At 34.1% G+C, this 55,525-nt stretch carries 68 protein-coding genes, 3 tRNA genes and 2 pseudogenes (1 of these 73 cut by a window edge); 37 read left to right on the top strand and 36 right to left on the bottom strand.

What is annotated here, in order from left to right:
- Together O5636_RS00365 and O5636_RS00360 are read right to left on the bottom strand one after the other, a co-directional pair.
- Nucleotides 1–550: the 5' portion of an AMP-binding protein gene (locus O5636_RS00365; RefSeq protein WP_269622648.1), read on the bottom strand. It extends 875 nt beyond the left edge of the window; only the first 550 of its 1,425 coding nucleotides appear in the window; it begins with the start codon at nt 548–550; its stop codon lies beyond the left edge, outside the window.
- A gap of 6 nt (nt 551–556) precedes the next feature.
- Complete coding sequence (locus O5636_RS00360) at nt 557–793, bottom strand: acyl carrier protein (RefSeq protein WP_269622647.1); 237 nt, start codon at nt 791–793, stop codon at nt 557–559.
- A gap of 312 nt (nt 794–1,105) precedes the next feature.
- Between O5636_RS00360 and O5636_RS00355 the strand changes: the two genes are divergently transcribed.
- Both O5636_RS00355 and O5636_RS00350 read left to right on the top strand, forming a co-directional pair.
- Entirely contained in the window at nt 1,106–1,957 is an 852-nt protein-coding gene (locus tag O5636_RS00355) for an NAD(P)-dependent oxidoreductase (RefSeq protein WP_269622646.1), read from the top strand.
- 103 nt (nt 1,958–2,060) lie between these two features.
- Entirely contained in the window at nt 2,061–3,314 is a 1,254-nt protein-coding gene (locus O5636_RS00350; protein WP_269622645.1) for a hypothetical protein, read from the top strand.
- A 402-nt stretch (nt 3,315–3,716) separates the two neighbouring features.
- On the opposite strand, the gene O5636_RS00345 is transcribed toward O5636_RS00350, so the two are convergent.
- The 4 genes from O5636_RS00345 to O5636_RS00330 form a co-directional block, all read right to left on the bottom strand.
- Complete coding sequence (locus O5636_RS00345) at nt 3,717–3,914, bottom strand: hypothetical protein (RefSeq protein WP_269622644.1); 198 nt, start codon at nt 3,912–3,914, stop codon at nt 3,717–3,719.
- A 79-nt stretch (nt 3,915–3,993) separates the two neighbouring features.
- Entirely contained in the window at nt 3,994–4,422 is a 429-nt protein-coding gene (locus O5636_RS00340) for a hypothetical protein (protein ID WP_269622643.1), read from the bottom strand.
- 20 nt (nt 4,423–4,442) lie between these two features.
- Nucleotides 4,443–4,658: a DUF3721 domain-containing protein gene (locus tag O5636_RS00335; protein ID WP_269622642.1), complete on the bottom strand. Its 216-nt coding sequence runs from the start codon at nt 4,656–4,658 to the stop codon at nt 4,443–4,445.
- Nucleotides 4,659–5,013: 355 nt separating this feature from the next.
- Nucleotides 5,014–6,399 (bottom strand): iron uptake porin, encoded by a 1,386-nt coding sequence (locus O5636_RS00330; protein WP_269622641.1) that lies wholly within the window; start codon nt 6,397–6,399, stop codon nt 5,014–5,016.
- A 198-nt stretch (nt 6,400–6,597) separates the two neighbouring features.
- Here O5636_RS00330 and O5636_RS00325 point away from each other — a divergent pair.
- A tRNA-Pro gene (locus O5636_RS00325) sits at nt 6,598–6,671 on the top strand.
- Between the two features lie 225 nt (nt 6,672–6,896).
- Here the strand turns inward: O5636_RS00325 and O5636_RS00320 are convergent.
- Both O5636_RS00320 and O5636_RS00315 read right to left on the bottom strand, forming a co-directional pair.
- A complete protein-coding gene (locus O5636_RS00320; RefSeq protein ID WP_269622640.1) occupies nt 6,897–7,055 on the bottom strand; it encodes a hypothetical protein in 159 nt (52 codons plus the stop codon).
- 228 nt (nt 7,056–7,283) lie between these two features.
- Nucleotides 7,284–8,390, bottom strand: coding sequence for a fatty acid desaturase (locus O5636_RS00315; RefSeq protein WP_269622639.1), 1,107 nt, complete (start codon nt 8,388–8,390; stop codon nt 7,284–7,286).
- A 463-nt stretch (nt 8,391–8,853) separates the two neighbouring features.
- On the opposite strand from O5636_RS00315, the gene O5636_RS00310 reads away from it, so the two are divergent.
- The 3 genes from O5636_RS00310 to O5636_RS00300 all read left to right on the top strand — a co-directional run bounded on the left by O5636_RS00310 (nt 8,854) and on the right by O5636_RS00300 (nt 11,052).
- A complete protein-coding gene (locus O5636_RS00310; protein WP_269622638.1) occupies nt 8,854–9,153 on the top strand; it encodes a DUF1330 domain-containing protein in 300 nt (99 codons plus the stop codon).
- A 139-nt stretch (nt 9,154–9,292) separates the two neighbouring features.
- Nucleotides 9,293–9,496, top strand: a complete 204-nt coding sequence (locus tag O5636_RS00305) for a DUF2905 domain-containing protein (RefSeq protein WP_269622637.1) — start codon at nt 9,293–9,295, stop codon at nt 9,494–9,496.
- Nucleotides 9,497–9,741: 245 nt separating this feature from the next.
- A complete protein-coding gene (locus tag O5636_RS00300; RefSeq protein WP_269622636.1) occupies nt 9,742–11,052 on the top strand; it encodes a hypothetical protein in 1,311 nt (436 codons plus the stop codon).
- Between the two features lie 79 nt (nt 11,053–11,131).
- Here the strand turns inward: O5636_RS00300 and O5636_RS00295 are convergent, their stop codons facing one another.
- Nucleotides 11,132–11,830, bottom strand: coding sequence for a class I SAM-dependent methyltransferase (locus O5636_RS00295; RefSeq protein ID WP_269622635.1), 699 nt, complete (start codon nt 11,828–11,830; stop codon nt 11,132–11,134).
- Between the two features lie 98 nt (nt 11,831–11,928).
- On the opposite strand from O5636_RS00295, the gene O5636_RS00290 reads away from it, so the two are divergent.
- The 4 genes from O5636_RS00290 (at nt 11,929) to O5636_RS00275 (ending at nt 15,419) form a co-directional block, all read left to right on the top strand.
- The gene (locus O5636_RS00290; protein ID WP_269622634.1) at nt 11,929–13,284 is read left to right on the top strand and encodes a hypothetical protein; all 1,356 of its coding nucleotides are present in this window, start codon (nt 11,929–11,931) and stop codon (nt 13,282–13,284) included.
- Nucleotides 13,285–13,567: 283 nt separating this feature from the next.
- The gene (locus tag O5636_RS00285) at nt 13,568–14,560 is read left to right on the top strand and encodes a GNAT family N-acetyltransferase (RefSeq protein ID WP_269622633.1); all 993 of its coding nucleotides are present in this window, start codon (nt 13,568–13,570) and stop codon (nt 14,558–14,560) included.
- A 79-nt stretch (nt 14,561–14,639) separates the two neighbouring features.
- A complete protein-coding gene (locus O5636_RS00280) occupies nt 14,640–15,098 on the top strand; it encodes a hypothetical protein (RefSeq protein WP_269622632.1) in 459 nt (152 codons plus the stop codon).
- Between the two features lie 36 nt (nt 15,099–15,134).
- Nucleotides 15,135–15,419, top strand: a complete 285-nt coding sequence (locus O5636_RS00275) for an inward rectifier potassium channel (protein ID WP_269622631.1) — start codon at nt 15,135–15,137, stop codon at nt 15,417–15,419.
- Nucleotides 15,420–15,726: 307 nt separating this feature from the next.
- On the opposite strand, the gene O5636_RS00270 is transcribed toward O5636_RS00275, so the two are convergent.
- The 4 genes from O5636_RS00270 to O5636_RS00255 all read right to left on the bottom strand — a co-directional run bounded on the left by O5636_RS00270 (nt 15,727) and on the right by O5636_RS00255 (nt 19,345).
- A complete protein-coding gene (locus tag O5636_RS00270; RefSeq protein ID WP_269622630.1) occupies nt 15,727–15,999 on the bottom strand; it encodes a DUF3303 domain-containing protein in 273 nt (90 codons plus the stop codon).
- Between the two features lie 373 nt (nt 16,000–16,372).
- Complete coding sequence (locus O5636_RS00265; RefSeq protein ID WP_269622629.1) at nt 16,373–16,861, bottom strand: hypothetical protein; 489 nt, start codon at nt 16,859–16,861, stop codon at nt 16,373–16,375.
- An 89-nt stretch (nt 16,862–16,950) separates the two neighbouring features.
- Nucleotides 16,951–17,196: a DUF1651 domain-containing protein gene (locus O5636_RS00260; RefSeq protein ID WP_269622628.1), complete on the bottom strand. Its 246-nt coding sequence runs from the start codon at nt 17,194–17,196 to the stop codon at nt 16,951–16,953.
- Nucleotides 17,197–18,559: 1,363 nt separating this feature from the next.
- On the bottom strand, nt 18,560–19,345 hold the full coding sequence (locus tag O5636_RS00255; RefSeq protein ID WP_269622627.1) for a metal ABC transporter permease: 786 nt from the start codon (nt 19,343–19,345) through the stop codon (nt 18,560–18,562).
- A 54-nt stretch (nt 19,346–19,399) separates the two neighbouring features.
- Between O5636_RS00255 and O5636_RS00250 the strand changes: the two genes are divergently transcribed.
- Nucleotides 19,400–19,801: a Fur family transcriptional regulator gene (locus O5636_RS00250; protein WP_269622626.1), complete on the top strand. Its 402-nt coding sequence runs from the start codon at nt 19,400–19,402 to the stop codon at nt 19,799–19,801.
- Between the two features lie 16 nt (nt 19,802–19,817).
- Here the strand turns inward: O5636_RS00250 and O5636_RS00245 are convergent, their stop codons facing one another.
- Entirely contained in the window at nt 19,818–20,519 is a 702-nt protein-coding gene (locus tag O5636_RS00245) for an ABC transporter ATP-binding protein (protein WP_269622625.1), read from the bottom strand.
- Nucleotides 20,520–20,586: 67 nt separating this feature from the next.
- Here O5636_RS00245 and O5636_RS00240 point away from each other — a divergent pair, with 67 nt between their 5' ends.
- The 4 genes and pseudogenes from O5636_RS00240 to O5636_RS00225 all read left to right on the top strand — a co-directional run bounded on the left by O5636_RS00240 (nt 20,587) and on the right by O5636_RS00225 (nt 24,029).
- Entirely contained in the window at nt 20,587–22,191 is a 1,605-nt protein-coding gene (locus O5636_RS00240; protein WP_269622624.1) for a metal ABC transporter solute-binding protein, Zn/Mn family, read from the top strand.
- A 50-nt stretch (nt 22,192–22,241) separates the two neighbouring features.
- Nucleotides 22,242–22,559, top strand: coding sequence for a hypothetical protein (locus tag O5636_RS00235; RefSeq protein ID WP_269622623.1), 318 nt, complete (start codon nt 22,242–22,244; stop codon nt 22,557–22,559).
- A gap of 11 nt (nt 22,560–22,570) precedes the next feature.
- A pseudogene (locus O5636_RS00230) lies at nt 22,571–22,909 on the top strand (CobW family GTP-binding protein); the annotation flags it as partial.
- A 94-nt stretch (nt 22,910–23,003) separates the two neighbouring features.
- Nucleotides 23,004–24,029: a CobW family GTP-binding protein gene (locus O5636_RS00225; RefSeq protein ID WP_269622622.1), complete on the top strand. Its 1,026-nt coding sequence runs from the start codon at nt 23,004–23,006 to the stop codon at nt 24,027–24,029.
- Nucleotides 24,030–24,417: 388 nt separating this feature from the next.
- Here O5636_RS00225 and O5636_RS00220 read toward each other — a convergent pair whose 3' ends face one another.
- Together O5636_RS00220 and O5636_RS00215 are read right to left on the bottom strand one after the other, a co-directional pair.
- Nucleotides 24,418–24,813, bottom strand: a complete 396-nt coding sequence (locus tag O5636_RS00220; RefSeq protein ID WP_269622621.1) for a DUF3804 family protein — start codon at nt 24,811–24,813, stop codon at nt 24,418–24,420.
- 100 nt (nt 24,814–24,913) lie between these two features.
- A complete protein-coding gene (locus O5636_RS00215; RefSeq protein ID WP_269622620.1) occupies nt 24,914–25,252 on the bottom strand; it encodes an AIR synthase in 339 nt (112 codons plus the stop codon).
- A gap of 278 nt (nt 25,253–25,530) precedes the next feature.
- Here O5636_RS00215 and O5636_RS00210 point away from each other — a divergent pair, with 278 nt between their 5' ends.
- Both O5636_RS00210 and O5636_RS00205 read left to right on the top strand, forming a co-directional pair.
- Nucleotides 25,531–25,680 (top strand): hypothetical protein, encoded by a 150-nt coding sequence (locus O5636_RS00210; protein WP_269622619.1) that lies wholly within the window; start codon nt 25,531–25,533, stop codon nt 25,678–25,680.
- A 499-nt stretch (nt 25,681–26,179) separates the two neighbouring features.
- Nucleotides 26,180–26,308, top strand: coding sequence for a hypothetical protein (locus O5636_RS00205; protein ID WP_269622618.1), 129 nt, complete (start codon nt 26,180–26,182; stop codon nt 26,306–26,308).
- Between the two features lie 36 nt (nt 26,309–26,344).
- Here O5636_RS00205 and O5636_RS00200 read toward each other — a convergent pair whose 3' ends face one another.
- Nucleotides 26,345–26,509, bottom strand: coding sequence for a hypothetical protein (locus tag O5636_RS00200; RefSeq protein WP_269622617.1), 165 nt, complete (start codon nt 26,507–26,509; stop codon nt 26,345–26,347).
- Nucleotides 26,510–26,778: 269 nt separating this feature from the next.
- On the opposite strand from O5636_RS00200, the gene O5636_RS00195 reads away from it, so the two are divergent.
- A complete protein-coding gene (locus O5636_RS00195) occupies nt 26,779–27,051 on the top strand; it encodes a DUF3764 family protein (RefSeq protein WP_269622616.1) in 273 nt (90 codons plus the stop codon).
- A 4-nt stretch (nt 27,052–27,055) separates the two neighbouring features.
- Nucleotides 27,056–27,496, top strand: a complete 441-nt coding sequence (locus O5636_RS00190; RefSeq protein WP_269622615.1) for a cupin domain-containing protein — start codon at nt 27,056–27,058, stop codon at nt 27,494–27,496.
- A 190-nt stretch (nt 27,497–27,686) separates the two neighbouring features.
- On the opposite strand, the gene O5636_RS00185 is transcribed toward O5636_RS00190, so the two are convergent.
- The 3 genes from O5636_RS00185 to O5636_RS00175 all read right to left on the bottom strand — a co-directional run bounded on the left by O5636_RS00185 (nt 27,687) and on the right by O5636_RS00175 (nt 29,758).
- Nucleotides 27,687–27,875, bottom strand: a complete 189-nt coding sequence (locus O5636_RS00185) for a hypothetical protein (RefSeq protein ID WP_269622614.1) — start codon at nt 27,873–27,875, stop codon at nt 27,687–27,689.
- A gap of 175 nt (nt 27,876–28,050) precedes the next feature.
- Nucleotides 28,051–29,112, bottom strand: a complete 1,062-nt coding sequence (locus O5636_RS00180) for an NmrA/HSCARG family protein (protein ID WP_269622613.1) — start codon at nt 29,110–29,112, stop codon at nt 28,051–28,053.
- A 508-nt stretch (nt 29,113–29,620) separates the two neighbouring features.
- Entirely contained in the window at nt 29,621–29,758 is a 138-nt protein-coding gene (locus O5636_RS00175; protein ID WP_269622612.1) for a hypothetical protein, read from the bottom strand.
- Nucleotides 29,759–30,668: 910 nt separating this feature from the next.
- On the opposite strand from O5636_RS00175, the gene O5636_RS00170 reads away from it, so the two are divergent.
- Nucleotides 30,669–31,148 (top strand): hypothetical protein, encoded by a 480-nt coding sequence (locus tag O5636_RS00170; RefSeq protein ID WP_269622611.1) that lies wholly within the window; start codon nt 30,669–30,671, stop codon nt 31,146–31,148.
- Between the two features lie 277 nt (nt 31,149–31,425).
- Here the strand turns inward: O5636_RS00170 and O5636_RS00165 are convergent, their stop codons facing one another.
- The gene (locus tag O5636_RS00165) at nt 31,426–31,560 is read right to left on the bottom strand and encodes a hypothetical protein (RefSeq protein ID WP_269622610.1); all 135 of its coding nucleotides are present in this window, start codon (nt 31,558–31,560) and stop codon (nt 31,426–31,428) included.
- A gap of 387 nt (nt 31,561–31,947) precedes the next feature.
- Here O5636_RS00165 and O5636_RS00160 point away from each other — a divergent pair, with 387 nt between their 5' ends.
- Complete coding sequence (locus O5636_RS00160) at nt 31,948–32,586, top strand: SOS response-associated peptidase (RefSeq protein ID WP_269622609.1); 639 nt, start codon at nt 31,948–31,950, stop codon at nt 32,584–32,586.
- A 524-nt stretch (nt 32,587–33,110) separates the two neighbouring features.
- On the opposite strand, the gene O5636_RS00155 is transcribed toward O5636_RS00160, so the two are convergent.
- Nucleotides 33,111–33,296 carry a hypothetical protein gene (locus O5636_RS00155; protein WP_269622608.1) on the bottom strand — a complete coding sequence of 62 codons (186 nt, stop codon included), beginning with the start codon at nt 33,294–33,296 and terminating at the stop codon, nt 33,111–33,113.
- A gap of 499 nt (nt 33,297–33,795) precedes the next feature.
- On the opposite strand from O5636_RS00155, the gene O5636_RS00150 reads away from it, so the two are divergent.
- Complete coding sequence (locus O5636_RS00150; protein WP_269622607.1) at nt 33,796–34,110, top strand: hypothetical protein; 315 nt, start codon at nt 33,796–33,798, stop codon at nt 34,108–34,110.
- 622 nt (nt 34,111–34,732) lie between these two features.
- On the opposite strand, the gene O5636_RS00145 is transcribed toward O5636_RS00150, so the two are convergent.
- Complete coding sequence (locus O5636_RS00145) at nt 34,733–35,083, bottom strand: hypothetical protein (protein WP_269622606.1); 351 nt, start codon at nt 35,081–35,083, stop codon at nt 34,733–34,735.
- Between the two features lie 181 nt (nt 35,084–35,264).
- Here O5636_RS00145 and O5636_RS00140 point away from each other — a divergent pair, with 181 nt between their 5' ends.
- The 3 genes from O5636_RS00140 to rpsU all read left to right on the top strand — a co-directional run bounded on the left by O5636_RS00140 (nt 35,265) and on the right by rpsU (nt 37,180).
- Complete coding sequence (locus O5636_RS00140; RefSeq protein WP_269622605.1) at nt 35,265–35,645, top strand: DCC1-like thiol-disulfide oxidoreductase family protein; 381 nt, start codon at nt 35,265–35,267, stop codon at nt 35,643–35,645.
- Between the two features lie 278 nt (nt 35,646–35,923).
- On the top strand, nt 35,924–36,103 hold the full coding sequence (locus O5636_RS00135) for a hypothetical protein (RefSeq protein ID WP_269622604.1): 180 nt from the start codon (nt 35,924–35,926) through the stop codon (nt 36,101–36,103).
- 897 nt (nt 36,104–37,000) lie between these two features.
- Nucleotides 37,001–37,180, top strand: coding sequence for a 30S ribosomal protein S21 (gene rpsU, locus O5636_RS00130; RefSeq protein ID WP_269622603.1), 180 nt, complete (start codon nt 37,001–37,003; stop codon nt 37,178–37,180).
- A gap of 83 nt (nt 37,181–37,263) precedes the next feature.
- Here rpsU and O5636_RS00125 read toward each other — a convergent pair whose 3' ends face one another.
- The 4 genes from O5636_RS00125 to O5636_RS00110 all read right to left on the bottom strand — a co-directional run bounded on the left by O5636_RS00125 (nt 37,264) and on the right by O5636_RS00110 (nt 38,817).
- Complete coding sequence (locus O5636_RS00125; RefSeq protein WP_269622602.1) at nt 37,264–37,575, bottom strand: DUF3303 domain-containing protein; 312 nt, start codon at nt 37,573–37,575, stop codon at nt 37,264–37,266.
- A 109-nt stretch (nt 37,576–37,684) separates the two neighbouring features.
- On the bottom strand, nt 37,685–38,002 hold the full coding sequence (locus O5636_RS00120; RefSeq protein ID WP_269622601.1) for a hypothetical protein: 318 nt from the start codon (nt 38,000–38,002) through the stop codon (nt 37,685–37,687).
- Nucleotides 38,003–38,360: 358 nt separating this feature from the next.
- Complete coding sequence (locus O5636_RS00115; protein ID WP_269622600.1) at nt 38,361–38,717, bottom strand: hypothetical protein; 357 nt, start codon at nt 38,715–38,717, stop codon at nt 38,361–38,363.
- 28 nt (nt 38,718–38,745) lie between these two features.
- Nucleotides 38,746–38,817: transfer RNA gene (locus O5636_RS00110), tRNA-Lys, on the bottom strand.
- Nucleotides 38,818–38,967: 150 nt separating this feature from the next.
- Here O5636_RS00110 and O5636_RS00105 point away from each other — a divergent pair.
- Genes O5636_RS00105 through crtH form a run of 3 tightly spaced genes read left to right on the top strand, consistent with a single transcriptional unit; the run spans nt 38,968 to nt 42,084 of the window.
- Complete coding sequence (locus O5636_RS00105) at nt 38,968–39,093, top strand: photosystem II protein Y (RefSeq protein WP_269622599.1); 126 nt, start codon at nt 38,968–38,970, stop codon at nt 39,091–39,093.
- Nucleotides 39,094–39,141: 48 nt separating this feature from the next.
- Nucleotides 39,142–40,527, top strand: a complete 1,386-nt coding sequence (gene trmFO / locus O5636_RS00100) for an FADH(2)-oxidizing methylenetetrahydrofolate--tRNA-(uracil(54)-C(5))-methyltransferase TrmFO (RefSeq protein ID WP_269622598.1) — start codon at nt 39,142–39,144, stop codon at nt 40,525–40,527.
- 3 nt (nt 40,528–40,530) lie between these two features.
- Complete coding sequence (crtH, locus tag O5636_RS00095) at nt 40,531–42,084, top strand: carotenoid isomerase (RefSeq protein ID WP_269622597.1); 1,554 nt, start codon at nt 40,531–40,533, stop codon at nt 42,082–42,084.
- Nucleotides 42,085–42,462: 378 nt separating this feature from the next.
- Here crtH and O5636_RS00090 read toward each other — a convergent pair whose 3' ends face one another.
- Complete coding sequence (locus tag O5636_RS00090; RefSeq protein WP_269622596.1) at nt 42,463–42,951, bottom strand: 6-carboxytetrahydropterin synthase; 489 nt, start codon at nt 42,949–42,951, stop codon at nt 42,463–42,465.
- A gap of 76 nt (nt 42,952–43,027) precedes the next feature.
- On the opposite strand from O5636_RS00090, the gene hisIE reads away from it, so the two are divergent.
- Nucleotides 43,028–43,690 (top strand): bifunctional phosphoribosyl-AMP cyclohydrolase/phosphoribosyl-ATP diphosphatase HisIE, encoded by a 663-nt coding sequence (gene hisIE / locus O5636_RS00085; protein WP_269622595.1) that lies wholly within the window; start codon nt 43,028–43,030, stop codon nt 43,688–43,690.
- Nucleotides 43,691–43,763: 73 nt separating this feature from the next.
- Here hisIE and O5636_RS00080 read toward each other — a convergent pair whose 3' ends face one another.
- The gene (locus tag O5636_RS00080) at nt 43,764–44,246 is read right to left on the bottom strand and encodes a DUF2214 family protein (RefSeq protein WP_269623594.1); all 483 of its coding nucleotides are present in this window, start codon (nt 44,244–44,246) and stop codon (nt 43,764–43,766) included.
- Nucleotides 44,247–44,446: 200 nt separating this feature from the next.
- Here O5636_RS00080 and O5636_RS00075 point away from each other — a divergent pair, with 200 nt between their 5' ends.
- The 4 genes from O5636_RS00075 to O5636_RS00060 are packed head-to-tail and all read left to right on the top strand — an operon-like array spanning nt 44,447 to nt 46,529.
- Nucleotides 44,447–45,379, top strand: coding sequence for a sigma-70 family RNA polymerase sigma factor (locus O5636_RS00075; RefSeq protein WP_269622594.1), 933 nt, complete (start codon nt 44,447–44,449; stop codon nt 45,377–45,379).
- A gap of 50 nt (nt 45,380–45,429) precedes the next feature.
- Nucleotides 45,430–45,795, top strand: coding sequence for a YkvA family protein (locus O5636_RS00070; protein ID WP_269622593.1), 366 nt, complete (start codon nt 45,430–45,432; stop codon nt 45,793–45,795).
- Nucleotides 45,780–46,112 (top strand): hypothetical protein, encoded by a 333-nt coding sequence (locus O5636_RS00065; RefSeq protein WP_269622592.1) that lies wholly within the window; start codon nt 45,780–45,782, stop codon nt 46,110–46,112. Before O5636_RS00070 ends, O5636_RS00065 begins: the two co-directional genes overlap by 16 nt.
- Nucleotides 46,113–46,124: 12 nt before the next feature.
- Entirely contained in the window at nt 46,125–46,529 is a 405-nt protein-coding gene (locus O5636_RS00060) for a c-type cytochrome (RefSeq protein WP_420063773.1), read from the top strand.
- Here the strand turns inward: O5636_RS00060 and O5636_RS00055 are convergent.
- Nucleotides 46,505–46,774, bottom strand: coding sequence for a YciI family protein (locus O5636_RS00055; RefSeq protein ID WP_269622591.1), 270 nt, complete (start codon nt 46,772–46,774; stop codon nt 46,505–46,507). The two genes, O5636_RS00060 and O5636_RS00055, sit on opposite strands and share 25 nt — an antisense overlap.
- A 106-nt stretch (nt 46,775–46,880) precedes the next feature.
- Here O5636_RS00055 and O5636_RS00050 point away from each other — a divergent pair.
- A pseudogene (locus O5636_RS00050) lies at nt 46,881–47,211 on the top strand (AbrB-like transcriptional regulator).
- A gap of 152 nt (nt 47,212–47,363) precedes the next feature.
- On the opposite strand, the gene trpA reads toward O5636_RS00050, so the two are convergent.
- The 3 genes from trpA to ndhL all read right to left on the bottom strand — a co-directional run bounded on the left by trpA (nt 47,364) and on the right by ndhL (nt 48,827).
- On the bottom strand, nt 47,364–48,173 hold the full coding sequence (trpA, locus tag O5636_RS00045; RefSeq protein ID WP_269622590.1) for a tryptophan synthase subunit alpha: 810 nt from the start codon (nt 48,171–48,173) through the stop codon (nt 47,364–47,366).
- A gap of 69 nt (nt 48,174–48,242) precedes the next feature.
- Nucleotides 48,243–48,572 carry a DUF3007 family protein gene (locus O5636_RS00040; protein ID WP_269622589.1) on the bottom strand — a complete coding sequence of 110 codons (330 nt, stop codon included), beginning with the start codon at nt 48,570–48,572 and terminating at the stop codon, nt 48,243–48,245.
- Nucleotides 48,573–48,575: 3 nt separating this feature from the next.
- Nucleotides 48,576–48,827, bottom strand: coding sequence for an NAD(P)H-quinone oxidoreductase subunit L (gene ndhL / locus O5636_RS00035; protein ID WP_420063772.1), 252 nt, complete (start codon nt 48,825–48,827; stop codon nt 48,576–48,578).
- A 222-nt stretch (nt 48,828–49,049) separates the two neighbouring features.
- On the opposite strand from ndhL, the gene O5636_RS00030 reads away from it, so the two are divergent.
- Nucleotides 49,050–49,135: transfer RNA gene (locus O5636_RS00030), tRNA-Leu, on the top strand.
- Nucleotides 49,136–49,146: 11 nt separating this feature from the next.
- Here the strand turns inward: O5636_RS00030 and pyrC are convergent.
- Nucleotides 49,147–50,199 carry a dihydroorotase gene (pyrC, locus tag O5636_RS00025; RefSeq protein WP_269622588.1) on the bottom strand — a complete coding sequence of 351 codons (1,053 nt, stop codon included), beginning with the start codon at nt 50,197–50,199 and terminating at the stop codon, nt 49,147–49,149.
- A 137-nt stretch (nt 50,200–50,336) separates the two neighbouring features.
- Between pyrC and O5636_RS00020 the strand changes: the two genes are divergently transcribed.
- Nucleotides 50,337–51,425: a calcium/sodium antiporter gene (locus tag O5636_RS00020; RefSeq protein WP_269622587.1), complete on the top strand. Its 1,089-nt coding sequence runs from the start codon at nt 50,337–50,339 to the stop codon at nt 51,423–51,425.
- A gap of 13 nt (nt 51,426–51,438) precedes the next feature.
- On the opposite strand, the gene gorA is transcribed toward O5636_RS00020, so the two are convergent.
- On the bottom strand, nt 51,439–52,794 hold the full coding sequence (gene gorA, locus O5636_RS00015) for a glutathione-disulfide reductase (RefSeq protein WP_269623591.1): 1,356 nt from the start codon (nt 52,792–52,794) through the stop codon (nt 51,439–51,441).
- A gap of 42 nt (nt 52,795–52,836) precedes the next feature.
- Here gorA and O5636_RS00010 point away from each other — a divergent pair, with 42 nt between their 5' ends.
- Nucleotides 52,837–54,078 carry a glutathione S-transferase family protein gene (locus O5636_RS00010; protein WP_269622586.1) on the top strand — a complete coding sequence of 414 codons (1,242 nt, stop codon included), beginning with the start codon at nt 52,837–52,839 and terminating at the stop codon, nt 54,076–54,078.
- Between the two features lie 24 nt (nt 54,079–54,102).
- Here O5636_RS00010 and dnaA read toward each other — a convergent pair whose 3' ends face one another.
- The gene (gene dnaA / locus O5636_RS00005; protein ID WP_269622585.1) at nt 54,103–55,506 is read right to left on the bottom strand and encodes a chromosomal replication initiator protein DnaA; all 1,404 of its coding nucleotides are present in this window, start codon (nt 55,504–55,506) and stop codon (nt 54,103–54,105) included.
- Nucleotides 55,507–55,525: the final 19 nt, after the last annotated feature.

Raw genomic sequence — 55,525 nt, 5'->3', positions numbered from 1 at the left:
GTCCATAAGTATAGTTCATAGGTAAAGTTGTTATTTGTCTTTCCTTCCCCGTAATAGATAAAGAATTAATAATAGATTCTGTATTGGAAATTATATTATCTTTACTTATTCTTACAAGCTTTGGGCTCCCAGTGCTTCCAGATGTGGTTAATAATAAAGCAAGTTGATTATAATTATCAACTAATTTAAATCCTTTGACTTGAGAAATAGAGAAATGGCTATAACATTCAATACTTTCTATATTTAGAGAATCAATTTTAAAAGGTGAAATGATTTTTTCTGCACAATAAGCATCCGAATAATATAATATTTCACTTTGATTGAGGGCAGAGTTTAACAACAAAGGTATTGCTTCTACCTTTAATAAAGCTAAATATAGAATAATTGATTCTATTGAATTATCGCAAACTAATATAACTATTGTTTTTGGTTTAAATTTCTCTAATAATTGATCTATTTTAGAATTTAAAGTGCCATAAGAAAGTTTACTGTCTTCATTGATTAATGCTATTTTATCACTTGATTGATATTCTGAAAGAAAATTAATCATATATAATTAAAATTCAATGCCATACTTTGTTAAAGTTTCTATCCCTTTTTTATAAGAACTAAAATCAATAATGTCATCCATTTCAAACATAATTTCAAATTCATCCTCTAGAGCCCCAATCATTGACATATGTCCTAGAGAATCCCATTGAGGGATGTCTTGATACTTGAGGTCCTCTAAGCTGCTTTCAGTAATTTCAAAACTATCTATAAAGACTTTCTTATACCTTTCAATTGGATTCATTGTTTTTAGGATTATTAAATGTTCTAGGCAAATTAAATATATTGCCAACTTATAATTTTAGCACAACTAAACAATATCTAGATTAAATAGATTATCTATAATATCTAGATTAACTAGATACTGTTGCAGTTAAGGTGTCCTTATTTATCCTGAAAAATATCTATTAAGAAGAATTTTAATATATACATATATATATAAAGAAATAAATAATTCTATATTTTATATCATCTAAATATCTAGAATAATAGATTATAAGTCAAATCTCCTTATAATCATATTTTGATATAGAATTAATAAAATTGACTTAACAGTATGGAACAGATAGCACTTCTTGGTACTGGGTTGCTAGGTACATCTATTGCCGAGCGATTAATAAGTAAAGGCAATTCATTAATAGTATGGAATAGAACTATTAGTAAGTGTAATCATCTTCAAAAAATAGGGGCTAATCTTGCTTATGACTTAAGCAAAGACTTTCAAAACAACAAAATAATAATTTCAGTTCTCAATGATGGACCAGTCACATGGTCAGTAATTAGTCAAATAGGTTCATTGGAAGGAAAGGTAATAATACAAATGGGGACTATTGGCTCTGAAGAAAGTTTAAAAATAGATAAAAAAGTCTCATCGCTTGGAGGCTTTTATTTAGAAGCCCCTGTTTTAGGAAGTGTGCCAGAGGCATTAAAGGGAGAACTTCTAATTATGATTGGTGGTAATCCAAATAAATTTTCAGAGTATGAATATCTATTCAAGCTTCTATCAAAAGACTATTACTATCTAGGTGGTGTTTCTAAAGCATCTGCCTGCAAGCTATCTCTGAATCAATTAATTGCTTCCCTAACTCATGGTTTCTCAATTTCATTAAGGTATATTCAACATACAGATGTTGATATCAATAAATTCCTATGTATCTTAAGTAAATCAGCATTATTTTGCCAAACATTTGATAAAAAGAAAGAACGTATGATATCAGAAAATTATGAAGGACCAAACTTTAATATTTCAAATCTTTCTAAAGATCTAAATTTATTTATCAATGAATCTACTAAATTGGGTATTGATATAAGTGTTTTAAAAAGCCTTAGTCTTTTATTAGACAAAGCAAATGAGTTGGATTTAAGTAAATCTGATTATTCAGCTATTCATTCATTAACAAAGCAATAACGAATAAACTCTATTAAGTGTTAAATATTTCTACCATTACTCTAATCTTAATAAAACACCTCTTTCTATACTAGTTAGAATAAGGACAATATTTACTGTTTATATGCTTACGAATCTTATCTTATTGGCAACCTTCTTCGCTAAAAGGAATCAAGATGATAAATACAGATTAATTTGCGAAGAAATTATAAATGATAGAATAAGTTTTGAGAAAGAAGCTATTAAATCTCAACCAAAAGCAATTGAGGCCAGACAAATAGCAGGTAAGAGTATATTAGTATTAATTAGATCGGTATTAGGTCTTTTTAATTGCACCTCTAAGAAATCATTAGAAAGAAAATATTTTTTTCAAGGTCTAAGAAATTCTGCTTATTTTGATGCTTTTAGTTTTTCTCAGATTTGCATTCTTACAGAAGGTACAAACACAGTTTATAGTAATAGGCATGGATTAACTAGAATATCTGATTACCCTGAATTAAGAACAATCTCTATGCTAGCTGTCGTATCAGCTGTAAAGGCCTATCAATATTGGGGTCTAAGGTTCTTTTTGGAATTTCAACTTTACAAATGGGATACTCTATTTTGTAATCATAAACGAACTTTTTTTATATATGAAGATTCTCAACCACTAGGGATTTTCATCTCATCATTATCACGTTTAAAAAATAAATATATTTGTGTTATTTGCATTCAACATGGCTTCCTTTGGGGGCTTTCCATGAAACCAACTGGTGCATTTACTTTAAACAATATGGTATGGAATAATCAGCAAGGAAAAATAATTCAGGAATCAAACCCGCTATCTAAATGTATACCTATTGGTTTAGATTATGTAGCTAGTGCAAATCTAAGAGAAAAAAAACCAAAAATCTATTTATTGGGTAGTGGTTTATACAATTACAATCTTGATAAGTTCAATAAAATTCTATATTTCTATTCAATGATTATTCCTATAATATCTAATTATATAGAAGCACCAATTTATTATAGACCCCACCCAAATGAGATTATCAATAATATTATTGATATATGTTTAAAATCTCTTAAAGCTAAATGCATGGTTGATAAAACAGATAAAAAAATATTATTAACTTCTCATAGATCTATATTTATAGGTTCAGATACTTCTCTTTTATACGAAGCTCAAATAGCAAACCATTTTTCAGTTAATGTTTTAGTTAAAGAGAGTAGATCTTTTCGTTTTAAATGCGACTACACTTTAGCAATAGATGAAATTAGTTCTATAAATAATGAGGTCAAGACAATGATTAATAATTTTAATTTAAATTTATTATCAAAAAGTGAGTCTTATCACAAACCTATAGAAGTATTCTTATCTGCTCTTGAGAAATTTTAGATCCTTTTTTAGGCTTTTCTATCTAGTGACATTTTTAAAGTTATAAAAAGATTTCTTTATTAAGACAACCTTGGCAAACCTTTCATAATGAAAGTAGGTGCTCGATCAAAATGGATCTTCTAAAGACTGTAGTAATTTGTCTAGGAATAGGTTGGTTGCTTTCAAAACTATTTTTATTTGTCTTAACACAAATAGGATCAAGCAATATGATCATGTGGGGACAATAAATTAAAGGAACAGGTCGCATAATAAAAGCAATATTATGAATATTCTATGAAGAGTGCATTAACCCTTTATTCCATTTTTATTTCTATATTGCTTTACCTAACTAAATATCAACCAATAGTTTAACAACAACATTTTCAGCCTCGCAAGGAAACATTTCACTATTTAAAGGACGCTTTAAATAAGTCCCATTACTTTTACTCCATAAGCAATTAGACCACATCCAACTAGACAAATATTTACCAGTCCCATGCCAACAGCACTTATAGTAAAGATTCCCATTGATACCCCCCCAATAGCAATAATTCCCATAGGAACTAATCCAATAGCAATAATTCCTCGAGGTGCGATCCCAATGGCAATTACTTTGGGCATGTCATCAACAAGTACATAATTTAGATGTTATATGAGGTTTGGAATTTAACGCCAAATTAATGAACGAGAGTTAAAAAGATTATTTCACAAGGTTATGGGATGCACATGGCATCCAAAGTTTTCCCATCTTATGAACACCTAAACATCCAATTTTTTTAGCTTCTCTTTTTGCTTCAATTCTTGTTGGAAAAGCATAATAATTCGGTAAAGAGGTATCTCCTGACTCCTCTGAAATTCTTTGAATAGCACTTGAATCTGGCGACCACCCCATTATCCCCATAGTTGTTACACCTACAGAGAAAATTCCCATTCCAACTATTGAAGCATTCACAACTCCCATAGCTACTATCCCAACTGATACAACTCCCATTGGTACTATCCCAATAGTAATAATTCCCATTGGTACTACCCCAATGGATATAAAACCAAGTGGAGCTATGCCAATTGCAATTTTTTTAGGTTTGCCACCACAATGCTCAGAGTTTTGTTCTTCTTTAGATCTATCCATGATTTATTTTCATTAATTAGTTAATGAACATGCGGATGACTATGATGCTCTATTTTTTTGTGTTTTCCATGGCTCTCATGAGTCTTACATGGCATCCACATATTACCCATTCTATGGGCACCTTCACAACCGAATTGTTTAGCAGCATTTTCAGCTTCTGTTTTGGTATTAAAAACAGCAGGAATTTTATTTTCTTTATTATAACTTGAACACCCAATTAAAAAAATTGGGCTCAAAAAAAAACAGAAGTGTTACTCTTTTAGTGTTCAACTTAGTTTGTTTTTATCTCTAATTTAAATTTAATCTATATTAAAAATATTGCAACTATTATATTGTTTTTAATCTATTATTCTTATTCTTTTAGCAATATAAGCAGCTTTGTAAAATAATCTTTCACTTGTATTACCAACAATTGGAATGAAAGCTCCTCTTAAAAACTATTCATCAAGAATAAAATTACAAAGTCAAGCCTAAGAAAGAAAGATAAATATTATCTAAAAATTGTAGCCAATTGTAGGCAAAATGAAAAAGGCTCTCACCTAATGTGAGAGCCTTTTATAGTAATTGAAGTTATCTAAGTAGCTTACTGATTTAGAAGCTAAAGAAAGTTTCAACTACATATCCAACTGTGTCAGCTTGACGACCGTTGCTTTCTTCATAAAACATACCGCCCTGAACAGCAATGCCATCTGATACAGGATAATTATAGTAAAGCTCATAATTAGAAAGGGTTTGGGTCTTATAAGATGAAATAGAAGCATCTTCATAACTTTCCCAAGCAAAGCTTGCAGTACCAGGACCTACTTCATAATCCAATCCAATCATTAATGAAGAGGAATTTTTACCCGTTGGGTTAGTTGTTGTACTAACTGTTTCTGGATCCTTAGTGTCATAAGCAACACTAATAGTAGGTAGATTCTCAGGAGCAAAGTATGCACCTACACCGAATGTCTTTTCACCATTGATGGCACCATTGTTATCGGCATTCTTATAAAGAATTCCGCCACCGAAGTTGTCTGCGTCATAACCAAGTGATGCAGTCAATATGTCATCACCTTCTTTAGTGAACATACCCTTAGTTCCTACTTCACCATTATTAGCGATGTAGCTTACTGAACCGTTGAAACCACTGTCATTAGCGTAAGCAACAGCAACACCAGGGCCTGTTTCATTCATCCCACCTGATGCACTAAAACGCATGCTACTTAATCTGAAAGCATCAGAGTAAATAGAGGTTGTAGCAGAGATAACATCATCTTGGTCAACTAGAGGACCAGCTGTTACTTGGAAATCGTCTACTGGGAATTGATAAAACAATGAACTAACAGTCAAGCTACTCATAGTCATATCCATAGCACTATCCATAATTAAATCATTATGATTCCCTTGATCTATGCTTGCAAATAAATGGTCTTTCCCTGAGAAGCTTGTATGAGTCATCAACATATATGAATACTCAGTTGTTAGCTTATTATCATCTTTGGAGCTCGGTCCATCAACGAAACCAGTTGTGAATACAGCTCCTCCATGCATTTTGGTTGTAGGAGAGAACTGTCCAGCACTAAGTTCTTTAACTTTGTACTCAAGTCCATCAACACGTCCTTTAAGGATGGCCATTTCAGTGCCAAACTCATTGGAAAGACGAACTGCATCAGAATCGAAGTCAACAGAAGTCAACCCACCTTCTAAACATGCATTAATAAGTGCAGCAGCCTCATAACGAGTTAGAGCTTGACCACTCTTAAGATTTTGTGTGTAGGCATTGTCTACACAGCCATAGCTATCACTTAAATTTTGTAGAGCTGTATAAGCCCAATCTCCAGGAACAACGTCGGAGTATTGAGATGTTGTCACCTCTGCAACTTTAGTTGAATAATTAGCAACATCATTGATGTTGACTTCAGCTGCATTAGCAGCTAAAGGAGCCAAAAGACCCAAAGCAGCAGGGGCTACCAGCAATTGCTGGAAAAGCTTCATTTTTTAAATCCTCACTTAAAATAAGCTGTTCTAAATAGCTATTAGCTCAGCAAATAAAATGTAACAAATGGTTCTTAAAAATCTAGGCCTCCTAGAAAGTACATTGCATTATCACTAATTAATACCAGCCCCTTGGCTTGAACTTTTCTACAAAAACAAAAGGCGTACATACCTCTTAGGCACTACAATGATTGGATACGGGGCGTGGCGCAGTTTGGTAGCGCGGGTGCTTTGGGAGCACTAGGTCGCAGGTTCGAATCCTGTCGCCCCGACTGGGATCTCAAGGAGTAATAAATGGGGTGGGTTCCAAATAGGTGCCAAAAAATTTTAGTAGATTTAAGAGTTTGTTCTCTAGAAACACCTTAGGGAGTCTGATGTTTAAGCTTGTTTTGGTTGACAGCCGATGTTCGGATTAATATTACAGCCGCTCTTGCAAATGAGTGGTATCTTTTTTTCCTAAGGCAATAAATAAATTAAAAGAACAAAGATTGATCTCTTTAATCTTTCCCGTGAGGGTCCATTCCAATTGGGGGGTTCGATTTGCGAATCTCTTCTTCAGAGAATCCATTTTGATATGAATTATTTCTACCAACTTCTGGTTCTATCCAAGGACATTTGATATTAAAACCAGACTTTATAGGCGTAGACCGTTTCATGAACTGAGGGACCCTTCTTACTCCAATGAATGTTCTCTTGTCTGGCCATCCTTTACCAAGAAGCCTCTTATTTACGCCCCATGGAATCCATCGATACTTCCTCTAACAGAATCAACACACTTGCAATAAAAGGACTTTATGAATTTGTTTTATTTATTTTTTTCTAAACAAAAGTGCTCAGTGTGTTAATTCAATTAAAAGGAAATGAAAAGGAGCCTAAGCTAAATTCTAATTTATTGGAATAAGATTTTCTTTTTTACTATCCCAAAGAATATATATAAAACATTTTGGTATATCTATAAGTCTGAGGACCTTTGCATTATGAAGTAAATGGATATTTGCTTTATGGCAAGCTCTTAAATTGTAATTAGGAATTCTTTCTGATAGGTGATGAATACTATGAAATGAGATATCAGCTAAAAACCAATTAAGCCAGTTTGGTATATCTAAATTACTACTACCAGCAATAGCTCCATCAACAATGTCCCAATTTTTTGTACTACTTGCATATGCATTCTCAAAATTATGTTGTATAAAAAAGATACATATAAATATTGCAGCTGATAAGGTTGATATCAATGAATAAAAGGTTAGAAAGAAAAAAGCACCTAGCCATTTGCACATAAATATCCATCCACTAAGAACAAGTATATTGTTCGCTATTAGATCAAATAATTCATCAAAATTGTCTCCATAATCAGAGAAAGGAGGTTTTATTCTTGTTTTAACAACTAGAAGTTCATAAAATTTTCCATCCTTAATCTTCAGCAAACTCTCTTGAACTAAAGATTTTATAAAATTAAAAATAATTAAAACAAGTCCCAAACGAGGCTTAATAACTAAATAGAAAAACCCTCCGGGGAAAAGCATTATCCAATGGCGACTTATCTTATAAAAAAATCTTTCACTTAGGTTTAGAGCTCTATAATCTTCTAAGCTTAAAATATCTATTGGACCTTTATAAATTTCCCAATTACCATTATTTCTATGATGGAATGCATGGTCATTTGACCAAGGTTTTTGTGGGATGCCATTAAATAAACCAAGAAAAAAACCAAATATGTTATTTAATGAACGTTGCTCAAACAAGGAATTATGTCCACAATCATGCATTAATGAAAATATTCTAGAAGATAAAAGCGTTAAAATAAAGAGATTGGGAGTAAGTAAAAACCCCTTTGTAACAGGAGGAATATTAGTGCTTATTATCTGAGATACTATTAACCAAAAAGCAATAATTGGAAGAATCGTAACTGTTATTTGATAATAAGCTCTGAAATTACTTCTTTTAAGAAATGGCCTTATTTCAAAGTCTGTTTTTTTGATTTTATTCATAATATAGTTTTCGCAATTAATCAATTAGCTTTTTATTAACCATACTTTATAGATCGATTATCGAATTAAAATTCACGCAAAACTCACGCAAATCCCAACATATTAGTCAGAATTAGGCTAAATTTTTTCTCTAAAAGTACTAATAGCAACATAAGTCTCAGTTATAGCCTTGTTAGTGCTGATGCTTTGGGAGCACTAGGTCGCAGGTTCGAATCCTGTCGCCCCGACTAGTTTTTTTAAGGATTGAGTTTTTGGTCTGTATCCTAGGAAGGCTTAAAAAGGATTTATACGCCTTATGGATACACTCTTCCCAATGCTGTTACTAGTTGGTTCAACCATTTACTTGGTGTGGATGTTCCAAAAGTTTTTCAAGAAAAAAGATTCATAGCTTTTAAAACTGCCTGAAGTGTTGCCCTTTGACGGGTCAAATATGAGATGCTCGTTATTCTTATAGAAAATTTTCATGTCTAAGGGGTATTGGATCGTTACAACAACAGTCACTAATCCAGAAGGGTTTGGAGAATATGTACAAGGCTTTGCTACCTGGATTGAATCAATTGGTGGCAAGGTTGTTGCTAAAGATCTAGATGCAAAAACTGTTGAAGGTAAAGGCGGTCACCTTGCTGTGATTATTGAATTTCCATCTAAAGAAGTAGCTTCAGAGGCTTACAACAGAGCCGACTATCAAGAGTTAAGTAAATTACGCTGGGCTAACTCTAGTGATACCAATATCACGATTATGGATGGCTCAGTAACTCACTAAAAGTAAAGGAGAAAATGATGGGTGAGATGCCAACAGTAGAAGCAGCAAATAGAGCAGTTGGAACTATTGGACTGATTTTGTTCATTGGAACCTCTGCCTATTTGGCATGGCAGTTCAAAAGATTTTTTGGAAATAAATAATGCAAAAGCTGCTAATCATTCTCGGGCTTGGAATTGCCGCTATAGGTTTTCTCTACCCTTATTTAAGGCAATTAGGTTTAGGACAACTGCCAGGCGACATAATTCTGAAGGGAGAAAACTCAACTTTTTATTTTCCAATAGTTAGTTGCATTGCTATTAGTTTGCTTTTTTCGATTCTCTTTAACTTGTTCCGATCCTCCTAATGTCCCTAAACAAACCTATACCTGATTCTGTGATTAGTTTTAAATTGCTCTTATAAAAAGTACTGCTTAAGGGGCAGAAAAAATTTCCAAAGCCCAAGCAATTAAATCTTTAAAATCTACAACGAAAGTAATCTTGGGGATCCCTTGCCTAGGGCCATGAAGAGACAATCTTCCTTGCTCAGCGGCCTAGATGATCTAGACTATCGTGTAAATCTGATTAGGCTGGTAAAGGTTAAATTTCCATTATGATCCAAAGTCTTAGTGATTTAATAGGTTATTTGTGTTCAGGGAGTGACGAATATAATGATGCTACTTGTAAAAGAATAAAAGAAATTCGAATTGATTGGAGTAGAAAATTTAAAAGAATGCGTCTAAGAACAAATAATAGTGGAAATATTTCAATAATTAGAAAAATGAAGATCCTGATAATAGCTTTCTTAGGTTTATTTATTCATTCTAATAGGAATTTATTTAACAAGAAGTATATATTTCAAGGTTTAAGAAATTCGAGTTATTTTGATGCCTTTCCATCGAATCAAATTTGTATTCTTATAGAGCGTGAAAAACAAGGTCTATGTAATACAAATGGTTTTATTCATACTTCTCGTTTTCCTGATATATGTACTGTATCAATGTTGGCTGAAGTATTTGCAGTACAGGCTTATCAATACTTGAATATTGATTTCTTTTTAAAATTCCATATTTATAGATGGTCCAAATCACTAATGAACCAGGAACGTAAAATATTTATATGGGAAGACACACAACCCATGGGTACATTCCTTAGCTGCCTATCTCTTTTAAATATTCCTTCATTAAGAGTTATTTGTATTCAACATGGATTAATAGAGATGGCATCTACAACTCTGAAAATACCTCCAACAGGTTCTTATACAATTAACAATATGGTATGGAACAATCAACAAGGGAAACAACTTCAACAATTTAATCCTAAAATTAATTATTCATCAATTGGATTATCTTATTATGCTTCTGCATATAAGAACTCACAACTAAAAAAAATATACTTGATTGGTAGTGGCTGGTGTGGTAATTCAGTAGATCAATTCGATTATTTCCCTAGAATCATTAAATTATATTCTTTAATATCTCTCAGCTTAGAAAAATATCCAGCCTTAAATTTATTCTACCGCCCTCACCCAAACGAATCCAAAACCCCTCAATTAAAAAACAGTCTTAATTCACTTGGCAAAAAAGCGATCGTAGATATCTCTTCAAAATTGGAACTTCTTAATCAGGAAAGGTGTATATTTTTTGGGCTAAACTCTTCATTATTATATGAAGCAAAGTTAGCAGGTCATTATATAGTTTTCATACAGTCAAATAGTATTAATTCTTTTTCAAATAACAGTTCCTTTCCAAAAAGCAATTCATTACCATTTAATTATGATGAAACTCTTGTTTTATCTGAAATAGCTAATATTGATTTAAAAATAGCAACTATTTTGAAAAGATTTGAAAGTGAACATATAGATGAGAATATTTATTACCATGATCCTATTAAATCTTTTAAATCTTCATTGAATGATTTTTAATCTATTTCTTAATTTTTTACATCTTAGGTATTAATAATTAGGATCAATAAGTTATCCAAATCCAGTTTATTCTAATAATTTATGATATCTTCTTCAAAGATACCCTCCATTCTGCCTGTATATCTGATAATTGTGATTTCATATCTGTTACCACACAATGATGAAGTTTTTCTATCAACCAGCCTTGTTCAAAATGTGAAAGAATATCTTTTTTACTGTAAAAACGTATCTTTCCAGCTCCAAAAACACTTCCGGATTTGATGTCATCTACCAAATCATTATTTGTTCTAATACCTGATGACATAGAACTGTTATGGTCACTATATGGGTTAAAAAAGAACTTGCCATTTAATTTACTTACACGGTGAATTTCTGAGAAACATTTCTTTGCATTATCTTCACTTAGACATGTAATAGCAGCTCTATCTATAACTAAGTCAAAGAAATTTGTTTTAAACGGTAATATTGTGATATCTCCAACAATTAACTCTCCTTGCAAGTCTTCTGCTGAAAATCTTTTCTTTGCATAATTAATTGCAGATTCACTACCATCTATACCGTATACGTTGAATCCTTCTCGTGCTGCAAACCATAAATTATTCGCAGTGCCACATCCAACTTCTAAAATATTTAATTCTTTTAATTTAGTTTTATCTACATTCCTAAATATCCAACTAACAATTGAGTCCCATGGATAACGATTAATATCTAAATTGGAACTATACTTCTCTTCCCATATCGGATCGATACTTTTATGTTCTTTTTCTGAAGGAACCATTGATGATTGATAGCAAGAAAACAGTCTATTCCTAAAAAATTTTAGGATGGATCAGAAATATCTAGATAAAACTAGATGCATCTATACTATAGGAAGGAATGCTTTATTTAAAGTTTATGCATGTTGCAGTAATAGGTGGTGATTTTCGCTCATGCATGATTGCAAAGAGGCTTCTTAACAAAGGGAACAACGTTTATCTATTTTGTGCTGACAAGTCCCTAGGCGGTTTTCTTAAAGGGGTAAAGGCTTTTGATCGAAATTTGGACGTAGGACCACAATATCTAAATAATTTTACAAACGCCGATCGAGAGTTTATTGAATCCTTTGGGAAAGGAGCTGAACTTATAGACTTGACATTCAATTATTCAAACTTTATTGGGGGGAAGGTTTCTCAAGAGAATATGGCTCTTCCTAATTGGCAGAATTTTCTTAATCTTGAGACTCGTCTTGAAATTCTATTAGAAAGGTCTATTTTATTGTTAAATAACAATGAGATTTTTAACGAAGAATTATCTCTTTCGGAATACCTTTATAGAACTGCTGGGAATACTTTAAAATCATACATGGATAAGATTTGCTATAAATTTTATGGAATTACAACATCTGATATTAATTATAAAGCTAATGAAATAATCCCATTCGTATCTAATCGCCAAGCTTTATTTGAAGGAAAAACTTCTAAAGAGTTGAAAAAAGCTCTAAATATATTTGATGATACTTTAGCCGCTCCAAGATCAGATTCTGAGAATCTTGTATATAATTTATATCCAAAATATGGTTATAGTAACATGTTTGAAACCATTGAAAGTAATCTAACTAAAGAAGGAGTTAAAATACTTAAAGAAACTATTGTAAAGTCAATTAAAAATGAAGCTAATAATTATTATTATATAGAATCTAATCAAACGAGTATTAATGATATTCCTTTTGACAAGATTTATTTAGGGTTAGATGAAAGATATGCTGAAAGAATTTTGCTAGGGACAAATCAACTAGAAAAACAAACAAACTATATACCTCAGCATTTTATTTATATGGAAACAAATAAAGGTGCAATTGGAAACCTAAATTATATTTTTGATTATGATTTAAACCATATCACTTCTAGAATTTCAGATCTTAATTATTCTATTAATAATCCTATGAAGACAGTCTTATGTTCAGAGGTTTATGCCAAAAACAATAATAGTCTTGATAAGGTAATAAATATGTGTAAGGACGAGATTAGTGAAATTTCAAATCAAATAACTAATAATTCTAAGCATCTTGATTTTTATGAGGTTAAATCATTTACTATTCCAAAATGCTATAGAATACCTTTGAAGGGTTATTTTAAAAGCCTAAAAGTAATCAAAAATAATATTAAAAATAAATATGGAGAAAAGCTAGTGATGTTCCCTTTTAAGTTCTCTAGAAAAGAAATGTTAATGAGTATAGATAAAGAGTTGGGTTGATATAACTTTACTAGATTGATCATCTTTATATCTTGAACGAATTTCAAGATATTTTTAATTATATCTTAAGTCTTACCATGATTAAGGCTAAAAAGTAAATTTTCTTATAGTGTTTCCACTAACATATTTGCATTCCTTCTTTGAGAAGAAATCTAATGAAATTAGCTTGAAATCATACTTCAACAAGGCAGGTGACCTAGACAGCCTAAAAAGAGTCTATAGAAACTAGATTATCTAGGCTAGATTTAGTAAGGTTGCTATTTATCACAGCCAGGTTTGAATCGTGGCAAAGACTCTAAGCTTATTGCCATGCGAACTAGATGATAAATGGGATGATTATATAAACTCTTCACCAGATTTATCTATATATAGCAATAAAATATTTTTAGAAAATATTAAAGAGAAACTAGGTCTTTATGCATGCTATAAAGGCAAGGAATTAAGAGCTGTAGTTATTCTAGTTGAGGATGAAAATAGCAAGAATGCAATATTAAATGATTATCTTATTTACAGTGGAATTTGCTTTGGTCCTCCAACAAATAATCAAACACGCTCTCAGCAATTATCTGAAAGGCATGAGATAACTGTATTCATAATAAAAGAATTGGCTAATATATATGATTCATTTAAATTTCGGCTTTCGCCAAGTGTAAAAGACATAAGACCTTTTCAATGGCATAATTATGGGATGAGTTCTAACAGATGTTTAATAGATGTTAGATACACTTCATATGTAAATATATCTGACATGAAAGATACAAATTCTTTAGATTCTATAAATACTTATAAGAATTCATCTAATAGCAGAAGGCAACAGATAAGATATGCCATTCGGGATAAAATCAAAACAAAGATTTATAATGATATTGAAATGTTCATTGATTTCTATAGATCTAACTTAACTAGACAGTCTGTAATTTTAGATCCTTCATTCTACACTAATTTAGCTACTCTAATAGATCGTCTTATGTCTAATAATAAGGCAAAGATGTATTTATCGAGTAATACTTTGGGAGAGCCAAGTAGTATTGCAATTTTTGGAATAGATAAACTTAGAGCTCATTACTTATATGGAGCAAGTAATCCTGAATTAAAATTAGTTACTGGAGGGACTGCCGTCTTATGGGATGGTTTCTATGATTTGGCAAGGCAAGGTATAAAAGAAGTTGACTTAGAGGGAGTTAATAGTCCAAAAAGAGGTTGGTTTAAACTTAGTTTTGGAGGATCTTTAGTTCCGTATTATTCTATTGAATACCCAAATAAAACTCTTTCATAACAAGTATCCCTTGCTTAATAGATTACCTAGCCAGTAAGTTTTTTATCTAGACAATCTAGAGCATGTCTTTTTGATTAGTATGATTGAGGCTTTAGGCCTGTTACAAAACCGTTATGAGTGCATGAAACACTTACTAATTGCTTGTCTTATAGCAATAACATTTTCGCTAGCTCCTTTTGCTGCATTTGCCTCCACAACAGATTTATCACCTAAAATTACAGCCCTATCTAAGAATTTTTCTCAGAAATTTTGCACATCTATTGGAGTTGGAATGACTCCTGAAAAAGCTGGGGAGACTGCTGCTACGCAACTATCAAAAGGCTTATTGTTCTCTCCACTCATGACAGAAATAATGTCTGCTTCAAAAGAAGATTTAGCAGCATCTCTATCCCAAAATATTTTTGAAGAATGCGGCAACGAGCTTGGAGGTACAAAAGAAGAACTTAATACTTATCTGTCTCAATTAGCAAATAAAGTCCCAAGCAAATCCTCTAACGGATTGCAACTTCCACCTACTAGACAAAAACCTTCTCAATAAAAACCATCCATAACAAATGAGAGCCATAATGAAGATATGACTCTTGAACTAACAGACTTAGTAAAAGATTTTGTAGCAACACAGCTTCTTTCAAAAGTCGAACTCGATTTCTTAGAAGCTGAGCTATGGGACACTTTTCAGCACATCAGAGAAATAACTACTCTCTCTATTGCTCCTTCCAACATTTCTGAAAGTCTGAACTTAGAAAATGGGGCAAGTTGGTCTTTATGTTGTGCTGCTGTACTTGACGCTACAAGGCCTTTAGATGAACCTCGAGTAAATAAACTATCTAATTTAATAAAGGAGTATTCAATTAAATAGCCCTTACTGGGGCAATTAACCTAAATCAGCAAAGATCTTGGGAGCAATAGGTAGGAGTTTTAACTCCACACACTCGAATGGATTTACTAATTCCTTAAAGAGAGAAAATGGCAAAGATTGTTTTCTTTGCACCTCTTTTTTGAAAGAAGAAGTTATTGCTAAAACATCGCCTATACCCACTTGGCTTTTCTAGATCCTATGTTTTAAATCCTTTGGCTCAGAGTTAAATCTTTCAACTTTTTCTAATCACGGCTCGCATCTTGTGCAGTTTAATTGAATAGAAATCTTTAAACCAAAGACTTAGACCCTAGCCATAGACTTTTGCTACAAGAGGTCCAGCTTGTTCATCTGTAAATACCGGAGTTGTCTTCCACTCCATAAATTCACCCCAATCAGCTACATGCTCATACAAAGCTGTTGGATCGTCAGTTTCCACTAATATCCAACCTTCTAAAGATCCAGGCCCATGATAACGACCCAACATATTTGCCCTAGGGTATGGAGCTTGAGTAGAGAGAAACTTTTTTGCAGCTTTCTCGTGATATCCAGTCTTAAATTTCCAGTGTTGAATGTAAAGCATGAATCAAATTAGGCTTCTAAAAATTTAATCACAATTAACTATCAAATACTTTATGTATAGAAATTTGATGATCAACCCAAGAAAAATACATTTAATAGATTTTCCCTGTATTAACCCTTGGCAACCAATTTGAAAAAGCTAAATTGTACAAAATAAAAAATATATAAAGTTTTTGAAAGAGCTTACAAACAAAGCTAACCATTCTGACTATGAGTAAATCACTAAGAGTACTGGAGCTATCAAAGCGATTACAAAAAAACGCAGAGGATATAATTGCCATCTGCGTTTTATTGGATATACCAGCAACCTCAAGGATTAGCTGTCTGAGCGATGAAAATGCTCAAAAGGTCTTTAATTACTACAAAAACAATCCTTAAGCAAGCTTAGCTGAAGCGGATGTTCTCTTAGCACGTCTAGCCTTTCTTGGCTTAGCCGCTGTTGCAGTTGCAACTTTCTTAGCTACAACTTTCTTTGCTGCTGCCTTCTTAGGAGTTGCTTTGTTAGGAGTTGCTTTGTTAGCGACTGCCTTTTTAGTAACACGCTTCTTAGGCGCAGCTTTTTTTGCAGTTGAACCTTTGCGCGTACGATGTGCAAGAAGCATTGCCCATTCTTCAGCAGAAATATTGGCTGGCTTATTGCCATGTACTTCTGTTTGTTTAGCAGCCTTCTCGATGTCCTTGATTAGGTTCTTCCAAGAAGAGGCATAGCGCTTGTCAGATTGAGACTTTGCACCGCTTTCTACAAGACTTTCAACTACTCCTTGAGCAGTGATTTTCTTGCGTCTACGGTTAAAGATCTCTTTCTGCAAAGTTGCAATCATGGCCTCCGCCTTCGGGGATACTTTGATAGTTAGTTGAGACATTTAGGTAGTTAATTCCGAATCTTTATATCTACCATAAAGAAGAGGTATATATCAAATCGAAGACAAAATCAAGGCCATATCTAATATAACTAAGCTACTAAATCATCATTAAATTCAACTTGAATCCAACCATTATCAATTAACTCATTCCACGTTTCTATTGCTGGGGTCAAATCAACTTTTCTTCGATTCTTGAACGTAGACGGTGACCCTAATGACGTTGATTCCCATTTGTCCATAAAGACTTTTGGTAAACGCTGCAAGCTAGCTGGATCTTTACGAAACAGCAATAACCATTTCCTTTTTGGGTCAATTAACCATCCTTCTGGAATCATCTTTCTTTAAGGAAAATCTTTTGGAATAAGAAAGCCAAGCCTGGTGAGATGACGATTTTCTTTTAAACCTTGGGTGTAAGAGAAAACGTTTGAAGGGCATAGACGAAACGAGAGTTATCATCTTGTAGATCAAGCGAGACACATTTAGTTCTGTAGTACAAGTATACTAATAAAAGCTTTGGCAGCTGTCAACGCATCGAGCTAAAAAACATCTTCTATCTTTATAGGAGCTATAAATCAATTTAAAATTACAGGCGGCGGCATATTAAAAGATCATGCAAGAAGCCGAGCAAGCTTCTGGAAGAAAAAAAACTATTGATCTTTATAAAAGGCTAATTCGATTAAAAAGCATCTCTATAAAACGAGGTTCAAATATCATCTAATCGATAAATGTTAATTGGATCTGCCTTAAAAAATAATAGAAGCTCCAATGTCAAACAATAATGTAGAGACTAAGGAATTAACCCTGCCCCAAGCTCAATAGAGGAAGAAGGAAATTGGACTGAGAAAGTATCTAATTAATTATTTCAAAAATTAAGGGCCCTATATAAGGGTGCCTTGATCTGGGAACTTTATACAAAAACTGTCTGAGAAGAATTAATTTAGACAATCTGGTAGAACTATTAATTGATTAGGGGTTTTAAGTATCACGACCAAAATTAACTAGCAATAGGTTCTTTCAACACCGACTCATCTAGTTTCCTTTTGCAGTCAAGGCACAAAGTCATACCCTTCTTAGACCAAAAGGTACTCATGATGTCTTTCCTGCAAAGTTGACAATAGATCTTTTGAACCTTTTCCATTGGTTCAAAGCCAGTTCTTCTTTGCTTCCTCAGCCAACTTCATACTGATCCGCAAGGCTTCAGAAGTGTCATACTTGAGTTCAACTGAAGAGTATTTCTTCTGGTTTTTTTCTTTTGTCGCTTTTGCCACTTCCTTAGACCTGTTTAAAATGTAAGTGAGATTAATCATTTCATAAGTGCTACCCGTTTAAAAGTTTTATTGCCTTAAGTAATTATTAAAAAATAATTGGCCGACAATTTTAAATAAAAAGCTATTGCCTTATCTATCAACCCAGCGACTAGAAAAGATAACTATTGTTCCAGAATGGTAAACAACAATTACTAATTAGGCCTAGCTCTAGCACGACCTGCAATGGCAACTAAGCAATTAGATCTGAAGATGAAATATATGGGGTAATAACGTTGGTTAGCTTTATCCAGCTAAATGATAAAGACAGGACTTAATAAGGCCTCTCAATGATCTACAGGTAACTTTACAACTGAGAAGCCTAACTCGTAAAAAACACCCCCAAGAATATTTTTATCATCATTAAGCCTTAATAGCTTTAGTTCTTTCAAAACTATTTTTTATTTTGTAGAAAGAATAAGGAGAAAACACAAATAACGCTTATCAGAGGTCCTGGAGACACATTCAAAACAATCGCTAGCAAAAAGCCTAAAAGTGATATTAAAAGTCCAATCATTGAAGAACGAACCATGGCAATCCATAGTGCTGGAGCTTGCTGTAATCCCAATAAAGTTGGAGTAGATAATAAAGCAATTACAAGAATGACCCCAACTGCGGCCATTGAACTAACTATGACAAGAGCAGTTGTAGCACCAAGAGCTAAATTCAAAAAAGACACATTTATACCATTAGCAGCGGCGCCTTCAGGGTCTAATCCAACATGAACAAGTTTGTCGTAACCAAAAATCATCAGGCAACTAAATATCGAAGCTGCAATAAGGTTTCTTAATAAATCTCCAAAGTTTGAAGTAAGTAAATCGCCAAACAAAACAGCTTCTAAATCAATTCTGATACCAAGTAAAGGAATAAGAAGAACACCAAGCCCAAGTGATCCTGCAAGAATTGTATTCATTACTGCTTCATAATTTTGATTTTTTTTATTGGTCAAGCTTTCTGCAATAAGAGCTCCTATCAGACCACTTATGACTCCTCCAATAGAAGGATCAACGCCAAGAGATAGTGCCAAAGCCAATCCTGGCAGTACACAATGAGAAATTAGATTGACTTGTAGAAGACGCTTATGAGTAATTAAGACAGTGCCCATAGCGGGGCAAAGCACCCCAGAGAAGATTGTTATCAAAAGGGGAATTATCCACCAATTTGTATTTATAAAAGACATCAAGCAAATGATTCAGTATGGTCGTTAAAAGAGATCAAATTAAAGATCTTGACAATGAATAAATTCCACTCTGAAATTACCAAACGTCAACAACGGTTGCTTGAAGAGCTAAAAAAATGTGACGACGAATTGAGCGGTCAAGATTTACATAGACAATTGTACAAAAGTGATAATGCCATGGGCTTAACCACCGTATACAGAAATTTGCAAGTACTTGTAAAGCAAGGATTGGTTCGTTCTAGACATCTTCCAACAGGCGAAGTTCTCTATGCCCCTGTAGAAAGAGATATCCATCATTTAACTTGTGTTAATTGTGGAGAAACCACGCGTTTGAATAGTTGCCCAGTAAAGCCAATCAATTTACCCAATAAAAAATCTAAAGATTTTGAACTCCTGTTTCATACTCTTGAGTTCTTTGGTCTTTGTCAGAATTGTATTAAGCCAGATAATGCTTAATACAATTTGATGAAAATTATCCGCAGCAATGGTTGCCCATAGAGGTAAACGAATCGAGTTTTTCTTCTACTTCTTGAGGGGTACCAAAAGCTAAGACAGTCTTATCAAGGGCTACAACTTTATCATAAGCATTTAAGGATTTGCCCCAATCATGACTGCTAACAAAAAGTGTTGCTCCAGTATCAGCTAACTGACGAATAATCCTCAAAAATTTTTTTCTTGCAAATGGATCTAAGGCTGAGCAAGGTTCATCAAGAAGAAATATTTTTGCTGGTGTTATTAATGTTTTCGCAAGCAATGCTCTTTGCTGTTGACCCCCAGATAATGAATCAAGTCTTCTATTTGCTAAATCAGATATTCCAACTCGTTGTAGCGCAGCTTCTAATTCACAGCATGTTGACTTTAAATGATTCACTTTTCCTAAAGAAACTAATCCTTCAACGGTCATTGGAAAGTTCCAGTTAATAGAACTTCTTTGAGGCATCAAAGCAATTTGTTCTCTTGCCTCAATTAACGGTTTACCACCGATACTGATATAGCCTTTACTTGGCTTACTTTGACCTTGAAGTAGACGTAACAACGAAGATTTTCCAGCACCATTTGGGCCAACAAGTGCAGTTAAAGTTCCCGGGTTAAGTTCAATAGAAACATTATGCAAAACAGCCTGACTATGCACTGAATAGGAAAATGTCAAATTTTCAGCAATCAAGCTGGTCATAAATCAGAGCTCTATAACAAAAGGATAGTGCATGATTGACGAATGAAAATGAAAACCATTATCATTAATGCAGTTAATCATTGAATCTCTAGTGTTGGGATTATTAGATCAATCAGCCGAAAGGGGCGCAACAATTCATAAATCAATTTTCAGAAATTCTCTATTGGTTGGAGCAATTGTTTTTTCTGGACTTAATCAGAGTGTGCAAGCTAAACCTAAATCAATCGTTGCTGTTGAACCATTGGTTTGTGATTTGGTTTCTGCAATTGCGGTACCTTCATCCCCCGTCACTTGTTTGATTAATAGAAAACAAGATGTACATGATGTGAAAATTTCTCCGAGGCAGGCCCAAGCTTTAAATAATGCAAGTCAAGTCTTTACTCTTGGGCAAGAGATGACTCCCGCAATGAAAAAATGGCTGGGTAATCCAATAACGGTTGTTGTCGGTGTAAGTGCAATAGAAATTGACGATCATGACGACCATGATGATCACTCATCTGCGAAGCATGACGACCACGATGATCATGACGACCATGATGATCATGACGATCACTCATCTGCGAAGCATGACGACCACGATGATCATGACGACCATGATGATCATGACGATCATTCATCTGCTAAACATGATGACCACGATGATCATGGAGATGAAGCCTTTGAATGGGCTGGTGTTTTTGAACTTTCACGAGGAACATACAAATGGTCTTTTGCAAAAGTCGATGGAGACTATGCGGATCCTGTAATGAAAATGGTCATTCTTAAAACTGGGGATATTGAAGCATCAGAAGAGCTTGCTGAAGAATTATTAGAGTCCAAAAATTCAGAAGTTAAACGCAATAATGACAAACTTGTTGCACAGGAAAAAGCCTATCTTCTTACATTTAATAAGAGAAAAGACATCACAACATTCAATGTAGAAATCAAAAAAGCTGGTAGATATGCATTCTTTACTGAGCATATGCCTTTTGAGTTTGAAGCCGATGAACATTTCTTTAAAGATGTTTCAGGCGATGATATTGAACCGATAGCTCAAGTTCCAGATGAAGGCGGTGATCATCATCATCATGATCATGGTGGACTAGATCCCCATGTTTGGCATGATCCTCATAACATCATCAAGATGGGGAATGTCATTTCTAAAAGTCTCAACAAGAAAATCTCATTCTTTGATAGAGAAACTAAAAAAGTTTTAAAAGAAAGAACTCAAGCGGTTAATTCTATTTTAGAAGATTTAGATCAATGGATTCAAAGACAAGTAGCCACAATTCCTTCTAATCAAAGAACGATAGTTTCTAAGCACAAAGCTATGGAATACTACGGGGATGCTTTTGGTTTGAAAACCATTAGCTTATTAGATTTTCTTGGTCATTCAGCGAGCCTTAGGCCTCAGACCATTTCCAAAGTAATAACAGAGCTTAGAGAAGAGAATGTACAAGTTATATTTCCAGAGCAAAAACCTTCTTCAAAGCTATTGAAAAACTTAAGTAGACAAACTTCTACCCCTATAGCAAAACAACAAATTTTTGTTGATGGTTTAATGCCTACAGGAAATACTATTTCTGTCGCTGTTCATAACACATGTACCATCGTTAATTCTTTGGGTGGTTCCTGCAATAAAAAAGCAGGTAATCAACTAGAAAATAGATGGGATTCATTAACTAAACGTTAATTTAAAAATCCTAATCTTCTGTTCAAGTTGCACATTCAATTGTAAGTAAAATGTCTAAAATTAAAGGTTTAGAAACTTACAAAAAATACTGGGAAGATCAAGCAAGTTTCATGGATCAATCACCATGGAACCAACAAAAGATCTTAAAGTTAACTTTCTCAAATGATTTTGAAAAAAATATTGAAGAACTTAAATTTTCTAATCACTCTCTTGTCAGAGAAGGTGGGCAATTAACTTTACGCTTAAAAGTTCCCTACAACTACTCTGAGCTTGATGATTTTGAAGGAAAGGCTATCGAGCTCTTGGGTATCGACAAGAATTACTTAATCGATATGAGCTTCACCAATTCTAATTGTACTAAATACTGAAGAACAACAAAATGACTATCGAACAAAAAGTACCTGTCACCATCCTTACGGGCTTCCTCGGCTCTGGGAAAACCACTCTCCTTAATCGGATTCTGAGTGAAGAACACGGTAAACGAATCGCTGTAATCGAAAATGAATATGGTGAAGTTGGTATTGATCAGGGTCTGGTCATTAATGCTGACGAAGAAGTCTTTGAAATGTCCAACGGTTGCATTTGCTGCACCGTTCGTGGAGACCTAATTCGCGTATTAGGCAACCTCATGAAGCGACGAGATAAATTCGACTATGTGTTAGTTGAGACAACAGGACTTGCTGATCCTGGACCTGTTGCTCAGACATTTTTTAAGGAAGGATCACTCTTTGGAATTTTAAAATACGCACTACAAACTCTCCTCTAGGGTTCACATGATATATTTTTTCTAAAGAAACTTCTCAAATAATTCAATGTCAAAAGCGAATAATCCTATAGCCAAAAATAAAAAAACGAGTGTTCCAGTGACAATTATCACAGGATTTCTCGGGTCAGGCAAAACAACACTTTTAAATCATATTTTAACTAACCAAGGAGATCTAAAAACTGCAGTTCTAGTCAATGAATTTGGAGAGATAGGTATTGACAATGATTTAATTGTGAAGACGGACGATGATATTATTGAACTAACAAATGGGTGCATATGTTGCACAATTAACGGGGAATTACTCGATGCTATACATAAGATATTAGGACATAATAAAAACATCGAATATTTAATAGTTGAAACCACCGGGTTAGCAGATCCTTTGCCAGTTGCAATGACAATTAATAGTGCGAGAGAAGAATTAAGGTTGGACTCTATAATTACTTTAATTGATGCTGAAAATTTTAATGATGACACACTTTCTAGTCAGATAGCAAGATCTCAAATAATATATGGGGACATTTTATTAATCAACAAATGTGATCTCGTCAATGAAGAAAGAATATCTTATGTTGAAAGTAAAATTTCAGAAATAAAAAATGATCCAAGAATTCTCAAAGGCATCAAAGGTAATGTTCCTCTGGGGCTTTTCCTAAGTGTTGGATTATTCCAATCAGATTTAATAACAACAAATAATAGGAAAGATCACCATGACCATGACCATGACCATGACCATGACCATGACCATGACCATGAGGAATTATCGATTGAAGGATTTACATCATTTTCATTTCAATCCAAATTTCCTTTTTCACTAAGAAAATTCCAAAACTTTTTGGACAATCAATTACCATCTAATGTATATAGAGCAAAAGGTTTATTATGTTTTGAAGAAAGTGAGCTGACTCATATATTCCATTTATCAGGGAAACGTTTCACTCTAGATGATACAGAAAGAGATCGTAAAAGAGAAAATAAAATTGTACTGATAGGGAAAGAACTGGACCACAACAAGCTACAGGAGCAACTTGAAGCATGTATTTCATTGAGCAATGCAACTAAGGAAGGTTAAATAGCACCCTTTTATTCATTTTAAAGAACAAAAGCTATTCCAATTAGTCGATTACAAGAACTCATCGCTAAAAGATAGGCCTCTTACAAGCCAACTATCCTAATAAATTTTATTTATAATTTGACTAAAGCGACTAAGAATAATTACTCGCCCAAAGATTATCTAGTTGGATAAAGCAAAGTATAATTAATATAATTTAGAGCTCCAACAAAAAGGTTTTCTAAATATCAATACATCTAATCTAAAAGAGAGTAAATTGGGGATATCACTGATTCTGAGACATTCAAAAGGAATAAATATATTAAAATAAAAAATCAACTAAAAACCCTTTCATATCTAGGTTCAACAGCAAAACTAACTAAATTATTTATTAATAGTGATATGAGTTTTATACTTGGTTCCAAGTAGAAAGATCTGTAGTTCCTGATGATCTTTGCATCCAAAAAATCATCCAAATTTCATCTATTTTCTTAAAAATCATTGAATAACTTGATAAGTCACTATTTTTCTCACCTTTATAGCTAAATTCTTCTTTCAAGGTAAAAGCTGCAAAGCCCCAATCTAAATTTGCTTCTAATCGATGAATCTTTATTAATTCAGATAGCTCAACAATCAAGTCTGCATTGTTATACATTCCAACAAGACCTTCTGCCGTAATAGGGTTGCCACTTGGTCTAACCGCTAAGAAGTGATCTGTGACATTAGAGAGCAAGAAAGACTTGTTTTCAGCTCTATTTGCAAAACCTCTGATGAGGGCTTCTATCTGCTGAGAATCTGAAGTCAATTTATTAAACAAGTAGTGTTTCTAAAATCTCATACATCAAACAAGCCGTCTTTATCTTTTATTTTTTTTTGAGGAAATGGTAAAAATTAAAAATCACTATTCAATTACTCATCATTTTAAAACCTGTGCCACATCCACTTGCTTGTGCACCTTCTGGAGTACTAATCAAAAAGCCTCCACCAGTCAAATCTCCAAAATAATCGAGTTTTAAACCTTGCAATAAACCAAGTTGCTTTGACGGAGCAAATAAAGTAATGCCATCTGTTCTTGCTATAGGAACTCCAGATTGTTGACCACATCTCAATCGAATATACAACCAGCCTTCCTCAAAACTATCGGGCAATAAATCAATATGCATTTCACCAGGAGTTCCTCCAAATGCAGATTGTCTTATTAACTCAGTAATAGCAGATTTAGAAATCTTTAAATTACAAGCCATCTAGAAGAATTACTTATTGATATTTATTTTAGATTAATTAATTTGTTTTAGAGTTGCTGGTCATAGGTTTTAGCTCTTTCTCCTTGTCTTAACTTCGAAAACTCTCAGCGTAAGGAGAAGATCTCTAAAGGGATCTACTGTTTTTTTAACTCTCTTAATTTAAAAAACCTTTTTTATTATATTAATCCTTAGATTTTGTTAAAAAACTAGGTGCCAAATAATACTTCCTAAAGGAATCCCTACTTTTTGATCTAACAGGTTGGTCATATGATACAAACATGATTCCAGATATCTTTCAATCACCTGAACAAGTAAGACAGGTATCAATTTGGGGGCCTGTACTTGGCATGATCATCCTTTTCTTAGGGATGAATATGAGAGTTGAGTTCCATATTGAAAGAGAAAAAGAAGAAGAAGAAGAAAAATGATTGGCCTTCCTTTACTCCTATTTACTTTTTTAGGGTTGCAAGCATATTTGTTGCTGCAAGTGATTCGTAACAAAAGAAATGAGCCATTGATTTTTAATCGAACCCAAAAGTTTTATCTTCACCAATGGGCTTTGAAGACATTCGGCAAGATCCACACAAGAAAGGACTAGAGCACTATAAGTAGATATAGAAGCCTGAGCGATTTAAAGCTTTTTAATACGTGGCAATTATTGAGGCTCAAGTACATTTGACTATGATTAAAAATTATTATATAAATTTTTTTAATCGAAATCTTATCCCAAACGCAATGAGCTTAGGCCGAATCACCCCTTGAAACTACCTATAATTGCCTGAACTAGAATATCAATAAAAATAGGAATGATGACTTAATGGAGAATGACTTTGCCGCCACTGTTCAAAAATATTTTTTCTATTTCCTTATCGGCATTGCTCTATTTATAGTCATTGGGACTGCCCTACTTTTGATCTCTTCAATGCTATGAATAAAAAAACAATTCCTGATAATGATGCAGTAGCTCATTCGGAAGAATATTGGAAAGAGGAAAATCTTGGTACAGAAGATGAACCATACTTTCCTCTTGAAGAGTCAAAACCCCCTCACTATTAACTATGTGTTTGTCAATTTCCTAAGAATCAAACCATGTTAAGGCTTAGAGGGGAAAGGCCAAGTGTAAGCAGTTAGAGGTATAGGTGAGCATATTTCTTCCCCATTCGGAGAAAGATAACACCTTTCTATTCCCCATTCTCTTTCAACAATCTTCATTTCGATAGATCCATTGGGCAAATGTGAAGAAGGCATTTGAGTCATGTGAATTTGCAATTAAAATACTTCTAGCTACTTAAAAAGTTTGAGCAATAAGCAATTAGTTTTATTGACAACTGCTAAAGCATCCAAGATTTAAAATATATCGATAAAACAAACTCAAAAAGCCTAAAGCATGATCATGAAGAGTTAGGCCAACTCAACTCCAAAATAATATTTACGCTTTTTTATTTCTGCATATATTGGTATCGACAACAAAATGCTTAATCTCCTATATTTACTGGTTTAATAAATCTCATTAAAACCTCTTAAAGATGGAAACAACAGTAGTAACCTTTAAGGTCAATGGTAGTTTCGCTGAATGGGTGGCAATTTTTGATAGTGATGAAGCCAATAAAAGACATGCTGAATATAAAATCAAGCCACTTTTCAGAGGTCAAAGCAAAGATGATCCTCAAAAAGTAATCGTTATCCACCAGCATGAAGAAGGGATGCTTGAAAAATTTCTTATCGGTAATAGCGATTGGATTTCAACTCACAATGTAGATATGAACAGCTTGGAACAATCAGCTTGGAAAGGGGAATAATTCATTGCGTCGCTTTTTATTCTTAACCCTTGGGATGGGTATGCTATTACCAACTGTTGGCTGTAACCTTCAAAAGGAAGTTTCTAAGAACACCAAGCCTGTTATCGAAACACTTGTCAGTGCAACTGAATCATGGAACGGAGACCGTTATTCATATCCTGAAGGACAAGCACAAATAATTCTTTTGAAGATCACAGCTCCAGTAGGATTCAGAACGCCAGTACATACACATCCACAACCTGGTGTCGCCTACCTATCCAAAGGGAAGTTGGAATGCGTAGTAACTGCAGACAATACAAAGGTTTTTTCTGCTGGAGATAGCTTTGCGACCACCTCTGGTGAAACACCTCATTACTGCGAAAGTATTGGTGATGAGCCTGCAGTTGTTTTTGTAACATATGCAGGTGTTGAAGGACAGCAATTCACTATTCCTATAAACAAATAGACTTAAGCTCTTTCCATAGCTTTTCTCAAAAAGAGTTTTAGCGGTATCAGAATAACTAGTATTACCTTTTTTCTACATTTACTGATTTATGTACTCTTAAGTTTAATCAGAGCTTCCGAAAAAGTTCATATGAATAACTAAAAAGCCGATTCTTTAAAAGAAAATTTGCTCTCATTTAATCAAAGATATTTCATTTAGAGAATTTTCTTAATCCAAACATCTCAGCCATTTTGCCAGTAAATGCAAAGTAACCAATAGAAAAAAGGAACATTCCAAAAGCAATTAGATTAGGCAATATTCGACCAATGAAGTGTTCTTCTCCAATAATTAGAAAAGTAATAACAACAAATACCCTTGACCAATTATCAGCAAAGTTCATTTATATAATCCTGAGAAGAAAAAAAACCACGTAAAGACACTAAGATTGCATACAACTGTTAAAGAAATTGCAATTACCTTAAAAGTCTTGCCAACCTCCTCAGTAACTGGATTTAGTTTGACCCTTGCCATATACCCATAATGCCAAAAAAGATAATAAATTGCATTTGTGGGGACTAAGTTGCAGGTGTAAATCTTTTCATCAAGCTAAGCTTTCTTATTTCTGTGGGAGTAGTTCTTAGTAAAGTCTTTTCTCTAAGCCATTTTGCAAATGGAGTTATTGTTATGTCAAGTTCATGTGCAAGAAGCTTCAGCTCTTTCAAGTCTGCTCCATAGCCTGCTCGCTCAATCCAGTTAGCCATTATCCCAATATCATGCTCAATAAAATTCATAAGTTTGCGTGGAACCATTAAATAACGAACCGATCCAGATTGTTGGCCTCGTATTTTTTGCCACAAAGCGGCCATTTCGTTACCAGTCATCTCATCTCCAGCAATATTAATTGCATCACCCAAAAATTTATTTGGGTTTTCAAAAACAGCCTTTGTCCAAAGTCCTACATCATCAACTGCAATAGTTTGCCATACCTTGTCTCTATGAACCACTCCAGGGAAAACTCTCTCTGATATCTTTACGCCAGGAAGATTGCTATTAAAATTTTCGAAATAGCTAACAGGTCGAATAATTGTCGAGATGTTCTTTAATCCATTTAGAAAAATATATTCTTCAATGCTCCATTTACTAGAAAAATGTCCAGGAGCAGGTTCATTTTTCAAAGGGTCTTTAGGTTTGCAAACTGAGCTAAAAACAAAGTGTTTTAAGCTCCCAAAATTGGCCAATTTATTCACTACGTCTACTAAATTTCTACCTTGCTCCATCTCATAATCACGAACCATACTTCCGCGGCCCAAAGCCCAACCCTTAGTAGGAGTAGTATTACCAAATACTCCATAAACCCCTGAAAAGCACCTCTCTAAACTTTCAGGTTCAAGAAGATCTCCTCTTACAATTTCAACATTAGGCAACTTTGACAAAGCTTCTGAACGCTTAGACGCAGGGGATCGAGTAATTGCACGAATATGAAAATTGTCAGTCTTAGACAAATGATTTACTACTGCTGAGCCCTGTCGGCTCGTGGCCATAGTGACTGCAATAACAGGCTTTGAGCTTTGCAAAGCAAAGTTCCTAGAACAACTTGCATTCCTTTTAAAAAGTATTTCCTGGCTAGAAGAGTTCAATTTCTAAGATTAAGTATGTTGAATATTGCAAAATGTAAAGCATTTTTCCTTAAATCGTGGGCTTTCTGATTTATGGCGTGAAAGTTTTATTTCACCGTCCAACAAATAAACAGATTCTTCCTGGTCATTTATCTTTGAAAGATCCCTTTTAGAAGTAAATCATCTTTAAAGATAAAAAATAAAAATCCATTTTATGCATCATTTTTGATTGATCGTTTACCTTCGACTCGATCTATATAACCTTAAGTCTTCTTAACAGACTCAAGCCTCTCCTAAGCAAGGGAAAACTACTGTTTAATTCATCTACACAAATCCGCACCCTAAATGAATTACATATTCAAGGATCTAGCCTTAGCTAATAACATAAATGATTAGCGCAAGTACCAAGCTGGCTCTAGAAAATCTCTTACTACAAAATAGATAGCCGAACCAAGAAGTAATGAGAGGGTAATAATTTTAAGCAAGGCCACTCCTTTAATAAAATCTATTCATCCATTATGGGCGAGATTTAAGGCTCGGGCCTATATAGACGCTTCTTAATGGCATTAGCTTTCTTGTAAAGCTCTATAGTTTCTCTTCTACCCAAAGCTTGTGCAGCTTCTTTCATCGCCTTGGAATACTCGGTATTTAATTGTGTTTTTGTCATAGAAGTTTTTCTAAATGCTTGGTTTGTTAATGACTTGGGTTACCAATATCAATTCTGCTTGAGAGTCCTACCCCTAGCTTAATCTCATCCGAGATTCAATGATATTAATTCATAGCCTGCATCTAAAAGAGTGTTGACATCCGTCAGATCTGTAGATTAGTATAAATGTACTATCAAGGAAAATTATGGGACCAACTTCTTCACCCTACGCTATTTTTCGGGCCTCTGACTTGAATTACGTGTTTGATCAACCTATTGCCCCAAAAGATTATCTAAGAATTCGACCAAAAAGAATCTACGTAAAAAAAGTTTTTCAGCAATCTAAATCTGCGAATCTATCAAAGCATCATGTTCAGCTTGCGTTTGCATAAATTGCATACATTTTTGTATTAACGCGATAAAAATTGCCACACACTTCTAATTTCTCTTACTCATCAACCTCTTATTTACAGATCACTCATCTAAGGAATAAATTTTTTCAAAAATATAAAAACCAGGAAAAATCCTTGATGTCTATCCCAAAGCTTCTTAACAAATGACCAAAGATCAACTCGCTCTCAAGATCTCCTTAGCAATGCATAGACACGATGAAACTCGCAAGGAGACAATTAATTCCTATTTCAATACATACAAATGTTTAAGGAGTTACTTTGAAGATCTTTCATTAGAAGATATAGCTGGGATCGCTAGTAGGTACGGGGTTATGATCTAAGCTAGGAGCAAGTAAATCTTTAAATAAATCGCAAGGATAATAGCAATTGCATTGTTTTTTGGAACAATTGTTTACTGCGCAATTACTATCAGCACTCATGAATAGGTCTTCTTTAATACATAACAAAGATACTGTAAACGATTTGATAAATAACCCCTCAATGTAGTAGAGGTTAGAAATAAGAGTTAACTACCTTACATGTCTCAACTAACCATCAAGATTTCAGCGAAGGCAGAAGCTATGATTGCAACCCTCCAAAAAGAAATCTTTAACCGCAGACGTAAAAAAATTACCCCGCAAGGTGTAGTTGAATCGCTTGTAGAAAGTGGTGCGAAATCTCAATCTGACAAGCGTTATGCCTCTTCCTGGAAGAATCTGATCAAAGATATCGAGAAAGCTGCTAAACAATCAGAGGCCCATGGCAATAAGCCTGCCAATGTTTCTGCTGAAGAGTGGGCAATGCTTCTAGCACACCGCACACGCAAAGGTTCTACAGCTAAGAAATCTACTCCAAAGAAGCCTGCTGTTAAAAAAACAACTGCAAATAAAAAAGCTTCTAATAAGCCTGCTGCTAAGAAAGCTGTGGCTAAAAAAGCTACTCCAGCGGCAACAGTTAAGCCAAGGAAAGCTAGACGTGCTAAAAGAGCACCTGCTAAGGCCGCAGCTAAACTTGCTTAAAATCGCTCTTTTTGACACCCAACTTAAAATTATCTCTAGCCACTCTTTTAGAGTGGCTTTTTAATGAGCACTTCTTGGCTAAATTCATAGAAGAAAGTGATTTAGAAAAATGTTTTATATACATACCTCAGAAATGATCTAAAGTCTTGCCCAATACGCAACCTCTTTCAATAAAACAAAAAGTTTATTTGAATTATTTTGGGTATTTATTTTTCTTTTATAGGCTGAAACTCGTTTTATCTACTTTTCTATTTCATCAAAATCAAAAAACATTTACTTAATCTAAGAACATCCCCTCGACAGATATCTTCTGTCTTATTTCTGTTGAAGGGTAATTTTTATAATAAATAACTAATCCTCCTGCAAAAACTAATGCAAGAAATATTCCAACAATGAAAGACTTCTTTTTCACACCAAATCTTTTCTTAAATCATTAGTCTCTTTATATACATTAATTTTACAACCATACTTCCATAACTAGGCCAAATAAAGCTAAATAAAAGTTGATCAAAACCTAAAACCTTTCTTCGTATGAATCTTGATACTGAAGGCGACGAGTTAAAAAACAATCCTAAAAATCAGTGAGTAAGCTCTAGGCAAAACCTCCTTATTCCTCAGGATCCTCTTAATTACTACGAAATAATAGTGACGAAGCTTTTTCTAATGTTTTCTTCTGAAGGAGCTAAAGAAACCAACAACTATTTTCCTACTCATGACTTGTATTATTATCAGTTTAATTCTTACCATAAGTTCTAGTGTTAATTGCTCGTCATAACCAATTGTTTACCCCAGCTGAATTATGTGTAGTAGGTATGAACTAACAACTACATTCTCAAACCTACCGTCGCTTTTAAAGCAAAGCCTCCCTAAAGGTTTCGAAGAAAACTACACACCACAAAAGTTAATCAGACCTACGGACCATGTCCTTGTACTAAAAAAAGAAATCAAAGTAAGTACTTCAATAATGCTTTGGAGTTTTATCGCTGAATGGGCTAAAGACCCTTTCCATAAGGGGATAGCTAAACCTTTTAATGCAAGGGCTGAAACTGTTGGTGAGAAAAAATTATTTAAAGGAAGCTGGAAAAACAAAAGATGTCTCATCCCTGCGAGTGGATTCTTTGAAAAAGGTCACCGCATATGCAGAATAGATAAACAAACTTTTTGGTTAGGAGGCATTTGGAATAGGTGGATGTCACCTGATGGGAGTGAAATTGAAAGTTGTTGCGTTTTAACTACTGAACCAAACAAATTAATAAAACCCTTACATAGTCGAATGCCAGTTATCATCCCAAATGGATTAGAAGACTATTGGCTAGATTCATTTAAAAATGGGCTTGAACTTAAAACACTACAATCTATGTTGTGTGGTTGGAATCCAAAACCATGGAAATCCGAACAAATCATTAAACAACAAACTTCTCAAACAAGTTTGTTTTAAAGGAAATTTCTTATTTTATAACAGTTGCTATCTCTAGACATATGATCATTCATTGATTTCTTCTGATTCCTTAGAAAAACTGTACCTAAAGCAGGGAGATATGCTCATAGTAAAAGGTCTCGAATAAATTGCCTATTAAAAAGTAATCTTCAGGAAGATAATCGAATACAGTTCAAGAGAAACACTTTAATAGCAAGAACCTACTAAGAGCTCAATAAAATGGTTAAAACAAAGTCGTAGATATCTTCACTGTCGGGGTTTTCAAATAAATTCATTAAACATGATTAGAAGCCGAGGTTTCTATGAAATTTATTGTTAACCATTTAGTAGTACTAAGGGATAAGTGCTCTCTACAAATCTCTCAGCAACAACCAAATTAATTTATGAAGGAGAACAATCGTGAAAAGTCATAGCTTATTTTGAGTATTAGTTACGAGGCCTATAACTAATAGAAGTGCTTATATGAAATAGGAAACATAAGGCGACCTTTCTGCACAGGGTCGCTTTTTCATTCTAAGGAAGAATCAAACAACGCCTAACTTCATAGCACCTTTCACCTTTTTGACTATTGCATCATCAATTTCATTATCTGTTTGAAGGGCAAGCCATTCTAAAGCAGAAACAATCCATGCTTTCATTTGCTTCTTAAAAAACTTTTTTAAAATCAAAAACAATACTGGCTTGAATAGTAAAAAGAAAAGACCTGTCATTGACTACAATTATTTAGTAATAGATTAGATGAAATAAAAAAGTCTTTCAATTCAAATCGCGACCACCCCACCCATCTCAAAACCAACTGTAAACGAAAAACTTTATAAGCCTTAAAACTCACTGAGTTCAAAGAAAACAAATTACAGATGAACAAGTCACAAGCAGTTATAAAAAGGCTTAAACCCTTTTAAAACTAATCATCTAATCATAGTTATAGGCTTTAAATCATCTCAATCTGAAATTTCATTCCAAATAATGTACGGAACCTTTCTGCCATTTTTTATTGAAAGTCTAAAGAATATCACTAAATCTAATCCGAAACAAAATTAGCTTTTTTCACTCTATGAGCCCCATAAAAACTACATCAACCCTAATTCTTCATACTCTTTAAACTTAGTTTTCAAGAACCTCTCAAACTAATATGAGGAGATCTGAAAGTTCTTTGCACTACAAATTAAAAAAAATCTTTTAATATATTAAAAGTTATCTTTTGATCTAATGCTTCGTAAACAAGAAAAAAATGCTTTTCTTAGATTAATATTTCTTTCCCTGGGATGGGGCTTAGGGCTAGATCGTTTCTACGAAGGCGATAAAAAAGCTGGATTCCTCTCACTTATTGGATGGGGAATAGTTCTTACAAGTTTTGGATATCTTCAATGCTCAGGGGTTGAATATGTTGAAGGAGTTAAGAACTATGCGGACTACAGTCCCAATCCTTTAATCATTGTTCCTACAGTTGCTGGGATTTATGGATTCGTTTTAATTATTCGTAAAGCTTTTAAACTTGCCAAGCAATTTGAAAATGCTGAATAAATAAACATTAAAGAGTTTTACCAATCAGGGAAAATGATCAAAATTTATAATGAATAAATAAAATCAAAATAAGCCGCTAATAAATTTAGCAGCTTATTTTGAGTATTTGCTTTAGACTTACTATTGTCTTAACTTTGATTTTCAATAATTCTTGAAATTAATGATTTTAAAAATAATTTCCCTTAAGATGTCTCTCCATACAAATTGTCTTACAGTCTTGTTCTTTTTCAGTGAGTGAACAATAAGTTGTACATTCAAAATACTCGTCAATAGCTTCCCTATTCTCTAGAGAGCTAATTTGATTAAGGGTTGTATTCATGGCAATTGACCCAAGTTCATACTATTAATCTATCAAATCGATAAATAATTGCCATGCGCATTACTTACTAATATTCTTAAATTTTTGCTAATCATATTAGCTAACCAAGTACTAGCTAATGCTAGATAAGTCTTGCATTTAAAAAAAGCAAAAAAATCTCTATGGTCTTAATTAAAATAAGCACACTTTCAGATAAAATAAACGTCTTATAAATGGATGTAAAAAAATCACACCTATAGTTCTTTAGTATCAAACATAAGAAGTTTAAAAACCCTAATTAGTTTTTTTGGAACTAATAAAAATTCAAGCTAGAGATTTAATTAATTCGACAATTTCATCACCATAACAAGATGGATTAACTCTTAAGCAATCATCATTCGTTTTGATTTTGTGTATTTTAGTAAGTTCAATATCTCTAAAGTCACAGCAATTACAAACGATGTGAACTTTCCTTCCTTCTTTTTGTTCCTTAACCCTGGCATGAATCCATTTTATAGCAGTCTCATTAGTCCATTGATAAAAAGTTCCTTCGCAATCAATATTTTTCTTTGTTGTATTATTAGCTTGAAAAATTCCAGAGAATATAAGGCGCTTATATCTAAAGCCTTGCTCTCTAGCCTGCCTTATTCCTATATGATTGATTTGCGACTTCACTTTATTAGAAAGTAAAATATAGCTAGGTGAATCAATGATTATATATCTATAAAAAATATTTGTCTTGATTATAAAAAAATAATATATTCATACAAACTAAGCGGAAGGATTAATATATAATTATAAAAAAATTGTATCCTAATACTAGGAATACAGTTATTTCAATCGTATTTATTTAAGAATGGAATCAAGACTTTTATTTATTTATGATGGCGAATGTCCTTTTTGCAATCATTTTGCAGAATTAATTGAATTAAAAAGTTCTTTGCCTAATATTTCTATTCTAAATGGAAGGGAAAACCTTAACAAGCTAAATGATTTATATGTGAAGGGCTATGACCTAAATAAAGGAGCAATTCTTCTTAACGGTAAAAATATTCTGCATGGAGCAAGTGCTATTCATTATATCTGTTCTCAAATATCAAGCCCTTCAGATTCATTATTAAAAGTTCTTTCTCTAACTTTTTCATCTAAACAAAGAACAAAAATTATATTTCCTTTCCTTCTAATAGCAAGGAGAGCAGCCCTTATTTTAAAAGGTATTCCTCCACAATTAATATAAGCAATGTACACTCAAAGCCAATTGAGGGTAATAAATGAAGTCACACATAAAAATTAATCTTAGATTTTCATTCTCAATATCTATAGCAACTAAACAAGGATCTTAGCCTTATTGCTTAACACCACTAGTCATAACTTGAGTTTAGGTACAGATTCTCTAGTAAGTCTAAACCCTTCTAAAGTTGTTATTTTCTTAAAAGGCATTAATTTTTTTTAGCAATCCCATACAAAAACCAACATTAGGATCCAAAATCATTAAAAGACCAATTCTATTAAGCAATGAACCTAGCTCCTCTTTTCGCAATGTATGGGCAACCAGGGATTCCTATGGATTTCTTCCTCTTAACCTTTTTCCATGCTTTGTTCGTAATACCATTTCATATTGTTCTCTTCCGTTGGAGAGCTAAAGATGGTTATACCAGCTTCTATGCAAAAGATTTTTATGTTGTCAAAGACTGATTTCAGTTCTTCTCTAAACATTTTTCATACTCAAAAATCAATCCAAAGTCTTAATTACTATATTTGACCCGAAAAGTTTCATAAAATTATATCTAACATAAGGATCTAATTTCCATTAGATCCTTATGTTTTTATTTTTTTTAAACTAAAAGCCATTCAATAGCATTGTAATTACAAGCTTTTTCATTGAGTTCTATGCAAGATTTAAAAAATTAATTTAAGATTGTTTATTAAAATGCACAATTTTATATTTTCGGTTATTTTTCCATGAAAAGCAATGCGTATAAAAGCTGATTGCTTTGATAGGCCAACAAAGTAATGATGTTTATATCGAACTCAGAGGCACCTAATTATGGTAGACACTCCACCTGAGTATTTAATAGAAGCAGACTGACTTCTGGCCCCTGCTCCAACAGTCTCAATTAAATAGTGGGCTCTCGTCTGAAGCGACAAGGATCAATGATTTAGGTGCGTCAATTCAGTCGATACTCCTTCTGCATCGTTTAGGTGCCCTTTCAGGAGATAAAGCCTTAAAACTAGAATTTTGGCCCCAGGCGTGCCACTAACCAGAAGCTTCGAACCTCTTAATCAATTTGTTATTTTCTTAAATAATCTCTTCTTGAAATAGCAATACAAAAAGGAGGAGCCTGTATAGGCTCCTCCTTTTTGTATTGCTATTCTTTAAATCAATTTCTCAAGTGCTCATGAAACCAAATCAAATATTTTTATGGTGATAAGTTCAGAATAGTTTTAAAACCTGTCGCTCATTGAGAAGTCGACGAATATAGGTCAATCATTAAAAAAATCACACTGTCCTTTAACTTCAAAAAAAAAACAAAACCATTGTCTTCTGTAAACCATGCCTGTTAAGGTATGTTATTCATTAATGTGATTCTTTTGACTCAGGTAACGGTTGGTGAAAACGAAGGTATTGAATCAGCTCTTCGTCGATTTAAACGAGAAGTGTCAAAAGCTGGCATCTTTAATGAATTAAAGAGGATACGTCATCACGAAACTCCTGTTGAAAAATACAAAAGGAAGCAAAGACTAAAAAACAGAACAAAGCGTCGCAGGTAAAACTATCAACAAAATTAATATTAAATAATTATCTTGACAAAATTTATTTAATATATTTCTCTAAATATTAAATAATCTAAAACTTAGTTATTATTCGAATTTATATCCTTGGATAAATTAATAAACTCTTCTGTCGTAAGAGCAGGTTTGTAATCGCATATCATACCAAAATTCTTCTGCCAAGGGCCAAAAACTTTGTATAGAACAGATGCACTTTTAGCTTTACATAGTACTATTCCAGTCCCATCTTGAGGAGTATGAACCCAAGCAAGTCTTTCATAGCCTTCTGGCATAGACTCTGCTTGACCACTTTCAACATAATCAATCAAAGCATCCGCAGCAAATGATTGATCTTCGGGAGATTGAAACTTCCACGTAACAACATAAAGTTGCATTGTTATAAAAAAATATCAAATGATTTACTTCTAAAGAATATACATAAATCTATTTTTAAGCAGATAAAACTATATATTCCAAATTAAACCTTTATTTGACGTTAAGAGATCACGGGCTAAGCCATCTTTTTATTTTTTTTTGAATTGCTGTAACACGTAAAAGGAGCTCTCTACCAGAACTTGCAAAGCTATATCTAACAGCCTTTCCTGATTTAAACATTGCTTCACTTATTGCTTGTGCTCTTAAAAGCTCTTGTTGAAATGCTCGGTTAACTGCTCTCTCTGCATCAATATTTGCCAATTGAGCTTGCTTGGACAAACGTTGGGTTTTTGATTTAGGAATTACAGCCAAGACACTTTCAGGCTCAGCCCATCGCAATAACCAAGGACGACTTGATTTTGAGACAATGGAACTTTTCTTAGGCATTTGATCTATTTATATATGCATCTCTAACAGGATGAGTCCTAAAAGGCCGTAGAAGACCAAAAAGTTGCTCTCTGAAATTTCCTTTATTAATACTTAATATGAACTGAGAAAAAAGTTGAATTCATAAAAAGCTTGAATTAAAAGAAAAATCTTCTGGCGATTCACTCAGTAGACAAACTATTTTGCTTAATCAAGGTAACTGGATATTAAGCAGCATCCAGAAATAGAAAGAAACATTAGCTGCAATAGCAATTCCAACTGCAAAGAATTTCATCTAAATATTTGAGTAAAACCATTCCTATCCAGCACCCAAATCTTGGATTAATCGAGTTTTTGTAAGGTTTTCCTCACACTATTTTTATTGAGCTTTGATGTCTTCAGGGATATAAAGCAAACTTGAGCGACACTTCTCAAGAAGTTTTCTTACATATTTAAGATCATTTTCCCTAAGAGGACTTTTACTCGAAATCCCAGATGGATAAACAAGCTTACCTTTTCTATCAAGTCTAATTCTTTGTCCAAACCACGTTCCATATCCTTTAATTGAAGCCCTACAAAAAACTTGGTTTTTTTCAGAATCGAATTTTTGTTCAATTATCCATTCCTTATAAATATCCTTCTCAGTAAAATGATTTAATCCACCATAAACAAAATCTATATTCAACAAAAAGAAAATATAAGTAAGTTGAGCAAGCCTGGTTAGGCGATATCTCATTACAAGCAATGTATTTGGAATAAATTAATGGGTCGCCTGAGATTCGAACTCAGGACCAGCCGGTTAAAAGCCGGATGCTCTACCGCTGAGCTAGCGACCCCCATAGTGAACCTTAAAGGTACATTCGCAAGTTGTCATCTTACAATTTTGTTTAAAAACGATCAGAAAACGTATTTGATTAAATTAATTCAATTACAAATGACAATTTTCCACCTCTTTTCTGTAGGATCACACGAAATCAAATGCAATCATGCTTAATCTCCTAGTCGTTGCCCTCCCAATCCTCGCAGCAGTCACCTGGGTAGTATTTAATATTCAGAAGCCTGCAAGAGAGCAATGGTCTCGTCAGTTTGACGACCAAAACAATGCTTTCTAAGACCACTGATAGAGGCTAAAAATAAAATAGTCTCTCTATGCTTTTCTTTTGCCTCAGTCCTCCCCATTAATAGTTATTGGAGCAGGATTGGCAGGAGCTGAAGCTGCATGGCAAATTGCAAAAGCTGGTCTGCAGGTTAAATTAATTGAGATGAGGCCAGTTCATAAATCTCCAGCGCATCATTCAAATAATTTTGCAGAACTAGTTTGCAGTAACAGTTTTGGAGCTCTTAGTAGTGACAGAGCTGCTGGTTTACTTCACCAAGAATTAAGAGAACTAAATTCTTTCGTTATAAAAACAGCAGATAATCATTCCATTCCAGCAGGAGGAGCCCTTGCTGTTGACAGATCAGAATTTAGTCATTACATAACAAAAACCTTATCTGCTCATCCACTAATAACAATTGAAAGAAAAGAACTAAAAAAACTTCCTTTTAAAAATGCTATTAGTGTTATCGCGACAGGGCCACTAACTAGTGAAAGCTTAACTAAAGATCTAAAAAACTTTACCGGTATTGAAAATTGCCATTTTTTTGATGCAGCGAGTCCAATTATTGAGGGAGAAGGTATAGATTTCTCTATTGCTTTTCGAGCCAGCAGATATGACAAAGGAGATGCTGACTATATTAATTGTCCAATGAATGAAGAGGAATACAAATCGTTTAGAGATGAGTTAATAAATGCGGAACAAGCAGAACTTAAAGATTTTGATAAAAACGATGCGAATTTTTTCGAAGGATGCTTACCCATAGAAGAACTAGCTCGCAGAGGCGAAGAAACGATGAGATATGGCCCATTAAAACCAATAGGCCTTTGGGATAAACGATGGGGTGATTTATTTGATAAAGAATTAAGAAAGAGGAAACGAGCTTATGCCGTAGTTCAATTGCGAAAAGAAGACAAAAATGGCCGTCTGTGGAACTTAGTTGGATTTCAAACAAATCTCAAATGGGGAGAACAAAAAAGAATTATCCAAATGATTCCTGGTTTAGCAAATGTAAGTTTCATTCGTTTTGGGGTTATGCATAGAAATACATTCCTTGAGTCTCCAAAGTTGTTAAACCCAACTTTACAATTTAAAGACAGACCAACCCTTTTTGCCGCTGGACAAATTACAGGAACTGAAGGCTATTCAGCTGCAATAGCAGGAGGGTGGTTAGCAGGAACAAATGCAGCATTATTAGCAATGGGCAAAAGTCCCATAACACTTCCCAAAACAACAATGATTGGAGCTCTAACTGATTTCATAAGCTCCACCAAAACAATTCAGAAGCCAATTCAAAAAAGCCAATTCCAACCAATGCCACCGAATTTTGGTCTGCTACCAGAGTTAACAATTCGAATACGCGAAAAGCGTCTTCGGTATGGTGCTTATCGTGACAGAGCACTAAATGACATCAAAACTTTCAAAAAAACTTACATTAACTTTGATTAAACAATGATTAATACTAAAAACAAAGAAAAGCTTTGGGATGCAATTGTTATTGGGTCAGGGATTGGGGGACTTGTTACTGCTACACAATTATCTGCCAAAGGAGCTAAAGTTCTTGTCCTAGAAAGCTACACAATCCCTGGAGGAAGCAGTGGTGCTTTTCACAGAAATGGATATACCTTTGATGTAGGAGCTTCAATGATCTTTGGTTTTGGAAATCAAGGTTACACTAATCTGTTAACCAGAGCACTCTTAGATGCCGGAGAAGCATGTGAGACCATACCAGACCCTGTTCAACTTGTTTATCACCTACCAGAAGGAGACACAGTAGTTGTAGATAGAGATTTTAGAAGTTTCATTTCTAACTTAACTATTCTGTTCCCTCATGAAAAGAAAGGTATCCAATCCTTCTATAAAGTCTGCTGGAATGTATTTAATTGCCTCAACTCAATGCCTTTGCTTTCTATAGAAGATCCTAAATATCTAGCAAAGGTTTTCTTTAAAGCACCTTTAGCTTGCCTAGGGCTCGCACGCTGGCTTCCTTTTAACGTTGGAGATATAGCTCGTAAATATATAAAGGATGAAAGTTTATTGCGTTTTATAGACATCGAATGCTTCTGCTGGTCTGTAATGCCAGCAGCTCAAACACCAATGATTAATGCTGGGATGGTTTTCTCAGATCGACATTATGGAGGGATTAACTATCCAAAAGGCGGAGTAGGGATGATAGCTCAAAAGTTAGTTAAGGGTTTAGAAAAAAAAGGTGGAAGAATCTTATATAAATCAAGAGTCACCAATGTTCTTTTAAAAGATAAACGTGCCATTGGAGTTAAGCTTGCAAATGGAGAAAAGCTTTATGCCAAAACAATTATTTCCAATGCAACACGCTGGAATACTTTTGGAGGAGATGGAATAAAAGAACCTTTAATCCCTTCAAAAGATGTGCCAACTGCCGAAAAAAAATGGAACAATCGATATAAAGCTTCTCCTTCTTTCTTGTCCATTCATCTTGGCGTGAAAGATCATTGCATCCCTCAAGATAGCCATTGCCATCACTTAATTGTTGACAATTGGCAGAGAATGGAAGATGAGCAAGGAGTCATTTTTATCTCAATCCCAACACTTCTAGACAAATCTCTCGCTCCGTCAGGACATCACATCATTCATGCATTTACACCATCATCAATAAAAGAATGGAATTCATTAAGTCCGTCAAACTATGCAAAAAAGAAAGAATTGGATGGTAATCGTCTTATATCAAAAATAGAAAAGTTATTTCCAAATTTACAAGAGAATATTGACCATAAAGAAATTGGAACCCCAAAAAGTCACCGTAGATTCCTTGGGAGATACCAAGGGAGTTATGGACCTATTCCATCAATACCTCTACCTGGCTTATTAACAATGCCTTTTAATAGCACAGCCATTAAAAGTTTTTATTGTGTTGGCGATTCATGTTTCCCAGGGCAAGGTCTAAATGCTGTTGCTTTTAGTGGATTTGCATGTGCTCATAAGATAGGTTCAGAATTAGGAATTAATTCATGGGCCCTACCAAAATAATCACAAACCCATGCCTAAAAAATAAAACCCGTATTCAGTTCAAAAGTCACAAAAAATAAACTTAGAAAACTCATAGACAAACGATTTTCAATCCTAGAGGAATAAGTAGAAGTGTTGATGAGAAAGGAATCCAGAAAACCGTTTCAAGGAAAGAAACAATGATTGACATCAAATATTGGGTGAGACAAGCCATGAAATACAAAAAAAAATTTAGATTTGCAATTTAGCTTCCCCATGGATGGTGATATTCTTCTGAGAGAAGAAAGGAAAGAATAGAGATCAAGACTAAGAAGACTTAAGAAAAATAATTCTTCTACATGATTGCTTTAATAAACTTTGGAATAAATTTTATAAAGTTTTTCTCCTCTATAGACCATCTTATAAAGAATTAATTTCTACAACGTCAAACCAATCAGGAGTTGATTCAAAACAAGCTGAATTCAAATCATTTTCTTTTGCTTCGGCTCGCCAACAACAAGTTCTGCCAGCATCTCTCTCCATCAATATCGCATTTGCCCATTCCCAAATCAATTGTGCAGTAGATTCCATTCCAACATTTTTCATAATCCTTAAATCCAAAGCTTTTTCTGAATGAAGTTGTTGCCATTTTGTTAGAAGAGGATCATCTTCATTTACTAAAAATGTATGGTCAAAATATTCTTTCAATTTTCTTTCTAATGAATGAAGACTAGAAAAATCAACAACAAATCCAAACTCGTCTAATCTGTTTGATCTAAACCAAAAAGTAAAGCTTCTACTATATCCATGGACAAAACTACAATGGCCAGGATGTTTCCATTGTCTATGACAACAAGGGTAGCCTTCAAAATGCTTGCTACACGTAAATCCAGTAATTTGATTAGGCATCTAATAATTACTTGTAAAACTCACTAAGAGAATCATTGCCCCATCGCCAAAAGCTCTCTTTTATTAATCTAAGAATATGACGCAATTCAGACAAGATTTCATCAAACAACTTCGTTTTAATGAAAAAGGCCTGATACCAGTTATTGCCCAAGATTGGCTTGATGGAGCAATCCTTATGATGGCTTGGATGAATGAAACTTCTTTAAAAGAAACTCTTAAGACAGGCGAAGTTCACTATTGGAGTAGATCAAGAAATAAACTTTGGCGCAAAGGAGAAACCAGTGGCAATACTCAAACATTGAAAGGAATCAGGTTTGATTGTGATTCAGATGCAATAGTCATCTCAATTAAGCAAATTGGCTCAAAAGCCTGTCATACAGGGGCAAGAAGTTGCTTTTATAATGATCCTGAGCAGAATTCTATTAATGAAAACAAGCTCGACTTCCTTTTGCCTCCTGCAGATGCATGTAGTGAATTATTCAATATCATCCAAGACAGATCTATAAACCCTAAAAAACAAAGTTACACAAATAGTCTTTTAAATGGCGGTGATAATAAAATCCTAAAAAAAATTGGAGAAGAAGGTTCTGAATTTGTCATGGCATGCAAAGACAAAGATAAATTGTCAATTGCAAATGAAGCTGCTGATTTGATTTTTCATATACAAGTAGCTCTTAGCTATAACCAAGTTAATTGGAGAGATGTATTAGAAGTCCTTGCCCAAAGAAGGAAAAATTAGAATTCGAAAGCAAAGTTGAGTACAAAAGTTTATCTATTTTGTTCAAACTAAACTCTAGATATAATTAAGTAATTTATAGTCCAATCCCTCTAGCCATAATAGTAGCTAGTAAAGGTATTAATGAAAAACCAAGAAGCTCAATATTTAAAATCATACGAAATCTTTTTACCAATTCTAAAGTTAAATTAGGAAGATTATTTTTACTTATGGGTATAGCCCATAATATATATGTAATAGTTGGATATAGTGATAAAAGCCCAACAGCTATATATAGAGCTACTTTCAGCCAAAACAAGGGGTTGTGGACGTAAAATTCTGCTCCTTGTCCAAAATATCTAACCCTCATGATTCCAGTAATTATTAACATGACCCCAGCCAAGCCATAGATAACATCGGCAACAATTATTGAGATTGCTTCTTTCCTACTCAATTCGACTTTTAAGGAAAGCCTTTCAAAAATTAAAGCTCCAAAACATAAAAGGATGCTTAAGTAATGAACATATGCAACTAATGCACTATTGAGAGCTTTGAGCTCAAAAACAAAACCAAAAGGCATAGGAGTCATGTAATGACTTAAAAATCTAAGCGAAAAGATGTCATTCCTGTAATAACTAGCAAACAAAAGTGGCTAGTTATTACAGGAATATTCAAAATAAAGAAACCTTCTAAAAACAAAATGAATTAGAAACTATTCATTACGACTTAAGAAAGTTAATACTTTCGACCTAGATTTTAAGTATTAAGGAGTTTTAAATTGTGAGTTCGCTAAGTGATTTCCTTGGGGAAATAGGACGCCATCCTCTCTTAACACCAGAGGAAGAACTTACCATGGGAAGAAAAGTTCAAGAAATGATAGCTCTTACAGAACGCTGTAATCTCGCTGGTAATCAAGGGCCAAAATGCAACTTTACAACTGCAGAAAAAACAACAATTAAGACAGGGGAAAAGGCTAAAAACCTCATGATCACTGCCAATCTCAGGCTCGTAGTTAATTTAGCTAAAAGGTATCAAGGGAAAGGTCTTGACCTTTTAGATTTAATTCAGGAAGGGACATTAGGGCTAACAAGAGCAGTGGAGAAATACGATCCCAAGAGAGGGCACCGTTTTTCTACATATGCATACTGGTGGATTAGACAAGGTCTAAACAGAGCTTTATCTACACAAAGCAGAACTATAAGGATCCCTGTAAATATCAATGAAAAGCTTACAAAGCTAAGAGCTGCTAAATCTCAATTAATGCAAGAAAATGGGACAATTGCTTCTTCTCAACAACTAGGGGAAAAATTAAAGATCACTAAAGAAGAAGTAGAGGAGCTCTTAGAATGTGAACTTCGCAGCATTACTGTCAGTCTTCAAGGAGTAGTGCAATCTAAATCTGACCCCTCTGAGCTAGGCGATGTTTTACCTAGTGAGGAAACACCGCCAATGGAACTTGCAGAGCTTGCCGAACGAAATGCTTCCGCCTGGTCTTTACTCAACAAAGCGAATCTCACCCCTAAAGAAAGAACTATTGTTAGTCTTAGATTTGGACTTGATGGAACTAATGAATGGAGAACACTTGCAGAAGTTGCCAAACATATGAACTGCAGTAGAGAGTATTGCAGGCAAGTTGTACAAAGAGCACTTAGAAAATTACGAAGAACAGGTATCGAATCAGGTCTAGTTGAAGGAGTTATCCAAGATCAATAACTTAATGTTCTTAAAAGCCTCAATGCAACATATTCAAGGACTTTAGAAACATGCCTGAAGCCAACAAAAAAGATCAGCAAGTTCTCGATGCAGAGGTTATAGATAGTTCTGTTATAGATGAAGGTGTTTTCAGAAGAGTATTAAAAAAAGCCGGAAGAACTATTGCGAAGCCAGCTTTGGAAGCTTTTGAAATGGTTGTCGACCCCTCAACGCCTCCACAAGCAAGGGTATCTTTGCTTGCAGCACTTACATATTTGATAATGCCTATAGATTTAATGCCAGACTTTATTCCTATAGCAGGGTTTAGCGATGATCTTGTTGCTATAACTGCAGTAATAAGTCTTTGGAGCCAACATATGAACCCAGAGATACGCAATAGGGCTCGGATGAAGCTTGATAAATGGTTTCCTCTTTAGAAATGGCTAAATGGACACAAGAAATAGAAGAAGAAATTACACTTCTTATTAAAGAATGGCTTAAGCAAAAAGGGAAAACACAAAAAGACCTTAAAGCCAGTATTGGAGCAGATTCTGAAAGAATGCCTATTTTACTTAAAGTTTTCCAAGAAGAATACACCTCAGGAGGCTTACCGAAGCTTGCGGCTTTACTTTGTGCTATTGATCAAAGTTGGTCTGTGAATAATTCTCAAAACATAAAAAAGCATAAGAATCAAGATCCTTTTGGACAACTTGACCTACTTTTGCAAGAAATTAAAGAAGACTGCGATACTTAAATAAATTCTCATATGATTTCCTTAGTGAAACATTTACAAACAATTTGGGATCTATTGGATCAATTACAAAAAAAAATTATACTTATGATTCTTCTGCCTACTTTTTTAATTATTATACCATTAATTAATTTTCAAGGAAAAGTGTTAGCTCTCGATTCATATAGTGGAGAACATTTATTTATCAAGCATTGCTCTGGATGTCATATAAATGGAGGAAATATAATTAGAAGAAATAAAACTTTAAAACTAAACGACTTAAAACGGAATGGATTAGATAATCCAGAAGCTATCGCTAAAATAGCAAATAATGGAGTAGGATCTATGAATGGTTATAAAGAATTTTTAGGAGAAAATGGAGATATAAAAGTTGCAAATTGGATATGGGAACAATCTCAAAAAGCTTGGATCCATGGATAAACATCTAAAGAAGTCCATATTCCTTTTTCCCAATAAACATCTTCTTTTAAAACTTTTTTTGCAAACTCAAGAGTTGGTGCTTCCAAAATCCCAAATACATATCTATTGCATTTTGTAGGTCCTAAGGTTATTAAAAAACCTTCTTCTTTCAGTTTAGCGAGTCTAGATAAATGCTTATCTCGAAAAGGTCCTCGCTTTTCAATAGCGTTTTCACAGTAAGTACCAAAAAGAACAAATCTTTCCATTACACTTAAAGATTAAATAATCTAATAAAATTACACCTTAATGATTGCACAATTAGCATGCTAATTGCTATCTTGTTTAATCAGATCAATTTATTACTTAACTATTATGCTCACAGGTAGGGAATTACTCAAATAATGAAAGAGCTAGGTGATGTCACTAACCCAGACCTTGTTCAGGCATGTGGATATGTATCCAACAAGAAGAATGGCGTAGAAAGATTAAATTTCACTTCTTTTTACAAAGCCTTATTAGAAGCTATAGGTGTAAAACTAGGTGCCAATTCTGTATCAAGCTTAGAAAAAGTAGGAAGGAAACTTAGTTATATATAGCGACTGTAAAAGGAAATTGTAATCTTATAATTGGCAAAGCATATACAGCCTTACTAGAACTAAACACTGTTGATGAATTTGAGATCACACTAAGGCGTACAAATTAGACTTATACTTATATGAGAAGAGGGTTAAGGACTTAAATACTTAGACAAGTTTTTTATTTCTATCAAAAAAAATATATAATGAACTGCTAAGCTTAAGAGAAATATAGTTTATAAAGCATAGGAAAATTATCTTGATAAATAATAAATAAAAATTATTTATTCTCAAAAGTTGCGCAACTAAGTTCTCTACAGAATTCAGTTGCTTCCTCTATGACTTTTCTATTAGGAGCATTAGAAATTCTTTTAACAAGAGCGCTTCCTACAATAGCTCCATCTGCTCCCCAGTTTCTAACTTTCCGAACATGGTTAGCATCAGAAATACCAAAACCAACTGCAACAGGTTTTGAAGTGAATTGCTTTATTTTCTTAACAAGCAACTGCACACGATCTTGCAATAATGACCGCTCACCAGTTACACCTGTAACACTTACTAGATAAATAAAACCATTACTCTTTTCAGCAATAGTTTTCATACGCTCTTCAGGTGTTGTAGGTGCAATTAACAGTACCAAGTCTAATTCTCTCGATGAAGCAATTGAAGATAATTTTTCAGCTTCTTCAAGAGGCAAATCTGGCACAACCAAACCAGCAGCTCCTGCATCAGAAGCATCTTTACAAAAAAGATCCATACCATAACTCAATAATGGATTGCTATAAGTAAAAAGAATCACTGGTATTGTTAACTTATCTTTTATATCTCGCAACATTCTTAAAACGGTTTTCGGAGAAGTTCCTGAAGAGAGTGCACGTGAAGCAGCAAATTGAATAATTGGACCATCCGCAAGAGGGTCGCTATATGGGATACCTAATTCAATGATATCTGCGCCTTTTTCTTGCAGTCCAAGTAAAATTTCCGAAGAAGTTTGCAAATCTGGATCTCCTGCCATTATAAAAGGCATTAATGCAATTCTTCCCTCTTTTTTTATTTGAGTGAAAGTTTTTGCGATTAAAGAGCTTTTCATAAAATCATTTTAAAAAAATTCTTTTTCAAATGTCATTCAAAAAAATTATTGATATTAAATTACCAAATTTCATTTGTTTTCATTATTCTCATTAACCTCTTTCATTAAAGCAATCTTTTCATCATCAGACATTGAATCCAGTCTTTCTTGCAATACAGTTTGTGTAATCTGATCATATTCCTTGCGATACCTTTTACGTTGTTCCATAAAAGTCATTTTACCCGTAAAGACTCTAAAGAAATAGGAAAACAACCAAGCAATAACTAAGAAAATAAGAACTGCTTGTGAAGCTATCCCAGCTTTGGCTTCTTCAAATCCGAGTAAAGTCAGACCACCATAGGAAATTCCTCCTAAAAGAAGAATAATGACTCCTAATTGAACTACATTTCCCTTGGTCAATTTCTATTGCTCCCCTTGGCCATATATACGAAGATTGAGGAAAGGGGCAAACAAAATCAAACCTGGAAAGAAAAGAAAAACAAAGCTATATACAAATAATCTTTCATATTTACCCATAAAATTCCAACGAGTGTTCATCCAGAAGAATAATCCTAAGGGAATTACAACCAAATAAAGAGCTCCAAGAAATAAATACATTCCTGCTACTAGAAAAGGACTACTCAATATCTGATTTACTGTGAGAAGAAAAAGCACTCTAAAAAGCTAATTTAACTTATTCTAATATTAGATTAGTTAGTGAATAAAAATTATCAAGCAAGCCTTTGAGAACTTGGAATTAAAGTCAACAAAAGCCAATAGAAACAACGGTTAACTTTTTCCATTGATTTTCTAAGCGATTAAATAAAAGCATTTCTTAGATTTCAAGACGCACTTTTCTTAATACTGCTAAAGTAAAAATTCGATCAAAACCATTGCGGGAGCATGGCGGAATTGGTAGACGCAGCGGACTTAAAATCCGCAGGTCGTAAAAGGCTGTGGGGGTTCAAGTCCCCCTGCTCCCATTAGGTTTAGATCATCTTTCACACAACCAATTCAATATCTCCCCTGCATGAAAAGGAACAATATGCTCAGAAGTCTTCCCAAGATGCAAGCTTGAGGGAACTCTATGAGGCTTCCTAATTAAGGTTATTTTTTTTTCATTGAAAGGCAATCCATAAAAAATTGGGCCAAATTCACTTGAAAAAGCTTCTAATCGATCTAGCGCATCTTCTTCTTCAAAAACCTGGGCATAACTTTCAATTGCATTAAGTGCATTAAAAATGCCAGCGCAACCACAAGAAGTTTCTTTAAAAGCGCGTAGGTGAGGAGCAGAATCAGTACCTAAGAAAAAGCAAGGTTTCCCACTAGTAGCAGCACGCCGCAAAGCAAGGCGATGATACTCTCTTTTAGCAACTGGCAAACAATAAAAGTCACTTCTAATACCCCCTTCAAACATTGCATTACGATTAATATGCAAGTGATGAGGCGTAATCGTTGCGGCTATATTAAATTTACTATTTCCAACATATTCAACAGAATCTTCTGTTGTTATATGTTCAAGAACAACTCTTAAAGCAGGAAAGCGGTGAAGCAAAGGGTCAAGGATTTGTTCAATAAATGCAGCCTCACGGTCAAAAATATCAACATCTTGATTAGTCACTTCACCATGAATCAACAATGGCAACCCTACCTCCTCTATTGTCTCTATAAGTGAGTAGATATTTCTTATATCAGTAACACCATCTTTAGAATTAGTTGTAGAGTTCGCTGGATACAACTTTGCTGCCACAAAAACACCTTCTGCAAACCCTTTTCTTATAACCTCTCTTGAAAGAGTTTCCGTTAGATATAACGTCATCAGAGGTGTAAAATCCAACTCCTTCGGGATTACATTTAATATTCTTTCTTTATAGGCAATAGCAGTTTGAATCGTTGTTATTGGTGGTTGCAAGTTTGGCATGACTACAGCACGCCTAAATATTCGTGCAGTAGGAACAACTACAGTATTTAAAATATTTCCATCTCGCAAATGTACATGCCAATCGTCAGGTTGACGCAATGTAATTTTTTCTGGGGACAAATTCAAAGGGGTCAGTCCTAAATAGCTTTATGGATTAAATACCATTATTCTAAAAATAACCTAAATAATAATTATCTAGCTCTCTATTTCATCAAATTGGGAAATATTTAACCAATAGCCAAAGACTCTTGTTTTCACCCCTCATGTCATTACTACTAACAAAGGCCTCGTTTGAAATTATTCTTGGAATCATAATCCTTTTTGCTGGTGGTGAGTTTTTTGTTCAAGGAGCTGCGACACTAGCTCTAATTCTTGGGATTCCCCAACTTGTCATTGGCTTAACGGTTGTTTCACTTGGGACTAGTGCTCCAGAACTTTTTGTTAGCGCCAGTTCACTCTTCAGAAACTCAGATGCTATTGCTGTAAGTAATGTAGTGGGAAGCAATATTTTTAATGTTTTAGTTGTTCTCGGTAGCAGTGCTCTAGTAATGCCATTAAAAGTAGAAAGTCGACTAGTAAGAAGAGATGTACCTTTACTACTTGCCATCTCTACCGCTGTATGGGGAATGGCCTCATCGGGAAAACTAAGTTGGCAGTCAGGAATAGCATTATTAATAGCTCTTTGTATCAACACAATCTGGGAAATTCGAACTGCAAGAGAATTACCACAAGAAATCAAACATGCTGAGCCAGATATTCATATCAATAGAGATTCTATTAATTCTTTAAAGGCCTTTGGCAAAATACTTGCTGGCATAATAGTTCTCGCATTTGGCTCTAATTTGTTAATTAATGGGGCCAAAACCTTAGCAATTTCTTATGGGTGGAGTGAAGCAATTATAGGACTAACAATAGTCTCTGCGGGTACATCCTTGCCCGAATTAGTTACTTCTTTAGTTGCATCTCTTCGTGGCAAAACAGATCTAGCTATAGGTAATGTAGTTGGCAGTAGTCTACTGAACCAACTTCTAGTACTTGGCAGTTGTGCAATTTTCGCAGGAAACAAAGGACTTATTGTAGAAGACATTTTAATTCAAAAAGATTTTCCAATTATGATTCTTACCGTTCTAGCTTGTATGCCAATTTTTTGGACTAAAGGTAAAATTAGTAGATCAGAAGGAGGAATATTATTAGGACTATATATTTTATATTTAACTGATCAAATCCTACCGTATTTATTTCCAGAGATGCAGCAAATTCTTCGCTTAATGTTTTTTTATTTAGTACTCCCTATCACAGTAATAATAGTAACTTTTAAAAGTATCAAGTATTGGAATTTTAAAAATAACTGATTAATTATTATATCTAAGTCATCGTGACAAATTCTTCTGCAATAGTAGGGTGCAAAGCCATTGTTTTATCAAAATCTGATTTCAAAGCGCCCATTGATATAGCTATAGAAGCCATTTGTATAATTTCTGATGCATTTTCACCTAACATATGGCAACCTAATATCTTATCTGTATTTATTTCAACAATCAATTTCAAAAAGCATTTTTCTTTACTCTTACTTAAAACTTTGGACATAGATCTAAATTTTGCTTTATAGATTTTTATATTTTTTTTGCCATAAAAATTATTTGCATATTCTTCAGTAATGCCAACAGTCGCAAATTCAGGCTGGCTAAATACCGCCTTAGGAATATAATTATAATTTACAGATCTGCTTTTATTCCCAAATAGATTATCAGCAAATACTCTTCCTTCTTCTATAGCAACAGGTGTTAAATTATTCTTATTAGAAACATCTCCAATTGCATATATATTAGATATGCTAGTTAGATTTTTATTATCTACTTTTATACTCTTACCTTCCAATTCAACTCCTATCTGATTTAAGTTTAGAAGATTTAAGGAAGGTTCTCTACCAGTAGCAAATAAAATAGCTCCACATTTATGAGTGCCCTCTTTGTTGTCTATTAAATTCAAATCACCTTGTGAACCATCTATAGAAATAATCTCGGTCCCAAATCTTATATCTATACCTTTACTCAGCATCTCATCCTGAAGTGATAGAGAAACCTCTTTATCAAAACCCCTTAATAAATGATTTCCTCTAATTAACTGTTTTATCTGTACACCCAAACCATTTAATATACATGCAAATTCACATGCAATATACCCTCCTCCAATAATTACCAATTCCTTAGGGAAACTACTTTGCAAAAAAACATCGTCGCTAACCCATCCTAATGAAGCTCCAGGGATATTAGGGCGACAAGGAATTCCTCCAACGGCTATTAATATATTTTTTGCAAATAATTCTATAGATTCATTTTTCATATTTTTAACTACAATTGATTTTGGGCTAGAAAAACTTCCCCAACCCCTTATAAGTTCTACATTTGATTTTGCAAGAAACTCTATATGCAATTTATTTAAACGATCAACTTCTTCTCTAATACTCTCTAATAACAAACTCTTATTTACTCTTATATTATTTATTTGGGCCCCATATTTTGAAGCAGATTTCAAAGATTCAAGGTATTGCGAGCCATATACCATCAATTTTTTGGGAACACATCCTTTGATTACACATGTACCTCCAACACGATCTCCTTCTACAATTGCAACTCTTGCACCATAACTAGCCGCTCTTTTAGCAGCTGCCAAACCACCAGATCCAGCACCTAAAACAATGAGATCAAAAGTTTGGTCCAAGAAAACTCCTTTTAATTCTTTATCTAATTCTCCTATTAAGCCATGCAAGAAGCTATAGATGCTCTCACTTGGGACGAACTGTCAAAATTTGCCACCCCTGAATCAGAATTAATTAATGGACCAAACAACTCATATTCCTTAGAAAGACTCTTTGGTGAAAAGGAATCCAGCATTAGGGTAATTCTGTATAGAGATCATCACGCATGGTGCCCATACTGCCAAAAGATTTGGCTCTGGCTGGAATGGAAAAAAATACCTTACAAAGTTAAGAAGGTAACTATGCGATGTTATGGAGAAAAAGAAAATTGGTATCTAAAAAAAGTCCCATCTGGATTTTTCCCTGCAATCGAACTCGATAACAAACTTATAACAGAAAGTGATGAAATTCTTATAAGACTAGAGAATACTTTTGGACCTTTAGGTTTGTCATTAGAACATCCTGAGATAATTGAGTTAAGAAAACTTGAAAGAAAGTTATTTAGAGCATGGTGTATCTGGTTGTGCACACGATCACTCACTAAAGGTCAATCTAACAGAAAAAAAGAACAATTTTGTCTTATAGCGAATGAAATGGATGAACGCCTATCAAAAACAAATTCTCCTTGGATAGATCCATCTATTTGTAATTCAAAAGCATCTTTCCCAGGAAGTGCAGATGTAATCTTTATACCTTATGTTGAAAGAATGAATGCATCTCTTGCTTATTATAAGGGAATAGAAATTAGAAAAGAATTTCCAAATATTGATAGATGGTTTCGGGCACTTGAAATGCTTCAAGAATATAGAGGGACACAAGGAGATTTTCATACTCACTCTCATGACCTGCCTCCTCAAATGGGAGGTTGTTGGCAAGATCATAATTTAAATCAAATAAAATTTTCTAATCAAATAAATAACGGGGAAGGAATGGGTGAAAATGAAACAACCTTCCTACCTTTCAACAATCAACAGCCTGCGACCATTGCATTAGCTCGCGTTTTAAAACACAAGAACATCATCAAAGAAATCAATCCATTAGGCGCAAGGCAATTTGACCAGCCATTACGAGCAGCACTGAGTTTTATGATCCTCAACAAACCTTGCAAGCCAACACAAGGAAGTTCTAAAGGGTTAAGGTACCTTAGAGATAGAGTATCAGTCCCTAGAGACATGCCTCTGCTTTCAGCCCGAAAATTCCGCACAGCTCTTGAGAAAACAGCCTCAATGGACGGGACAGGTCAGGGTCCTGAATTGTCTACAAAAAATCGACTAGATCAAAATCCTTTATTTTTTAAATCCAGTTAGAAGATATACATAATGAGCTAATAATTATTTTCTATTCCGGGAATCTATTTGTAATAAATCTCTTATTTTTTGAACTTGACTAGCCATTTGAGGATCACTAGACAATTTCTTTTCGACTTGTTCAATTGCATACATTACAGTTGTATGATCTTTTCCACCAAATGCATCTCCAATACGAGGCAAACTTAAATTAGTCCCTTGACGCATTAAGTACATACCTACTTGTCTTGCCTGACTTACAGGTCTTCGTCTACTAGCACTTCTCATTTCCTCAGTAGTAACGTTAAAGAACTCTGAAACTTTATCCATAACCTGTTTAGGAGTAACTTCAACACTTTGGCCACTAGGGTCAAGCATTGGAGCAATAGAGTCAACCGTCATAGGCAAACCTGTTATAGAGGCAAATGCAATTGCTCTTGTGAGAGCACCTTCCAGTTCACGAATATTTGAAGTAAACCTACCTGCTATGAATTGAATTAAATCTCTAGGCAATCCTACGCGTTCCTGCTCAGCTTTCTTTTGCAAAATGGCCATTCTTGTTTCCAAATCAGGAGCTTGAATATCAGCAATTAACCCCATCGAAAATCTTGACATTAAACGCTCCTGTAAACGAGGGATTTGACTAGGGGGTCTATCACTTGCCAGAACAATTTGACTACCAGCATCATGTAATGCATTAAAAGTATGGAAAAACTCTTCCTGTGTATATTCTTTCCCCTCAATAAACTGAATATCATCAACAAGTATCAAATCTGCTGCCCTATACCTATCTCTAAAAGATTGCATTTTATCTTGCCTTATAGCAAGAATTAAATCATTAGTAAAAGTCTCTGTTGAAACATAAGAAACTTTTGCCCTAGGATCTATTTCTAATCGGTAATGGCCAATTGCTTGCATTAAATGTGTTTTACCTAAACCAACGCCACCACAAATAAATAGAGGGTTAAATTCTCTACCAGGTGCTTCCGCGACAGCCATGGCAGCTGCATGAGCCATCCTGCTATTTGGCCCAACCACAAATCTATTAAAAACATATCTGAGATTCAAAATGGGGCTGGGTTTCTTTCGTTGAGGCAAAGGATCTCTATTATCATTATTTGAAGCAGAAGAAGAACCTAAAGTGGGAGATAGTTCAGAGCTAATCGGTCTAGAGGGGTCAACTTTTTTCGAGAGGTCTTCTTGAACCTTTACTTTTACAGTGACTGGCTCACCAAAAATCTCTTCAGCAGCCTCTTTGATAGTTTCAAAATAATTATTTCTGAGCCATGCACTAGAGAAGCTATTAGGAGCAATCAAGGTCAACTCTCCCTTTTCAAAGCTGCAGAACTGAGTAGGACGTATCCACGTTTCGTATGACGGCTTACTCAAATTTTGCTTCAATGACTGCTGAATCTTTTCCCAAGATTCCTCACGTACAAGCACCGGCATTTCCTAATTAGAAATAGAA

This window comes from Prochlorococcus marinus str. MIT 0918, assembly GCF_027359415.1.
GTDB classification, from domain to species: Bacteria; Cyanobacteriota; Cyanobacteriia; order PCC-6307; family Cyanobiaceae; genus Prochlorococcus_E; species Prochlorococcus_E marinus_C.
Note: the sequence above shows the minus strand (reverse complement) of the source record. Positions and strands in the feature narration are given on the sequence as shown.

Coding starts and splice junctions, on each gene's coding strand:
- O5636_RS00360 (WP_269622647.1), bottom strand. CDS start 793: ATGAATCCAATTGAAAGGTATAAGAAAGTCTTTATAGATAGTTTTGAA.
- O5636_RS00355 (WP_269622646.1), top strand. CDS start 1,106: ATGGAACAGATAGCACTTCTTGGTACTGGGTTGCTAGGTACATCTATT.
- O5636_RS00350 (WP_269622645.1), top strand. CDS start 2,061: ATGCTTACGAATCTTATCTTATTGGCAACCTTCTTCGCTAAAAGGAAT.
- O5636_RS00345 (WP_269622644.1), bottom strand. CDS start 3,914: ATGCCCAAAGTAATTGCCATTGGGATCGCACCTCGAGGAATTATTGCT.
- O5636_RS00340 (WP_269622643.1), bottom strand. CDS start 4,422: ATGGATAGATCTAAAGAAGAACAAAACTCTGAGCATTGTGGTGGCAAA.
- O5636_RS00330 (WP_269622641.1), bottom strand. CDS start 6,399: ATGAAGCTTTTCCAGCAATTGCTGGTAGCCCCTGCTGCTTTGGGTCTT.
- O5636_RS00320 (WP_269622640.1), bottom strand. CDS start 7,055: ATGAAACGGTCTACGCCTATAAAGTCTGGTTTTAATATCAAATGTCCT.
- O5636_RS00315 (WP_269622639.1), bottom strand. CDS start 8,390: ATGAATAAAATCAAAAAAACAGACTTTGAAATAAGGCCATTTCTTAAA.
- O5636_RS00310 (WP_269622638.1), top strand. CDS start 8,854: ATGTCTAAGGGGTATTGGATCGTTACAACAACAGTCACTAATCCAGAA.
- O5636_RS00305 (WP_269622637.1), top strand. CDS start 9,293: ATGCAAAAGCTGCTAATCATTCTCGGGCTTGGAATTGCCGCTATAGGT.
- O5636_RS00300 (WP_269622636.1), top strand. CDS start 9,742: ATGATCCAAAGTCTTAGTGATTTAATAGGTTATTTGTGTTCAGGGAGT.
- O5636_RS00295 (WP_269622635.1), bottom strand. CDS start 11,830: ATGGTTCCTTCAGAAAAAGAACATAAAAGTATCGATCCGATATGGGAA.
- O5636_RS00290 (WP_269622634.1), top strand. CDS start 11,929: ATGCTTTATTTAAAGTTTATGCATGTTGCAGTAATAGGTGGTGATTTT.
- O5636_RS00280 (WP_269622632.1), top strand. CDS start 14,640: ATGATTGAGGCTTTAGGCCTGTTACAAAACCGTTATGAGTGCATGAAA.
- O5636_RS00275 (WP_269622631.1), top strand. CDS start 15,135: ATGACTCTTGAACTAACAGACTTAGTAAAAGATTTTGTAGCAACACAG.
- O5636_RS00270 (WP_269622630.1), bottom strand. CDS start 15,999: ATGCTTTACATTCAACACTGGAAATTTAAGACTGGATATCACGAGAAA.
- O5636_RS00265 (WP_269622629.1), bottom strand. CDS start 16,861: ATGTCTCAACTAACTATCAAAGTATCCCCGAAGGCGGAGGCCATGATT.
- O5636_RS00260 (WP_269622628.1), bottom strand. CDS start 17,196: ATGATTCCAGAAGGATGGTTAATTGACCCAAAAAGGAAATGGTTATTG.
- O5636_RS00255 (WP_269622627.1), bottom strand. CDS start 19,345: ATGTCTTTTATAAATACAAATTGGTGGATAATTCCCCTTTTGATAACA.
- O5636_RS00250 (WP_269622626.1), top strand. CDS start 19,400: ATGAATAAATTCCACTCTGAAATTACCAAACGTCAACAACGGTTGCTT.
- O5636_RS00245 (WP_269622625.1), bottom strand. CDS start 20,519: ATGACCAGCTTGATTGCTGAAAATTTGACATTTTCCTATTCAGTGCAT.
- O5636_RS00240 (WP_269622624.1), top strand. CDS start 20,587: ATGCAGTTAATCATTGAATCTCTAGTGTTGGGATTATTAGATCAATCA.
- O5636_RS00235 (WP_269622623.1), top strand. CDS start 22,242: ATGTCTAAAATTAAAGGTTTAGAAACTTACAAAAAATACTGGGAAGAT.
- O5636_RS00225 (WP_269622622.1), top strand. CDS start 23,004: ATGTCAAAAGCGAATAATCCTATAGCCAAAAATAAAAAAACGAGTGTT.
- O5636_RS00215 (WP_269622620.1), bottom strand. CDS start 25,252: ATGGCTTGTAATTTAAAGATTTCTAAATCTGCTATTACTGAGTTAATA.
- O5636_RS00210 (WP_269622619.1), top strand. CDS start 25,531: ATGATTCCAGATATCTTTCAATCACCTGAACAAGTAAGACAGGTATCA.
- O5636_RS00205 (WP_269622618.1), top strand. CDS start 26,180: ATGAATAAAAAAACAATTCCTGATAATGATGCAGTAGCTCATTCGGAA.
- O5636_RS00200 (WP_269622617.1), bottom strand. CDS start 26,509: ATGACTCAAATGCCTTCTTCACATTTGCCCAATGGATCTATCGAAATG.
- O5636_RS00195 (WP_269622616.1), top strand. CDS start 26,779: ATGGAAACAACAGTAGTAACCTTTAAGGTCAATGGTAGTTTCGCTGAA.
- O5636_RS00185 (WP_269622614.1), bottom strand. CDS start 27,875: ATGAACTTTGCTGATAATTGGTCAAGGGTATTTGTTGTTATTACTTTT.
- O5636_RS00175 (WP_269622612.1), bottom strand. CDS start 29,758: ATGACAAAAACACAATTAAATACCGAGTATTCCAAGGCGATGAAAGAA.
- O5636_RS00170 (WP_269622611.1), top strand. CDS start 30,669: ATGTCTCAACTAACCATCAAGATTTCAGCGAAGGCAGAAGCTATGATT.
- O5636_RS00160 (WP_269622609.1), top strand. CDS start 31,948: ATGTGTAGTAGGTATGAACTAACAACTACATTCTCAAACCTACCGTCG.
- O5636_RS00155 (WP_269622608.1), bottom strand. CDS start 33,296: ATGACAGGTCTTTTCTTTTTACTATTCAAGCCAGTATTGTTTTTGATT.
- O5636_RS00150 (WP_269622607.1), top strand. CDS start 33,796: ATGCTTCGTAAACAAGAAAAAAATGCTTTTCTTAGATTAATATTTCTT.
- O5636_RS00140 (WP_269622605.1), top strand. CDS start 35,265: ATGGAATCAAGACTTTTATTTATTTATGATGGCGAATGTCCTTTTTGC.
- O5636_RS00135 (WP_269622604.1), top strand. CDS start 35,924: ATGAACCTAGCTCCTCTTTTCGCAATGTATGGGCAACCAGGGATTCCT.
- O5636_RS00125 (WP_269622602.1), bottom strand. CDS start 37,575: ATGCAACTTTATGTTGTTACGTGGAAGTTTCAATCTCCCGAAGATCAA.
- O5636_RS00120 (WP_269622601.1), bottom strand. CDS start 38,002: ATGCCTAAGAAAAGTTCCATTGTCTCAAAATCAAGTCGTCCTTGGTTA.
- O5636_RS00115 (WP_269622600.1), bottom strand. CDS start 38,717: ATGAGATATCGCCTAACCAGGCTTGCTCAACTTACTTATATTTTCTTT.
- O5636_RS00105 (WP_269622599.1), top strand. CDS start 38,968: ATGCTTAATCTCCTAGTCGTTGCCCTCCCAATCCTCGCAGCAGTCACC.
- crtH (WP_269622597.1), top strand. CDS start 40,531: ATGATTAATACTAAAAACAAAGAAAAGCTTTGGGATGCAATTGTTATT.
- O5636_RS00090 (WP_269622596.1), bottom strand. CDS start 42,951: ATGCCTAATCAAATTACTGGATTTACGTGTAGCAAGCATTTTGAAGGC.
- hisIE (WP_269622595.1), top strand. CDS start 43,028: ATGACGCAATTCAGACAAGATTTCATCAAACAACTTCGTTTTAATGAA.
- O5636_RS00080 (WP_269623594.1), bottom strand. CDS start 44,246: ATGCCTTTTGGTTTTGTTTTTGAGCTCAAAGCTCTCAATAGTGCATTA.
- O5636_RS00070 (WP_269622593.1), top strand. CDS start 45,430: ATGCCTGAAGCCAACAAAAAAGATCAGCAAGTTCTCGATGCAGAGGTT.
- O5636_RS00065 (WP_269622592.1), top strand. CDS start 45,780: ATGGTTTCCTCTTTAGAAATGGCTAAATGGACACAAGAAATAGAAGAA.
- O5636_RS00060 (WP_420063773.1), top strand. CDS start 46,125: ATGATTTCCTTAGTGAAACATTTACAAACAATTTGGGATCTATTGGAT.
- O5636_RS00055 (WP_269622591.1), bottom strand. CDS start 46,774: ATGGAAAGATTTGTTCTTTTTGGTACTTACTGTGAAAACGCTATTGAA.
- trpA (WP_269622590.1), bottom strand. CDS start 48,173: ATGAAAAGCTCTTTAATCGCAAAAACTTTCACTCAAATAAAAAAAGAG.
- O5636_RS00020 (WP_269622587.1), top strand. CDS start 50,337: ATGTCATTACTACTAACAAAGGCCTCGTTTGAAATTATTCTTGGAATC.
- O5636_RS00010 (WP_269622586.1), top strand. CDS start 52,837: ATGCAAGAAGCTATAGATGCTCTCACTTGGGACGAACTGTCAAAATTT.
- dnaA (WP_269622585.1), bottom strand. CDS start 55,506: ATGCCGGTGCTTGTACGTGAGGAATCTTGGGAAAAGATTCAGCAGTCA.